This window comes from Streptomyces sp. NBC_01454, from assembly GCF_036227565.1.
In the GTDB taxonomy this organism is placed as follows: domain Bacteria; phylum Actinomycetota; class Actinomycetes; order Streptomycetales; family Streptomycetaceae; genus Streptomyces.
This window is the reverse complement of sequence record NZ_CP109460.1, coordinates 5,535,330-5,593,000: the sequence shown is the minus strand read 5'-3', so window position 1 is coordinate 5,593,000 and position 57,671 is coordinate 5,535,330. Positions and strand designations below refer to the sequence as shown.

The window sequence follows — 57,671 nt, the reverse complement described above, 5'->3', positions numbered from 1 at the left end:
CTGCTTCAGCCGCGAACGCTCGGTGTCCGGGAGCTTGCGGCTGATACCGGTCATCGAGCCCTCGGGCACGTACACCAGGTAGCGGCCGGGCAGCGAGACCTGGCTGGTGAGCCGGGCGCCCTTGTGACCGATCGGGTCCTTGGTGACCTGCACCAGCACCGACTGACCGGACTTCAGCGCGGACTCGATACGGCGCGGGCCGTTGGCCATGCCCAGCGCCTCGAAGTTGACCTCACCGGCGTACAGCACCGCGTTGCGGCCCTTGCCGATGTCGACGAAGGCGGCCTCCATCGACGGCAGGACGTTCTGCACCTTGCCGAGGTAGACGTTGCCGACGTACGAGGTCGCCTGCTCCTTGTTGACGAAGTGCTCCACGAGCACGTTGTCCTCAAGGACGCCGATCTGGGTGCGCTCGCCGCTCTGGCGGACGACCATCACCCGCTCGACGGCCTCGCGGCGGGCGAGGAACTCCGCCTCGGTGATGATCGGCACCCGGCGGCGGCCCTGCTCGCGCCCCTCACGGCGGCGCTGCTTCTTGGCCTCCAGACGCGTCGACCCCTTGATCGACTGCACCTCGTCGGCGCTGGTGCTCTCGTCCTTCTTGCGGGGCTCGCGGACCTTGACGACCGTGCGCTCCGGGTCGTCGGCGCCGGTGGCCTCGGCCTCGGCGGCGTCACCGGTGCGACGACGCCGGCGGCGGCGACGGCGGCTGCTGCTGGAGCCGCCGCCCTGCTCGTCGGCCTCGTACTGCTCCTCGGGCTGCTCGGCGGCCTGCTCCTCGGCCTCCTCGTCCTCCTCGGACAGTGCCTCCGCGCTGTCCCGCTCGTCGGCGGACTGCTCCTCGGCGCCCTCGGCGGTCTCCCCGCGACGGCGACGGCGGCCACCACGGCGGCGACGGCGGGAGGGACGGTCCGCGGACTCGTCCTCGTCGTGCGCGCCCTCGGCCTCCTCGTCCTCCGGCTCGGCGGCTGCCTCTGTCCGGGGCTGGGCCTGGGCCTGCGGCTCCTCGGTCGGGGCGGCGGCCACCTGCTCGGGCTGCTCGGCCTCGGCCGGGGCACCCCTGCGGCGACGGCGGCGCGACCCGGCGGGCTGCTCCTCGACGGCCGGGGCGGGGGCGGCCTCTTCCTGACGGGCCGCGGCATGGGCGGCGGCCGCGCTCTCCGGCGTCTGGAACATCGGCTCGGTGAAGACCGGCGCCTGGAAGACGGCGGTCGGCGGGCGCTGGGCCCGGCGGCGGCCGCGCTGCGGTGCCTCCGCCGCGGGCTGAGCGGCCTCCTCGGCGGGCTGCGGGGCGGCGGCCGGCTCGGCGGCGCGCTCGCCACGGCGGCGGGCCCGCCCCCGGCGGGGGGTCTCGGGGGTCTCGGCCGCGGCGGCCGGTGCCTGCGCGGTCTGCGGCGCCTCGGCCTCCTCGGCCGGCTCCGGGGCGCCCGCGGGGGCGGTGACCTTACGGGTCGCCCGGCGGCGGGTACGGGCCGGTGCGGCGTCCTCGGCGGGCGCGGGGGCCGCCTCCGCGGCGGCCGGGGCGGCGCTCTCGGCGGGCACGGCGGCCTCGTCGGCGGTGTCCTGCTGCGGGGCGCCGGCCGGCGCGGTGGCCTTACGGGTGGCGCGGCGGCGGCTACGGCGCGGCGCCTCCTCCTCGGCCTCCTGGGCGGCGGCCGGAGCGGTGCTCTCGGCGGGCGCGGCCTCAGCGGGTGCGGGCGCGGTCGCGGCCGCCGGCTCCGCTGCGGCCTCGCTCTGCGGGGTGCCGGCGGGGGCGGTGACCTTGCGGGTGGCCCGGCGACGGCGGCGCGGCGCCTCCTCGGCCTGCGGCGCCTCGGCGGGCGTCTCGGCGGCGGGGGCTTCGGCGGCGGCCGGTTCGGCCGGGGCCGCGGCGGGCTCGCCGGAGGCCGGCTTCGGGGCGCCGGACGGGGAGGTGACCTTACGGGTCGCCCGGCGGCGGGTACGGGCGGGCTTGGCCTCGTCGCCGCTGGTGACCGCGGAGGCGGTGCTCTCCTCGGCGAGGGCCGCACCGGGCCCGTCGGAAGCGGTGCTCACCACTGCGGCTTCCGCGGCGCCGGCGCCCTTGGGCGGGCCGGCCGGCCGGGAAGCGGCACGGCGCCGGGGCGGCAGGGTGTCGCTGGGTGAATGGTTGTCGTCGGCGCCACCGTTCCGGGAATGCGTGGAATCGGTGGGCTCAATGGGCTCGAGCATGCGGGCGGTTCTCCCGTCACGCTCCCGGGCGCCGCGCCTGATTCCGGTCGCGGTCCGCGTGATGAGCGCGGTCCCGCTGTCCGGGGCGTGGGCGCCGCACGGGAGCTGTCGTCTCGCTCGCCGGCTCCCTTAGGGCGGGGACCGGCGAAAGTCTCCTGGTCAGTGCGTCTGCCGGACCGGGGTGGCTCCCTGGCTGATCGGCGACGCGACGACGGCGGTCCTACGCAGTACCTTCCCCGGCTGCCGGGGAGACCCCACTCGTCGCCTTCGCGGCACTCAGCCCGGCGGCCGTGGGTGGGGCGGCCGTGGCAGCGTCGCGGTCGGGCGCTAGCGGGTCAGTCACCGCGCCGGTCTCCTCATCGAGCAGCCCCTGCGCCAGCCTGGTCACCGCAGCGGGGACCGGCGGCGCCAGGTCGGCCGTAGCTCGGAGGCCGGACAGGACGTCGTCGGGTCGAACGGCAGGTGTCAGATGCCGAACAACCAGCCGCAGTATCGCACAGGCTTTGCCGTCGGGCCTATCGCCCGGGCAACCGGTGGCCTCCAGACGCGTCACCGCGCCTCGTGCGTCAAAGGTCCGCATGCCGTTCTTCGTACGGCGCTCGACCTGCACCTCTTCGGCGGCGAGGAACGCCTCGACGGCGTGCCCGGCCTCCTCGGCCCCGACTCCCTCGAGCCGGATCTCCCACACCGAGGCCTCCAGCCGGTCGGCCAGGCCTGAGGTGTGCGCCTCGACGGCGTCGATCACATCGAGCCCGTCCGGCAGCGAGGTGTCGAGCAGTTCGCGGAGCATGTCCGGATCGCGGTGCTCGGCGAGCTGGATTTCCAGATACTCGGCCTCGCTGCCCGTGCCGGTGGGGGCGGCGTTGGCGTACGACACCTTGGGGTGCGGGGTGAAGCCCGCCGAATAGGCCATGGGGACCTCGGCGCGGCGCAGCGCCCGCTCGAAAGCGCGCTGGAAGTCGCGGTGGCTGGTGAACCGGAGGCGGCCGCGCTTGGTGTAGCGCAGTCGGATGCGCTGCACCGCCGGTGCGGGCGGCGGGCCTTCGGGCTGTCGCTTGCCCAGTGTTACTTCTCCTTGTGTGAGGGCGCTGCCGGATGCCACCCCGCAGGCACGGGGACGGCCCGGAGGACGCCGTCCGGCGTCGCCCGGTCCGGATCAGCCCCGCGCGGGCGGGGACACGTCGCGCCCGGACTTCTTACCTAGAGTACGTGTCCTGGAACCCGCTGGTTCCCGCCGGGGCACCACGGCTCTCGCCGGCCGCGGCTCGCGGGGCGCCCCGAACAGGGTCCGCCGGACCTCCCGCCGGGTCTGGCGCACCGTCTCGCGCGCGGTCCGCAGCGCCTGCCGGACCGGCCGCCACAGGCCGTCCCGGATCACGTGTCCCACCGGCGTGAGCACGCTGCGGTAGACCCGGCGCACCGGTTCGACGACGGTCCACCGCAGCACCGCGCCCAGGAACCGGCCAAGGGCCCGGGAAAGGATCCCGGCGGCCCGCCAGCAGTGCCCCAGCGCCGCCCCGGTCTCCCGGACGAGCACGGTCACCACGGCGGCCAGCAGCCGTCCGGCCGGGCCGAGGACGTAGCGCCACAGGGCGACCGCCGGCACGATCACGGTCCACCGGACGAGTCCGCCGAGCACCGCCCCGACGCCCCGCACCAGCCAGGCGGTCCCGCGCCCGAGCGGGCTCAGCACATATGTGTGAAGCCACCGGGCGGGCACCACGACCAGCCACCGCACCAGCCACACCACGACCGCTCCGATCCCCCGGCCCGCCGGCGCCAGCACCCACCGCCACAACCAGGCCGCGGGCGCGACGACGAGGGTGCGCCAGAGCCAGGTGAGCGGGGTGACGACGAGGGTGCGCCAGGCCCAGGCCAGCGGACGCACGACCAGGGTGTGCCAGAGCCGGGCCAGGCCGCGGCCGAGGGGACGCAGCACGGCCCGGTGGACGGTCCTGCCCACCGCGGTCAGCACTTCCCAGACCAGTCGCACCGGCACCACGAGCACCAGCACCACGATCCGCACCGGCACCCTGACCAGCCTGGTCACACAGCCTTCGCCCGGTTCGTACCGGGCCGGCGCCCGGTCGCTGCCGTTGGGCTCCATCCGTCTCTCCCCCTCGTGCTCCGGTACGTCAGCCGCTACGTCAGCCGCGCCGCGGCGACATCGGCCCGGCGGCGGTGACGGGTGCGTGGATCCAGTAGCGCAGCTTTTCCTCCCGCCGGTCCTCGAAGACCCCGCCGCAGGCCTCGATGACCTTGCGTGAACCGGCGTTGGTGTCATCGCAGGTGACCAGCACCGGGTCGATGCCCAGCTCGTGATGGGCGACCGGCAGCGCGGCCCGCAGCATCGCGGTGGCATGACCGCGGCGACGGGCACCGGGACGGACGGCGTAGCCGATGTGGCCGCCGTAGTCGAGGAGCGAAGGGGTGAGGCTGTGCCGGAAGGTGACCCGGCCCAGGTACCTGCCGTCCGCCACCCACCACCGGGTGGTCCTGGCCACCACGCCGTCCGCGCGCTCCTCCCTCGCGACGCCGCCGGTCAGCTCCACGTACGCGGCGAACCCCTCGGCGCTGCGCCAGCGGTCGGCCCACGTCCGCAGCTCACCGGCCAGATGGGAGTGCGGTGCGGTCTCCGCGCCGTCGGCGCGGAACTCCTCCATCGCGGCGAGGAAGGAGGCGTGGACCTCCACGGTGGGGGCGATGAGCTGCGGCGTTGGCATCGCCCCATGGTGCGCGAGCACACCGCGGCCCGGCCTCGCGGGGTACGCGGGCCGGGCCGAAGAGCCGTACGGCGGGCGCTACTTGACGACGCTCAGCGGCAGCAGCTTCTTGCCCGTGGGGCCGATCTGGATCTCGGTGTCCATCTGCGGGCACACGCCGCAGTCGAAGCACGGGGTCCAGCGGCAGTCCTCGACCTCGGTCTCGTCGAGGGAGTCCTGCCAGTCCTCCCAGAGCCAGTCCTTGTCGAGACCGGAGTCCAGGTGGTCCCAGGGCAGGACCTCCTCGTACTCCCGCTCACGGGTGGTGTACCAGGCGACGTCCACGCCGAACGCGGGCAGCGTCTCCTCCGCGGCCTTCATCCAGCGGTCGTAGGAGAAGTGCTCGCGCCAGCCGTCGAAGCGGCCGCCGCCCTCGTAGACGGCGCGGATGACCGAGCCGACGCGGCGGTCGCCGCGCGAGAGCAGGCCCTCGACGATGCCGGGCTTGCCGTCGTGGTAGCGGAAGCCGATGGAGCGGCCGTACTTCTTGTCACCGCGGATCTTGTCGCGGAGCTTTTCGAGACGGGCGTCCGTCTCCTCCGCCGACAGCTGCGGCGCCCACTGGAACGGCGTGTGCGGCTTGGGGACGAAGCCGCCGATGGAGACCGTGCAGCGGATGTCGTTCTGCCCGGAGACCTTGCGGCCCTCGGCGATGACCTTGACCGCCATGTCGCCGATCTGGAGCACGTCCTCGTCGGTCTCGGTCGGCAGACCGCACATGAAGTACAGCTTCACCTGCCGCCAGCCGTTGCCGTAGGCGGTGGAGACGGTACGGATCAGGTCCTCTTCGGAGACCATCTTGTTGATGACCTTGCGGATCCGCTCGCTGCCGCCCTCCGGCGCGAAGGTCAGACCCGAGCGACGGCCGTTGCGCGTCAGCTCGTTGGCAAGATCGATGTTGAAGGCGTCGACCCGGGTCGACGGCAGCGACAGACCGATCTTGTCTTCCTCGTACCGGTCGGCGAGGCCCTTCGCGACGTCGCCGATCTCGGTGTGGTCCGCGGAGGACAGCGACAACAGGCCGACCTCCTCGAATCCCGTGGCCTTCAGGCCCTTGTCCACCATGTCGCCGATGCCGGTGATGCTTCGCTCCCGTACGGGGCGCGTGATCATGCCGGCCTGGCAGAAACGGCAGCCGCGGGTGCAGCCACGGAAGATCTCGACCGACATCCGCTCATGGACGGTCTCGGCCAGGGGGACGAGCGGCTGCTTGGGGTAGGGCCACTCGTCCAGGTCCATGACGGTGTGCTTGGACACCCGCCACGGGACGCCGGAGCGGTTCGGCACGACGCGGGAGATGCGCCCGTCGGCCAGATACTCGACGTCGTAGAACTTGGGGACGTAGACGCTGCCGGTCTTGGCGAGGCGGAGCAGCAGCTCGTCGCGCCCGCCGGGGCGGTCCTCCTGCTTCCAGGCGCGGATGATCTCGGTGATCTCCAGCACCGCCTGCTCGCCGTCGCCCACGACCGCGCAGTCCAGGAAGTCCGCGACCGGTTCCGGGTTGAAGGCCGCGTGGCCGCCGGCGAGGACGATCGGGTGGTCCTCCGTGCGGTCCTTGGCCTCCATCGGGATGCCGGCGAGGTCCAGTGCCGTGAGGAGGTTGGTGTAGCCCAGCTCGGTCGAGAAGGAGACGCCGAGGACGTCGAAGGCGCCGACGGGGCGGTGTCCGTCGACCGTGAACTGGGGGACGTCGTGCTCACGCATCAGGGCTTCGAGGTCCGGCCAGACGCTGTACGTCCGCTCGGCCAGCACGCCCTCGCGCTCGTTGAGGACCTCGTAGAGGATCATGACGCCCTGGTTGGGCAGACCGACCTCGTAGGCGTCCGGGTACATGAGCGACCAGCGGACGTCGCACTCGTCCCACGGCTTGACTGTGGAGTTGAGCTCGCCACCGACGTACTGAATGGGCTTCTGCACGTGCGGGAGGAGGGCCTCCAGGCGTGGGAAGACCGACTCGACAGGCATCGTGGTGATCTTTCATCAGCGGGCAGGGGGACCCTCAAGCCTAACGTGCTCGGCAGCCGCGACCGGACGCAGTGGCTGCGGCCCAGGTCACGGCCGCAGCGCGGTGCGGTACCGGCGGCGGGCGGCCTTCTTCCACACGCGCGGCAGCCGGCGCTCCCGGTCGGCGGCCAGGGCCTCCTCGCGCCCGTGGAGCAGACCGAAGGCGAAGCCGCCCTCGCCGGCCTGCTGGGCCTGGGTCGCCAGCTCGCGCAGCGTGGCGCGGGCCACGACGCTGTCCTGGTGGTCGCCGAGCAACTGCTGCACCCGCTTGATGCGGCGGGCGAATTTCTTCGCCGGGCGGCCGAGCGCCGGGCGGGCCGCCTCCGCGGCGTACCGGGTCCGCTTGGCCGCCTTGCGGGCGCCGTGCAGTGCCTCGTCCCGCGCCTGTCCGGCCGGTGCCGTCAGGGCGGTCTCCATGCGGCGGGCCAGCCGCCGGTAGTCCTTCAGCACGGCCTTGGCGGCCGCCTCGGGCGCCGGCCGGGCGGCGGCCGGGCGCAGCGGCGGCGCCTCCAGGAGCGCGTGCAGCCGCTTCAGCAGGGCGAGGTAGCGGGGCCCGTCCAGTACGGCCAGCAGCTGCCCGCGCGCGCCGGCCCGGCGCCGCTCCGTCCAGATCCGCAGCCGGGCGTCCACGGGCCCGAGCCGCAGCTCCCGGGGTACCCCGGCGAGACCGGCCCGCAGCCGCGCGGTGAGCACCTCCCGGTCGCGCTCCACCCCCAACTCCGCGGCCAGCCACTTGAGTTCGGTGCCGACGGGCAGCGTGTCCGCGCGGTCGAGCACCTTGGTGTACGACCGGAAGGCGCTGCGCAGCCGGCGGGTGGCGACCCGCATCCGGTGCACCGCGTCGGGCAGATCGCGCCGTACCGCCGGATCCAGCTCGATGATCGCCCGCACCTGCTCGCGGACATAGCGCAGGACGACATCGCCGGCGGTGTCGCCACCCTTCCCGGCGACGGCGGCCTTGCCCTTCGCCTTGCCCTTCACCTTCCCCTTGCTCTTGCTCTTGCTCTTGCTCTTGCCCGAGCCTTCGGCCCTGTTCCCGGTGGGGCGCTCGTCCGGCCCGGCGCCGGGCCCGGCCGCGCCCTCGTACCACTGACCCGTCTCGGCCAGCGCCCGCGCCAGTTTCGAGGCGGAGGCGGCGGGGCGCACCCCCGCGGCGGCCAGCTTGCGGCCGACCGCGTCCAGCAGCCCGGGGCCGCCGTCGCCGGCGAGTTCGACCTCGATCTCGTGCCACCGGGCCTGGGCCGGCGCCGCTTTCGCCTTCTTGCCTCCCGCGGGCGCGCAGACCCGCCGCGCACGCACCGCGTCCACCGCGATCTCCGCGAGCGGCGCGCCCCCGGTGTCCCGCAGCACCCGCACCGTGCGGTGGGTGCGCAGCCGTACGACGGGGATCAGCGCGCGGTCCAGCAGCCGGGACCGCAGGAGGGCGGTGAGTTCCGCGGGCGGTGTGTCGGACAGCGGGGCCCGTACCTCGTCGCGGACGCCCGGCGCGACCGGCAGCTTCAGATGCCAGCCCGCGTCCTTGCCGCCGGTGCGGCGGCGCAGGGTGATGCCCTCCGCAGCCAGACACAGGCCGGCGGTGTCGTAGTAGACGGCGTCCAGATCCTCGGTACCCGCCTCCGCCACGGTGGCGACCCCGTCGACCCCGGTCAGGTCCGGCAGCTGCGTGGTCCTGTCGGCCTCGTACTTCCGCTCGATCTCCCGCACGGTGTCCGCCATGCCTCGAATGTAGTCATGCCGCCCCGTCCGGGACCACCCATCGGACCGGGAGACCGCCGGCTGGCCGGGATCCGCCGGGTGGGTGGCACGTACCGCACACGGTGACTTACGGTGTGTGACGAGTCGGCCACGCAGAGTGGCACCGGCCGCGCACTTGACCCCTTCGGGGAGGGAGACACCCGTGCACCCCCAAGCCGTACCCGTCACCCGGGCACCCATCCACGTCTCGACCGGCGCCCGCCCGTCCCTCCTGACCGCGGCGAGCGAACCCACCGCCCCGAAGGCCGCCCGCGACTTCGTCCGGGCGGTGCTGCGCCGCACCGGGCTCGACCCGCTCCGCGACACCGCGGTGCTGCTCGCCTCGGAGGCGGTGACCCGCTGCCATCTGCACACCCCGCGGTCCGCGGACATCCTGCTGCGGATGCTGACCGCCCGGCACGGCCTGCGGATCAGCGTCCATGACACGGCGCCGGTCCGGATCCCGCGCCCGGCCCCGCCGGACGGTGAGCAGGGAGCCGATCACGGACTGCTGCTGACCGGCCACCTCGCCGACGCCTGGGGAACGACGCCGTGCGAGGGGCCGCGCGCCACCTCACTGTGGTTCGAGCTGTATCTCGGGCGGTGAGGTGGGTCAGCGGGAGGCCGACAGCGGCCGCTGGACACGGATCGACTGCAGCAGCCCTATCGCGATCCAGACCGCGAACATGGAGGTGCCGCCGTAGGAGACGAACGGCAGTGGGAGGCCGGTGACCGGCATGATGCCGAGCGTCATGCCGATGTTCTCGAAGGACTGGAAGGCGAACCAGGCGATGATGCCGGCGGCGACGATGGTGCCGTAGAGCTCGGTGGACTCGCGGGCGATCCGGCAGGCGCGCCACAGCACGATGCCGAGCAGCACGATGATCAGGCCCGCGCCCAGGAAGCCGAGCTCCTCGCCGGCGACGGTGAAGATGAAGTCCGTCTGCTGTTCGGGGACGAACTGACCGGTGGTCTGGCTGCCGTGGAACAGGCCGGAACCGGTCAGTCCGCCGCCGCCGATCGCGATCCGGGCCTGGTTGGTGTTGTAGCCGACGCCCGCCGGGTCGAGGCTCGGATTGGCGAACGCGGCGAAGCGGGCGATCTGGTACTCGTCGAGCAGACCGAGCTGCCAGATGGCCACACAGCCGACGACGCCCGTGCCGCCCAGCCCCAGGATCCAGCGGTTGGAGGCGCCGGAGGCGAGCAGGACGCCGAGGATGACGGCGCCGAGCACCATGACCGAACCGAGGTCGGGCATCAGCAGGATGACCATGACCGGGACGGCGGCCAGCCCGAGGGCCTGGACGACGGTGCGGTGGTCGGGGTGCGGGCGGTCGCCCGCGTCGACCCGGGACGCCAGGATCATCGCCATGCCGAGGGTGATGGTGATCTTCGCGAACTCGGCGGGCTGGAGCGAGAATCCGCCGGGGATCGCCAGCCAGGAACGCGAGCCGTTGATGGTGGCGCCCAGCGGGGTCAGCACCAGCAGCGCGAGCACGACCGACAGGGCGTAGAGGATCGGGACCGCGCCGCGCAGGGTGCGGTGCCCGAGCCAGATGGTGGCGGCGGCCAGCGCCAGGCCGATGCCGGTGTTGAGGAGATGGTGCAGGAAGAAGAAGTACTCGTCGTCGTGGTTGAGCGCGGTGCGGTTGCGGGTGGCGGAGAACACCAGCACCGAGCCCATGAGCGACAGCGCCAGACAGGACAGCAGCAGTATCCAGTCCAGCTTGCGCACCACCGAGTCACGCGCCGTCAGCTTTCCCCAGGTGCCCAGCTCGGGGGTGTAGCGCCGGATCGAGAACGCCCGGGAGGTGTGGCTGGTCGTCATCGTGGACTCTCCGATGCGGACGGCGAGGGCGACGGCGGGGCGTACGGCTTGATGGGCTGGGCCTCGATGGAGCCATCGGTGTCGATCTTGGGCAGCCTGGCCTCCGGCTTCGGCAGCAGGGCGGCCTTCGGGTCGATGCCGCCCTTCTCGTCGACCCCGTAGAGCGCGTTGTAGATGTTGCGCACCGCGGGACCGGAGGCGCCGGAGCCCGTACCACCCTGGGCGATGGTCATGACGATCGTGTAGTCCTTGGTGTACGTCGCGAACCACGAGGTCGTCTGCTTGCCGTAGACCTCGGCCGTACCGGTCTTGGCATGCATCGGGATCTTGTCCTGGGGCCAGCCGCCGAACCGCCAGGCCGCGGTACCCCGGGTGGCGACGCCGGCGAGGGCGCCGTCCATCTGCGCGAGGGTCTTCTTCGTGACCGGCAGCTTGCCGTGCGGGTGGGGCTGGATCCGCTGGATGTGCTTGCCGTCGGGGCTGACGACGGCCTTGCCGACGGTCGGGTTGTAGAGCGTGCCGCCGTTGCTGATCGCGCCGTAGATGGTGGCCATCTGGATCGGGGTGACGAGGGTGTCGCCCTGGCCGATGGCGTAGTTGATCGAGTCGTAGGCGTGCAGCTTCATGCCCTCCAAGCAGCCCTCACGGGCGAGCTTGGTACCGAAGTCCTTCTTCTTCGGCCAGGCCTTGGCCTGCTGGCACCAGCCGGCTTTGTTGGCCTTCCAGAACGCGTTCTTCCACCTGCGGTCGGGGACCCGGCCGGTGACCTCGTTGGGGAGGTCGATGCCGGTCTCCTTGCCGAGGCCGAACTGGTGGGCGGTCTTGTAGAACCAGTCGTTGGGGTCCTTCTTGGGCTTGTCCCCGCCGTCCTTCTTCCACTCCTCGTGCGAGAGCCGGTAGAAGACGGTGTCGCAGGAGACCTCCAGCGCCCGGCCCAGGCTGATGTCGCCGTGGCCCTCGCCCTCGAAGTTCTTGAAGACCTGGCCGCCGATGCTGTACGAGCTGGTGCAGGGGTAGTGGCCGTTGAAGTCGTAGCCGGCATTGACCGCGGCCGAGGTCGAGATGACCTTGAAGATCGAGCCGGGGGCGGCCTGCCCCTGGATGGCGCGGTTCAGCAGCGGGTAGTCGGAGTCCTTGCCCGTGAGGTGGGCGTAGTCCTTCCCGGAGATCCCGCCGACCCAGGCGTTGGGGTCGTAGCTGGGGTTGGAGGCCATCGCCACCACCCGGCCGGTCTTGGCCTCCATGACGACCACGGCGCCCGAGTCGGCCTTGTAGTTGGTGCCGGTGTTCTTGTCGAACGAGTTGCGGGCGTCCTTCATGGCCTGGTCCAGCTGCTTTTCCGCTATGGCCTGCACACGGGCGTCGATGCTGGTGACGACGCTGGCTCCGGCCCGGCCCTTCTCGCTCTTGGCCTGGCCGATGACCCGGCCGAGGTTGTCGACCTCGTAGCGGGTGACGGCGGCCTTGCCGCGCAGCGCGCTGTCGTACGTACGCTCCAGCCCGGACCGGCCGATCTGGTCGGAGCGCAGCAGCGGCGAGCGGGTGTCCTTGGCCTTGTTGATCTCGGCGTCGGTGACCGGCGAGAGATAGCCCAGCACCTGGGCGGTGTTGGCGGTGCCGGGGGCGGCGTAGCGGCGGACGGCGGTCGGCTCGGCGCTGATGCCGGGGAAGTCCTCGGAGCGCTCACGGATCTGCAGCGCCTGCTGGGTGGTGGCCTCGTCGGTGATCGGGATCGGCTGGTAGGGCGAGCCGTTCCAGCAGGGCTGCGGCGTCTTGGAGTCGCACAGCCGCACCTTGTCGCGGATCTCCTTCGCCGACAGGCCGAGCACCCTGGCGAGCCGCCCGAGCACGGCCTTGCCGTCGTCCTTCATCTTCAGCAGGTCGGTACGGCTCGCGGAGACGACCAGCCGGGTCTGGTTGTCGGCCAGCGGCACTCCGCGGGCGTCGAGGATCGAGCCGCGGGTGGCGGGCTCGACGACCTGCTGGACGTGGTTGCTCCTGGCCTCGTTGGCGTACTCCTGGCCATTGCGGATCTGCAGATACCAGAGCCGGCCGCCGAGGGTGACCAGCAGGGAGAAGACCAGGATCTGGATCGCGATGAGCCGGACGGTGACCCGGGAGGTCCGGGTTTCCGGGAGATTACTCATGGCGCGCAGCGCCTCCATGAGGGGTGGTGGTCGGAAGGAGACGGGAGGGGGTCACAGTCGCTTGACCCCCTTGATGCGGCCCACCTTGTCGCGGGCGGACTTGCCGAGCAGACCGCCGCGCTGGCTGCCGATGCCGGCGCCGGAACGGAAGGACTTCATGGCGCCGCGGCTGGCCTTGAGGCCGGTGCCGGTGGTCAGCCAGCCGTACCCGCCGTCGCCGACGGAGCCGCTCGTACTGCCGGAGCCGTCACCGGCCAGCAGATCGCTGTCCGTTCTCCGCGCCAGCGCCATCACCAGCGGGACGGTGAAGGGGGCCAGCAGCAGGTCGTAGAGGGTGGCGCTGAGCAGCAGTCCGACGATGCCGACGTGCCGGGCGGCGGTGTCGCCGACCAGCGCGCCGACGCCGGCGTACATCAGCGTCGAGCCGATGGCGGCCCCGATGACGACGAGCAGCGGCAGCGTCGCCGAGCGGTGCCGGCCGGAGTCCGGGCGGGTCAGGCCCGCGGCATAGCCGATGACGCAGAGCACCAGCGCGTAGCGGCCGATGGCGTGGTCGGACGGCGGGGCGAGGTCGGCCAGCAGCCCGGCGAAGAAGCCGATGAGCGCGCCGCCGACGTGGCCGTAGACCAGCGCCAGGGCGACCACGACGAGCAGCAGCAGGTCCGGTACCGCGCCGGGAAGTTGCAGCCGGGCCAGGATCGTGACCTGGATGACGAGGGCGACGACCACCAGCGGGGCCGAGAGCAGGATCCGGTTGATGCGCATCGGTCAGCTCCTGGGAGAAGCGCTCGCGGAGGGGGAGGCCGTGACGGTGACCGTCGGCGTCGGTTTGGGCTTGGCGGGCCGCGGCGGCAGCACGGTGTCACGCGGGTCCTCGCGGGGCGGCTGGACCACGACGCCGACGATGTCGAGCTGGGAGAAGGCGACGTAGGGCCGGACCTGGAGGGTGCGGGTCAGATCGCCGTTGAACGGCTCGACCCTGACGACCCTGCCGACCGGCACACCCGGCACGAACGGCTTGTCCTTGCTGGAGCCGAAGGTGACCAGGCGGTCGCCCTTCTTGATGTTGGCCCGGCCGTTGAGGAGCTGCACGCGCAGCGAGCGGACGCCCTGCCCGTTGGCGAAGCCGATCTCGTTGGTCTTCTCCATGCGGGTGCCGACGGTGAAGTCGGGGTCGGCGGCCAGCAGGACCGTGGAGGTGCCGGGGGCGACGGTGGTGACCCGGCCGACCAGACCGTCGCCGTTGAGCACGGTCATGTCGCGGGCGATGCCGTCGCGGCTGCCGGCGTCGATGGTGATGGTCCAGGAGAAGCCCTGGGCCGAGCCGATGGCGATGACCTGGGCGCCCTTGATGGCGTACTGGCCGGTGCCCGCGGTCTTGAGGATCTTGTCGAGCTCGGCGGCGCGGTTGCGGTTGCGGTCGGAGGAGCCGAGTTTGGCCTTCAGCGCCTCGTTCTGGTGCTCCAGCGTGCTGATCCGGTCGTGCCGCCGGCCGGAGTCGCGTACGGCGCCCACGGCGTTGCCGACCGGGTCGACGACGCGGGCGACACCGCTTTCGACCGGCCCGAAGGCGGAGGCGGCGGCATGCCGGGCACCATCGAGCGGGGACTGTTCGCCGCCGCGGATATCGACCGTGATCAGCGCGAACGCGATCGCGACCAGCAGCACCAGCAGCAGCCGGCTCTCTCGTGTGTCCCTCACGTGCGGCGGCCGTGTCCTTCCTCGTAGGACCGGCCGGCTGCGGGCCCCGCCGGTCTCGTTCGGGAGTTGAGCGTTGTGCCTGATGTGACGGTGCCGGATGGTGAAGTGTCAGGCGCCGTGTCTGTTGGGATGTGTGCCTGTATATCAGCGATCCGGCGGACGGATCGGCCGCTGTCGCCGTGCCGTCCGGCCGCCGCGGCCCTCGTGTGACGGGCGCGGCGCCGGACGGACCGGGCGGGTGTTACCTGCGCGGCTGGGAATCGAGGACCTGCTGGAGCGCCTCGAACTCCTCCACGCACTTGCCGGAGCCCAGCGCGACGGAGTCGAGCGGGTCCTCGGCGATGTGGATGGGCATACCGGTCTCGCGGCGCAGCCGCTCGTCGAGGCCGCGGAGCAGGGCGCCGCCTCCGGTGAGCACGATGCCGCGGTCCATGACGTCACCGGACAGCTCCGGCGGGCACTTGTCGAGAGTCGTCTTGACCGCGTCGACGATGGAGTTGACCGGCTCCTCGATGGCCTTGCGGACCTCGGCGGCCGAGATCACGACGGTCTTCGGCAGGCCGGAGACCAGGTCGCGGCCGCGGATCTCGGTGTGCTCGTCCTGTTCGAGGTCGTACGCCGAGCCGATGGTGATCTTGATGCTCTCGGCGGTGCGCTCGCCCAGCAGAAGGCTGTACTCCTTCTTGATGTGCTGGATGATCGCGTTGTCGAGCTCGTCGCCGGCCACCCGGATGGACTGGGCGGTGACGATGCCGCCGAGCGAGATGACCGCGACCTCGGTGGTACCGCCGCCGATGTCCACGACCATGTTGCCGGTGGCCTCGTGGACCGGCAGACCGGACCCGATCGCGGCGGCCATCGGCTCCTCGATGATGTGCACCTGGCGCGCGCCGGCCTGGGTCGAGGCCTCGATGACGGCACGGCGCTCAACTCCGGTGATGCCGGAGGGCACACACACCACGACCCGCGGGCGGGCCAGATAGCGCCGCTTGTGGATCTTGAGGATGAAGTAGCGGAGCATCCGCTCGGTGATCTCGAAATCGGCGATCACGCCGTCTTTCAGGGGCCGTACGGCGACGATGTTGCCGGGCGTGCGCCCGATCATCTTCTTCGCCTCAGCACCTACCGCGAGGATGCCGCCGGTGTTGGTGTTGATGGCCACGACCGACGGTTCGTTGAGAACGATTCCGCGGCCCCTGACGTACACCAGCGTGTTGGCGGTCCCGAGGTCGACAGCCATGTCACGGCCGATGAACGACATGTTGTTCCCCATGAGGATACGTCTGGCCTTCCCAACTGGAGCGAATGCTTACTGGAGGTCGGCAGGAGGTGATGCGCTGCGAGGCGCGGAAGCCTCCATGGTAGTTCGTAGTGCGCCCACTCGAACACGTCGGGAGGCTGTTCCGCCATTGTCAGCCGTACACGTTCCCGGCCCCCTCAATGGTGACGTCGTGTCGCGGTGATGCGTTCCCCCGATCGTGTCGTATACACCAAAGGGCGACCGATGTTTTTCTCGGTCGCCCCTGGTCACGAGGGGTGTACAGCTGATGAGGCGTCAGGAAATCCCGGGGAAGAAAATCTTGATCTCACGCTCGGCGGACTCTTCGGAATCCGAGGCATGGATCAGATTCTCCCGGGTGATCGTTCCGAAGTCCCCACGAATGGACCCACTCGGCGCGGCAATCGGGTCAGTCGGACCGGCCAGCGCCCGCACGCCCTCGATCACCCGCTCGCCCTCGACGACCATCGAGACCACCGGACCGGTGGACATGAACGCGACCAGCGGCTCGTAGAACTCCCGGCCGACGTGCTCGGCGTAGTGCTGCTCGAGGAGCGCCCGGTCGAGGGTCCGCATCTCCAGCGCGCTGATCGTCCAGCCTGCCTTCCGCTCGATACGGCCGAGGATCTCGCCGATCAGACCCCGCTGGACGGCGTCGGGCTTGAGGAGGACGAGGGTGCGCTGGCTCACGGAGGGACTCCCTGGATATGAACAATGGTCAGCGGGTGCACTGAGGCTACAGGGGCGCCCCCACCAGCCGTCACCCGCCCACCCGGCGGTCCCGCGCGGCGGATCACGCCCCTGCGGACGTGCTCCGCCGCCGGGCGCGCGGGTCAGCCCGCGGTCGGCTCCCCCTCCGCCCAACGGGCCTTCGCCGCATCGATCTTGCGACCGTAGTGGACCGATGCCCACCACAGGGCCGCGAAGACCGCGCCGAGGAAGAACATCGTCGGGATCACGAAGCCGCTGGCGACCAGGGCGAGCTGCAGCAGCCAGCCAAGCTGGACGCCACCCGGACGGGTCAGCATCCCGCACAGCAGGATGCTCAGCAGCATCGCGATCCCGCTGACCGTCCAGATCGTGGCCGTCGGGAGGTCGGACATCTGCATCGCCACCAGGCCGGCGAAGCCGATGACGAAGAATTCACCTATCAGAGTGCTCGCACACAGCGTGCGCACGGTCAGCCCCTTCCCATCAGCAGCCGGGCCTCGCCGACCGTGATCACCGAACCGGTCACCAGCACCCCCGCGCCGGAGAACTCGCCCTCCTCCTCGGCGAGGGTGATCGCCACCTCCAGGGCGTCGTCGAGCCGCGGCTCGACCTGCACCCGCTCGGCGCCGAAGACCTCGACCGCCACGGCCGCCAGCTCATCGGGATCCATCGCACGATGGCTGGAATTACGCGTCACCACGATCTCGGCGAAGATCGGCTCGAAGGCCTCCAGGAAGCCCCGGACGTCCTTGTCCGCACTGGCGCCGACGACGCCCACCAGCCGGCTGAACCCGAAGGCCTCGGTGACCGCCTCGGCGGCCGCCCGCGCACCGGCCGGGTTGTGCGCCGCGTCCAGCACGACGGTGGGGCTGCGCCGTACGACCTCCATCCGGCCGGGCGAGGTGACGGCGGCGAACGCGGAGCGGATGGTGTCGAGGTCGAGCGTGCGGGCGTGCTCCGAACCGACGCCGAAGAAGGCCTCCACCGCGGCGAGCGCCACCGCGGCGTTGTGCGCCTGGTGGGCGCCGTACAGCGGAAGGAAGATCTCCGGGTATTCGCCGCCCAGCCCGCGCAGCGTCAGCATCTGCCCGCCGACCGCGACCTCACGGGCGATGACCCCGAACTCCATGCCCTCCCGGGCGACCGTGGCATCCACCTCGACCGCGCGCTTGAGCATCACCGACGCCGCGTCCACCGGCTGCTGAGCCAGCACGACCGTGGCGTCCTTCTTGATGATCCCGGACTTCTCGCCGGCGATCTGCTCGGGCGTCTCCCCCAGCCGGTCGGTGTGGTCCAGCGCGATGGGGGTGACCACGGCGACATCGCCGTCGATGACGTTCGTCGCGTCCCAGGTGCCGCCCATGCCGACCTCGACGACCGCGATGTCCACGGGGGTGTCCGCGAAGGCGGCGTACGCCATCGCCGTCAGCACCTCGAAGAACGACAGGCGGTACTCCTGCTGGGCGTCGACCATCTCCACATACGGGGCGATGTCGCGGTAGGTCTCGATGAACCGCTCGGCGGAGATCGGCGCGGCGTCCAGGCTGATCCGCTCGGTGATCGACTGGACGTGCGGGCTGGTGTAGCGGCCGGTGCGCAGATCGAAGGCGGACAGCAGGGCCTCGATCATCCGGGCGGTGCTGGTCTTGCCGTTGGTGCCGGTGATGTGGATGGACGGATACGCCCGTTGGGGCGAGCCGAGGATGTCCAGCAGCGCCGCGATGCGCTGCACCGAGGGGTCGAGCTTGGTCTCGCCCCAGCGGCCGGCCAGCTCCTCCTCGACCTCGCGCAGCGCACGGTCGACCTCGGGGTCGGCCGGCCGGGCCGGGATCCCGTCCCCCTGCGGCGGCCCGGCCTGGGCCCGCAAGGTCCGGCTGCCGGCCTCGATCACCGCGAGATCGGGGGATGGGGTCTCCCCTGCTTGAGCGGAGTCGAGAGCTTGGGGATGGTCGGTCTCCGCCTCGACCATGTCGTCGAAGGCATCGTTCGGGTCGGGGTCGTCGTTTTCGGGGCGCTCGCTCACGTCGACCAGTCTACGAGGCCCCTCTGACAGCGGTGCGCTGAGCTGGCTGCGCCGAGACCGAGCCGTCACCCCGGGGCCGGCGCGGCCGCCCGGGGCCCGGGCCCCGGGCGGCCGCGCCGGCGCCGCCCCGCGCCTACGGCAGTGCCGCCTTCATCATGGCCCGCGCGATCGGGCCCGCCAGACCGTTGCCGGAGACCTCGTTGCGGGCGGCGTGGCCGTCCTCGACCATCACGGCCACCGCCACCTGGTGCCCCTTGCCGTCCTCGGCGTACGAGACGAACCAGGCGTAGGGCGTACCGCTGTTGTCGACGCCGTGCTGGGCGGTACCGGTCTTGCCGCCGACGGTCAGTCCGTCGATCTTCGCCCCGGACCCGGTGCCCTTGTCCACCACCGTCTGCATGGCCGACCGCAGCTGCTCCGCCGTGCGCCCCGACATCGCCTTGCGGTACGTCTTCGGGCCGTTCTCCTGGACGGTGTTGCCGCCGCCGTCGGTCAGCTTGTCGACCAGCTGCGGGGTCTTCAGCTCGCCACCGTTCTGGATGGCCGCGGAGACCATCGCCATCTGGAGCGGGGTCGCCTGGTCGTTGAACTGGCCGATACCGGACAGCGCGGTCTGCGCGTCGTCCATGTCGCCGGGGTAGACGCTCTTGGCGGCCCGCACCGGAGTGTCGATCTTGCCGTCGTTGAAGCCGAGCTTCTCGGCCTGTGCCTTCACCTTGTCCTTGCCCAGCTCCACGGCCATCTTCCCGAAGACGGTGTTGCAGGAGTACTGGAGCGCGGTGCGGATGTTCGCGTTCTTGCAGGGCGCGGAGGTGTTCTCGTTGGTGAGCTTGGTGCGGGTGTGCGGGAGGGTGTACGGGTCGGGGCTGTCGGTGGGCTCGTCCACCGAGGAGTACAGGCCGTTCTCCAGCGCGGCCGCGGCGACCACCAGCTTGAAGGTGGAGCCCGGCGGCAGCGGCTGCCGCAGCGCCCGGTTGACCTCGGGGCTGTCCGGGTCGTCGGACAGCTTCTGCCACGCCTTCTGGTCGGCGCCCGACGACCCGGCGAACTTCCCGGGGTCGTACGAGGGCGTGCTGACCATGCCGAGGATCCGCCCGGTGGCCGGGTCCATGGCCACGGCCGCGCCCTTCTTGCCGCCCAGCGCCCGGTAGCCGGCCTGCTGCACCTTCGGGTCGATGGTGGTGGCCACATCTCCGCCCTTGGCACGCTCGCGGGTCAGCGCGTCGGCCGGGCTCTGCAGCCTGCTGTCGGAGCCGTCGAGCAGGTCGCCGTAGAGGCTCTCCAGCTGGTTGCTCCCGTAGATCTGCGAGCTGAAGCCGGTCACCGGCGCGTACATCGGGCCGTCCTTGTACGTCCGCTTGTACTTGAGCGTCGAGGAGGTGGCGGCGGAGCCGGTGACCGGCTCACCGCCGACGAGGATGTTGCCCAGCGGCGCGGAGTATTTGCCGATCGCGACCCGCGGATTGTGCGGGTCCTCCTTGTAGTCACTGGCCTTCGCGCCCTGGATCCAGGTGGCCCAGCCCATCAGTGCGAGGATCAGCGCCAGACAGAAGATCGCGGCCCGTCGCAGGGGTTTGTTCACGGTGCGCGGCTCCTCCGTACGGGACGTGCGGTACGGCCGGAACGTCGGTATTCCGGCATTTCCGGTCCACCGTGCCTCGGCTTCATGAGAGGGCCATGAGAACGGCCGCCGTACCGGGCCGGACAACTTTCCGCCGCGTTTCCCCCTCTTCCATGGCGGGCTGCGGGCAGCCCCGGGTGATCACCGCGGTACGGCGGACGGGAAGGCAGGAGCTGAGGGGTGCCGGCAATCAGTCAGCGGATGCATTTGGTCCTGCTCAGCGCCTGGACCGTGCTGTGGTTCGTGCTCGTGGAACCGCACGGCGGATTCTCCTGGCACTATCTGCACACCGGCGGCCAGCTGATCTACCAGGGCACCTCGGACCACGGCACCGGCGGGCTCAATCTCTACGCACACCACCCCGAGCTCCAGATGGGCCCGCTCAGCTTTCTGACGGCCGGGCTGTTCAACCCGTTCCCCGAGGTCACCGGCCAGTTTCTGGCCGCGGCCCTGATGTCGCTGCTCGGCCTGGTCATCGTGGTGCTGGCCGGCCGCAGCGCCGCTTACCACTTCCTGGGCACCGGCACCAACCACCAGCGGCTGCGGCAGCGCGTGCTGATCGCCGGGCTGGCCTTCATCCCCATGTGGATCGAGGTCTCGGTCCGCTTCGGGCATCTCGACGACGTCCTCGCGCTGTTCTTCACCGCCCTCGCGGTCCGCGCCGTCACCCGCGGCGACGCCGCCCTCACCGGCCTCTTCCTGGCCCTCGCGATGGACTCCAAGCCCACCGCCCTCGCCTTCCTCCCGCTGCTGCTCGCCCTGCCGAGGGAGAAGTGGCTGCGGGCCGGCCTGTGGTGCGCGGGCCTGGTCGCCGTCGCCTGGCTGCCCTTCTTCCTGGGCGATTCCCACTCCTTCGCCGCGGCGCAGTTCACCATCCCCAACCAGCCGGCGTCCGCCCTGCGCTGGCTGGGTGTCGGCGACCCGAAGACGCCCGGCTGGGACCGCCCCGCCCAGGCCGCCCTGGGGCTCGCGCTGGGCACCCTCGCCGTCTGGCGCGGCCGCTGGGCGGCGGTGGTGCTGCTGGGCGCCAATGCCCGGATCGTGCTCGATCCGAGCGTCTACACGTACTACACGGCGTCCGTGCTGCTCGGCACCCTGCTCTGGGACGTCATCGGCCAGCGCCGGCTGGTGCCCTGGTGGAGCTGGCTGGGCCTGCTCGTCCTCTACGGCAGCGTCTTCGCCGTTCCCGACGACGCCGCCCGGGGCCTGATCCGGCTGGCCTTCGTGGCCGTCTCGACGGCGTATGTGCTGCTCTGGCCGGTACGCGAACGCGGGGGGCGGGGACGGCGCAGGCCCCCCGCCCGTACGGACGAGGGGCCTGCGCACAGCGCTCCCGAAGAGGGCCGCCCGGATCCCGGACCGTGGCCGGGCCCGGCGGCTACGCCTGAGGCAGGGCCGCCAGCTGCGCGGTGATCCGGACGATGTCCGCCTCCGCGGCCGCCAGCCGGACGCGGATCTTGTCCACGACCTTCTCCGGCGCCTTGGCGAGGAACGCCTCGTTGCCGAGCTTGCCGGTGGCCTGCGCCTTCTCCTTCTGGGCCGCGGCCAGGTCCTTCTCCAGCCGCTTGCGCTCCGCCTCGACGTCGATCGCGCCGGAGAGGTCCAGGGCCACCGTCGCGCCCGCGACCGGCAGCGAGGCGGTCGCGCTGAAGTCCTCTCCCGCCGGCTGCAGCCGCAGCAGGGAGCGCATCGCGGCCTCGTGCGCGGCCAGCGCCGTACCGGACAGGTCCAGCCGCGCCGGGACCTTCTGGCCGGGCTGCAGCCCCTGGTCGGAGCGGAAGCGCCGGACCTCGGTGACGACCTGCTGCACGGTCTCGATCTCCCGCTCGGCCGCCGCGTCCCGGAAGCCGCCCGGGGCGTCGGCCCCGGCGACGAGGACCGCCTTCGGCCAGTCGGCGATCACGACCGACTCACCGCCGGTCAGCGTCGTCCACAGGGTCTCGGTGACGAACGGCACGACCGGGTGCAGCAGTCGCAGCGTGACGTCCAGCACCTCGCCCAGCACCCGCCGCGAGGCCTCGGCGGCCGGTCCGCCCGCCTGGAACGTGGTCTTGGACAGCTCGACGTACCAGTCGAAGACCTCGTCCCACGCGAAGTGGAAGAGGGTGTCCGACAGCTTCGCGAACTGGTAGTCGTCGTAGTACGCGTCGACCTCGGCGACGACCGAGTTCAGCCGGGAGAGGATCCACCGGTCGGTCGCCGACAGCTGCTCGGCGGGCGGGAGTTCGCCCTCCACCGTCGCGCCGTTCATCAGCGCGAAGCGGGTGGCGTTCCAGATCTTGTTGGCGAAGTTGCGCGAGCCCTGGACCCAGTCCTCGCCGATCGGGACGTCGACGCCCGGGTTCGCCCCGCGCGCCAGCGTGAACCGGACGGCGTCCGAGCCGTAGGCGTCCATCCAGTCCAGCGGATTGACCGCGTTCCCGAAGGACTTGGACATCTTCTTGCCGAACTGGTCACGGACCATGCCGTGCAGCGCGATGGTGTGGAACGGCGGGGTGCCGTCCATCGCGTACAGCCCGAACATCATCATCCGGGCGACCCAGAAGAAGAGGATGTCGTAGCCGGTGACCAGGACGGAGTTCGGATAGAACTTCCCGACGCTGGGGGTCTGCTCGGGCCAGCCGAGGGTGGAGAACGGCCACAGCCCGGAGGAGAACCAGGTGTCCAGGACGTCGGTGTCCTGGGTCCAGCCCTCGCCGGTGGGCGCCTCGTCGTCCGGTCCGACGCAGACGACCTCGCCGTTCGGGCCGTACCAGACGGGGATCCGGTGGCCCCACCACAACTGCCGTGAGATGCACCAGTCGTGGAGGTTGTCGACCCAGCCGAAGTAGCGGGACTCCATCTCCTTGGGGTGGATCGCGACCTTGCCGTCACGGACGGCGTCCCCCGCGGCCTTCGCCAGCGGACCGACCTTGACCCACCACTGCATCGACAGCCGCGGCTCGATGGTGGTCTTGCAGCGCGAGCAGTGTCCGACGGAGTGGGTGTACGGGCGCTTCTCGGCGACGATCCGGCCCTCGGCGCGCAGCGCACCGACGATCGCGGAACGGGCCTCGAAGCGGTCCAGGCCCTGGAAGGGACCGTGCGCCGTGATGACGCCGCGCTCGTCGAGGACGGCGAGGTTGGGCAGGTCGTGCCGGCGGCCGATCTCGAAGTCGTTGGGGTCGTGGGCCGGGGTGACCTTGACCGCGCCGGTGCCGAACTCCGGGTCGACGTGCTCGTCGGCGACGACCGGGATCCGGCGGCCGGTCAGCGGCAACTCGATCTCGGTGCCGATGAGATGGGCGTAGCGCCCGTCCGCCGGGTGGACCGCGACGGCGGTGTCGCCGAGCATCGTCTCGGCGCGGGTGGTCGCCACGACGATGGAGTTGTCGCCCTCGCCGTAGCGGATGGAGACCAGCTCGCCGTCGTCGTCCTGGTACTCGACCTCGATGTCCGAGATCGCGGTCAGGCAGCGCGGGCACCAGTTGATGATGCGCTCGGCGCGGTAGATCAACTCGTCGTCGTAGAGCCGCTTGAAGATCGTCTGGACGGCCTTGGAGAGGCCCTCGTCCATGGTGAAGCGCTCGCGCGACCAGGCGATGCCGTCGCCGAGCCGGCGCATCTGGCCGGAGATCTGGCCGCCGGACTCGTTCTTCCACTGCCAGACGCGCTCGACGAAGGCCTCACGGCCCAGGTCGTGCCGGGAGACGCCCTCCTTGGCGAGCTCGCGCTCGACGACGTTCTGGGTGGCGATACCGGCGTGGTCCATGCCCGGCTGCCAGAGCGTCTCGTAGCCCTGCATGCGCTTGCGGCGAGTGAGGGCGTCGATCAGCGTGTGCTCGAAGGCGTGCCCCAGGTGCAGGGAGCCGGTGACGTTCGGCGGCGGAATGACGATCGTGTACGGCGGCTTGTCGCTCTTCTCGTCCGCCTCGAAGTAGCCGCGCTCTACCCAGCGCTCGTACAGCGGCCCCTCTACCTCGGCCGGCGTGTACTGAGTCGGCAGTTCGGGGGCGCTGTGGTTGCTCTGCTGAGTGTTCTCGGTCACGACGCACAGTGTACGGGCGCGGATGTCGCGGCTTCGAATCGGTTTCGCCCCCGGCGCCACGGCTGTCGGCGGCGTCGTACAGGATGTCGGCAGCGCAGGAACATCGCAGCACTTCACACACAGAACTTCACAAGCAGAACTCAACTGTCTTCAGTTGTCACGAGGGGAACCGCTCCATGAGCTACAACCAGCCGCCTCCCGGCCCGTACGGCCAGCAGCCCCCGCACCCGGGTCCGTACGGCCAGCCGCAGCAGCCGCCGGCCCCGCAGCCGGGCTACGGCTACCCGCAGCAGGGCGGCCCGGTACCGGGGCAGCAGGGTTACGGCTACCCGCAGCAGGTTCCCCAGCAGGCCCCTCAGCAGGGTTACGGCTACCCCCAGCAGCCCGCGCAGCCCGGCTACGGCCAGCAGGCCCCGTACGGCGGCCAGGGCCAGCAGACCCCCTACGGCATGATCCCCCAGGGCGCCCCGGAGTCCGGCGGCAACGGCAAGAAGATCGGCCTGATCGCCGGCGCGGTCGTGGTGGTCGCGGCCATCGGCATCGGCGCGTACTTCGTCTTCGGCTCGGGCGGCGACGTGGCCCCCTACACGATCTCCCTCCCGGACAAGCTGCTGAGCGGGGAGTACAGCAAGGCTCTCGGCTCCCCCGCCGGTGCCGTCAAGGACGTCTCGAACGACAAGGACGCCAAGGCGATGGGGATCACGGACAGCAAGGCGGTGTCCGGCAAATACGCCAACGTCGCCAAGCTGCAGCTGAATGTGGGCGGTGTCTACGGCAAGGTCGCCGACCCGGAGTCGGCCGTGGACCAGGCGTTCGCCAGGCTGGAAGAGGACCAGAACAAGAACTCGGCCGGCCAGGGCCTCAAGATCGAGACGGTCTCCGGTCCCACCGCGTACTCGCCGAGCGGCTTCGACGGCGCGGTCATGAAGTGCAAGGAGCAGAAGCTCTCCGCCGCCCAGGGCGGCGTGAACGTGGCGGTGAGCTTCTCGATGTGCATCTGGGGCGACAGCAGCGCGATCGGCACGGTCTCGGTGGTCCCGACCCCCTCGCCCAGCGGGGAGAGCGGGAAGGCGCCCAGCGCCGAGCAGCTGTCGGTCATGACGGCGAAGGTGCGCAACGAGGTCCGCAAGGAGAAGTAACCGCGGTCCGCACGACGAGAGCCGCCCGGCAGCTGGTGCTGCCGGGCGGCTCTCGTGTGGTGTGCCGGAGCGGCTAGGCGCTCTTCTCCTGCGGCTCCCCGGACTCGCCGCGGTTGCGCGGGACCAGGGTGGGGTTCACGTTCGAGTGGACGACGTCCTCGGTGATGACGACGCGGGCCACGTCCTTGCGGGACGGGATCTCGTACATCACCGCCTGGAGGACCTCCTCCATGATGGCGCGCAGACCACGGGCGCCGGTGCCGCGCAGGATGGCCTGGTCGGCGATGGCCTCCAGGGCCGGGCGGTCGAAGTCCAGCTCGACACCGTCGAGTTCGAAGAGGCGCTTGTACTGCTTGACGAGCGCGTTGCGCGGCTCGACCAGGATCTGCAGCAGGGCCTCGCGGTCGAGGTTGTGGACCGAGGTGAGGACGGGGAGACGGCCGATGAACTCCGGGATCATCCCGAACTTCACCAGGTCCTCCGGCATGACGTCCTGGAGCTGGTCCTTGGACTCGATCTCGCGCTTGGAGCGGATCGTGGCGCCGAAGCCGATGCCCTTGGCACCGGACCGGGACTCGATGATCTTCTCCAGGCCGGCGAAGGCACCGCCCACGATGAAGAGGACGTTGGTGGTGTCGATCTGGATGAATTCCTGGTGGGGGTGCTTGCGGCCGCCCTGCGGCGGGACCGAGGCGGTGGTGCCCTCCAGGATCTTCAGCAGGGCCTGCTGGACGCCCTCACCGGAGACATCGCGGGTGATCGACGGGTTTTCGCTCTTCCGGGCGACCTTGTCGATCTCGTCGATGTAGATGATGCCGGTCTCGGCCTTCTTGATGTCGAAGTCCGCGGCCTGGATCAGCTTGAGGAGGATGTTCTCGACGTCCTCGCCGACATAGCCGGCTTCCGTGAGCGCCGTGGCGTCGGCGAACGCGAAGGGGACGTTGAGCATCCGGGCGAGGGTCTGGGCGAGCAGCGTCTTGCCGGAGCCGGTGGGGCCCAGCAGCAGGATGTTGGACTTGGCGAGCTCGATGCCCTCCTCGCCGCGGCCGGGGCCGTTCTCGCCCGCCTGCACCCGCTTGTAGTGGTTGTAGACGGCGACCGACAGCGCCTTCTTGGCGGGGTCCTGGCCGACGACATAGCCGTTCAGGAACTCGTAGATCTCCCGCGGCTTGGGGAGTTCCTCCCACCGCACCTCGGAGGTCTCGGCGAGCTCCTCCTCGATGATTTCGTTGCAGAGGTCGATGCACTCGTCGCAGATGTACACACCAGGTCCCGCGATGAGCTTCTTCACCTGCTTCTGACTCTTTCCGCAGAATGAGCACTTGAGCAGGTCGCCGCCGTCACCGATGCGTGCCACGAGGTGCTTCCCCTTCGCCTGGGATCCGCATTGCTCCACGGACCCGGGTGCTTGCCTATCGACGGTACCTTGCCGGGCCCCCCGTACGGGCCCCCCTTGGACCGACTCGGTTCACTACATCCCGACCCGGTCCAAGGGGGCAACGCTCCGGCTCACATTGCGAAGATCGTCAGCCGATCGCCACGGAGGACTTCCGGGTCGAGACGATCTGGTCGACCAGACCGTACGCCAGGGACTCCTCCGCCGTCAGAATCTTGTCACGCTCGATATCGTCACGGATCTTCTCGATCGGCGTGGAGGAGTGCTTGGCCAGCAGGTCCTCCAGCTGCGAGCGCATCCGCAGGATCTCGTTGGCGGCGATCTCCAGGTCGGAGACCTGTCCGCGGCCGGTCTCGCTGTAGGGCTGGTGGATCAGCACCCGGGCGTTCGGCAGCGCCATCCGCTTGCCGGGCGTGCCGGCGGCGAGCAGCACGGCCGCGGCGGAGGCCGCCTGGCCCATGCAGACCGTCTGGATGTCCGGCTTCACGAACTGCATCGTGTCGTAGATGGCCGTGAGCGCCGTGAACGAACCACCGGGGCTGTTGATGTAGATGGAGATGTCCCGGTCCGGGTCCATCGACTCCAGGCACAGCAGCTGGGCCATGACGTCGTTGGCCGAGGCATCGTCGATCTGCACGCCGAGGAAGATCACGCGCTCCTCGAACAGCTTCGCGTACGGGTCGTACTCCCGCACACCCTGCGAGGTGCGCTCGACGAAGCGCGGGACGATGTAGCGGGACTCGGCCCGTGGGCCGGAAAACTCGGACTCCGCGCCCTGGGAGAGGCCGCTGCCGGGGAAGTAGTTCATCGTGGTGTTCACCGTCCTGGTGGCGATCAAGTGGGCTGGGGGCTGTGGGGCGAGTGGTACGGGGCTCAGGCCCCGGTGCCGCCCCCGCCCGGAACGCCGGCGGCGGAGGTCATCACATCGTCGATCAGGCCGTACCCCTTGGCCTCGTCGGCGGAGAACCAGCGGTCGCGGTCCGAGTCCTGCGTGATCCGCTCGACGGTCTGACCGGTGTGGAAGGCCGTGAGCTCCGCCATCCGCTTCTTGGTGTGCAGCAGCCGCTCGGCGTGGATCTTGATGTCCGACGCGGAACCCGCCAGGCCCGCGGAGGGCTGGTGGATGAGGATCTCGGCATTCGGCAGCGCGAAGCGCTTGCCCGGGGTGCCGGCGCTCAGCAGGAACTGGCCCATGGAAGCGGCGAGGCCCATCGCGATCGTCACCACGTCGTTCTTGATGTACTGCATGGTGTCGTAGATCGCCAAGCCGGCCGAGATCGAGCCGCCCGGGGAGTTGATGTAGAGGAAGATGTCCTTGTCCGGGTCCGCGGCGAGGAGAAGCAGCTGCGCGGTGATCTTGTTGGCGATGTCGTCGTCGACCGGCTGGCCGAGGAAGATGATCCGCTCGCCGAGCAGCCGGTTGTAGACCTGGTCGCCGAGGCCACCGAAGGTCGGCTCAGCGGCGGCGGAAGGCATCGGGATCGTCACGTGTCCACCTGCTCGTTGTCGGACGGCTCAGGCCGTCTCAGCGTCGTCTTCTGGGGCGTGGGGAGTGGCGCCGTGTAGGAGTCCGGCGCGGATTGAGCAACTCCCCTGCCCTCGTATCTACGGACCCTAACGCGCAGGTCGGACAACGCCATCCCGCATCGATAACTGTTCGCTGTGAGCGCAGGCTCACCGGCCGGTTACGACATACGGGCCCGAACACGCGGGCGTGCGTGTTCGGGCCCGTCACAGCCGGTCGGCGCCGCGGCGCCGGAGGCTCAGGCCTCGGGCTTCTCGTCGCCCTCGGTCTCGCCGGCGTCGGCGGCCTCGACCGTCTCAACCGTCTCGGCGGTCTCGGCGGTCTCGTCTTCGTCGTCGAGGTCGATGACCTCGCCGTTGCTGTCCTTGACCGTGGCGGCCTCGACGACGACCGCGAGGGCCTTGCCGCGGGCGACCTCACCGACGAGCATCGGCACCTGGCCGCCCTCGACGACGGCCTGGGCGAACTGGTCGGGGGACATGCCGGAGGACTGCGCGCGGCGCATGAGGTGCTCGGTGAGCTCCTCCTGGCTGACGTTCAGCTTCTCCTTGTTGACCAGCTCGTCGAGCAGGAACTGGGTCTTGATGCCCTTCTCGGCCTGCTCCTTGGTCTCGGCGTCGAACTCCTCCTCGCTCTTGCCCTGGATCTCCAGGTACTTCGCGAGGTCGAGGCCCATCTGGCCGAGCTGGTGGTTGACCAGGTTGTGCTTGCGGGTCTGGATCTCGTCCTCGAGCAGCTTCTCGGGCATCGGCACCTCGACGAGCTTGAGCAGCTCGTCCAGGACCTTCTCCTGAGCCTGGGTGGCCTGGTCGTACTTCTTCATCTGCTCAAGGCGCTTGCGGCTGTCCGCGCGCAGCTCCTCGAGGGTGTCGAACTCACTGGCCAGCTGCGCGAAGTCGTCGTCCAGCGCGGGCAGTTCACGGGACTTGATCTCGGTGACCTCGACCGTGACCTCGGCCTCCTTGCCCTCGGCGGAACCGCCCTTGAGCTCGGAGGTGAAGGTGGCGCTGGCGCCGGCCTCGATGCCGGTGACGGCCTCGTCGATGCCGTCGAGGAGCTCACCGGAGCCGACGGTGTAGGTGACGCCCTGGGCGACGCCGTCCTCCAGGACCTCGCCGTCCACCTTGGCCTCGAGGTTCAGCGTCAGGACGTCGCCGTCCTGGGCGGCGCGCTCGACCGGGCTGGTCGTCGCGAAGCGCTCGCGCAGCTGCTCGACGGACTTGTCGATGTCCTCGTCCGACACCTCGACGGCGTCGACCTCGACCTCGATGCCGGAGTAGTCCGGGATCTCGACGGCGGGACGGATGTCGACCTCGGCGGTGAAGGCCAGCAGCTCGCCGTCCTTCAGCTCGGTGATGTCGACCTCGGGCTGACCGAGGACGTTGAGCTCACCCTCGTTGACCGCTTCGGTGTAGAACTTCGGGAGCGCGTCGTTGACGGCCTCTTCCAGCACGGCGCCGCGACCGAACCGCTGGTCGATGACGCGGGCCGGGATCTTGCCCTGACGGAAGCCCTTCACCGTGACCTGCTGATTGATCTTTTTGTACGCCGCGTCGAGGCTGGGCTTGAGCTCCTCGAAGGGCACCTCGACAGTGAGCCGAACCCGAGTCGGGTTCAGGGTCTCCACGGCGCTCTTCACGGTTCGGTCTCCTTGGGGCTGACTTCTGGGGTTCTGCGTGAGATCTGCCTGCGCCCGGCTGATCCGGGTCCGGCCGACCGCGCCCGGTACACAGACACACGGACACGCAGTTTGCATAGTAACCGCAAGGAGGATGGCACCCACAATGCGATCTTGAACGACCGCCGATACGGCGGCCTCGCGAGGGTGGGTCGCAGCGGTGCCCGACGCGAACCGTCGGGCCGACCTGCTGCTGGTCGGGGTGGCCGGATTCGAACCGACGACCTTCCGCTCCCAAAGCGGACGCGCTACCAAGCTGCGCCACACCCCGTCGGTGCGACACGTAGGGTACATGGCCGCAGGCGGTACGGCCGCACGTTATCGGGGCGCCCGGCAGGGTGGCGTGCGGGTGCCGGCGGCGCGGGCGCACCGTCCGCGGGAAGGGATGTGCGGCGCACCGCCGCGACCCGCTAGGATGCACTGCGTGCCGCGGTCCTGCGACCGGTCGGCGCTCGCGGGCGTAGCTCAATGGTAGAGCCCTAGTCTTCCAAACTAGCTACGCGGGTTCGATTCCCGTCGCCCGCTCAGATCAGGAACCCCAGGCCCTTGGCCTGGGGTTTTCCGTTGTGTCCGAGGCGTTCGGCGAGGGCCGGACGCCCTCTTCGCACCAGGGGCGGGGATCCTTAAGCTGGCCCCATGGAGATCTGGCTCAATCCCGCGTGTTCCAAGTGCTGTTCCGCCGTGGAGATCCTCGACGAGGAGGGCGCCCGGTACACCGTGCGCAAGTACCTGGAGGATCCGCCGGACGCCGAGGAACTGCGCGGTGTGCTGCGGCGGCTGGGCCTGGAGCCCTGGGACATCACCCGGACCCAGGAGGCCGAGGCCGAGGAGCTGGGGCTCGGGGAGTGGGAGCGCACCGACGCCGCACGGGAGCGGTGGATCGCGGCACTGGCGGCCCACCCCCGGCTGATTCAGCGGCCGATCATCACGGCGGACGACGGTTCGGCGCTGGTGGGACGCAGTGCGGAAGCCGTACGCGAAGCTGCGGCGCGGACCGGGGGCGAGGAAACCTCGCACGGCTGATCCCGCATGCGGTGCCCGAAGGGGGCCGGCGGTTCACCTAGAAGGTGATGTGGTTGATGGTGTCCGCCAGGGAGTTGAGGAACCGGTTGATGGACGGCGCCATGCCCGTGGAGGCGAGGAAGAAGCCGAACAGTATGGCGACGAGCGCCGGCCCCGCCTTGATGGATTTCCCTCTGATCAGCACGATCAGGATGATCCCCAACAGCAGCACCACAGACAGCGAAAGAGCCACAACTGATCACACCCTTGGTCGGAACGCCTCACCGGCCCGGGAGCATGCCGCGCACACCCCCCTGTACCCATCGTGCCACCAACTCCATGCCCACCGCAGACCGGTGACGAATCATCGGCCAACGCTTTGCCCGATTCCCGATGCCGGTGGCTCTGCCGAGCGCGGCGGGAGGTACGGGCGGGCGGTGCACGGGTGACGACGGGCTGGTGGCGCGCCCACGAGAGGGCGGCCGGGCGGTGAATTCTTCCCGCCTGACGCCGCATCGGCAAATCGTCGCGAGCTTTCCCCGGTGCCACTCATCCCCTTCCCGCCGGATGCGCGGAAATATGAATTCGTGGCGTCCGTCACTGCTTTACCCGGAGCCGTAAGGGCTTATTAGCATTCGGACATAAGAGTAAGGAGTGGGACATTCCCGTGGAGTCGTTTGCGGGGGATACGGGGGGATTTGAGGGGATGATAGGGGACGAGTCGGGCGAGCGCTGACAAGCTTCTACCCGGCGCTTGCGGGTTTATCCGTGCGTCCTCCGCGGCGGTACCAGGGGAAATAAGAAATGCGCCGGACGCGGTTTTACGCATTCGCCGACCACCGCTATCGTGCCTCCAATGTTTTCCGCTGCCCCGACACCCCGACGCGTACTCCCCCCTGCCCGGGCGGCGGACTCCGACCGGACGGAGGCGACGGCCGGGCCGTCCGGCAGGCCGGAGGGGGCCGAGCCGCCCGCCCCGAAGACCGGTGGCCGCAATCCGTTCTTCGACAACGCGAAGTACCTGGCCATCGTGCTGGTGGCGATGGGTCACTCCTGGGAACCGCTGACCGACGGCAGCCGCGCCGCCGAGGCGCTCTACATGACCGTCTACACGTTCCACATGCCGGCCTTCATCATCATTTCGGGCTACTTCTCGCGCAGCTTCGACATGCGCAAGGACCGGCTGCAGCGGCTGGTGACCGGCGTTGCCGTCCCCTATGTCCTCTTCGAGACCGCCTACGCCTTGTTCAAGCGCTGGGCGGACAACGACCCGGGGGAGCCCATCAGCCTGCTCGACCCGTGGTTCCTGACGTGGTTCCTGGTGGCCCTGTTCATCTGGCGGCTGACCACCCCGCTGTGGCAGATCGTGCGCTGGCCGGTTCCGCTCGCGGTGGCCATCGCCGTCCTCGCGTCCGTCTCCCCCGACATCGGTGACGATCTGGACCTCCAGCGGGTGCTGCAGTTCCTGCCGTTCTTCGTCCTGGGGCTGTCGCTGCGGGCGGAGCACTTCCGGTGGGTGCAGCGGCGGGCGGTGCGGATCGCCTCGGTGCCGATCTTCGCGTGCGCGCTGGTGATGGCCTACTGGGCGGCGCCCCGGATGACCTCGGCGTGGTTCTACCACCGGGACAGCGCCCAGGAGTTGGGCACCACCTGGTGGATCGGTGCCGTGATGACGCCGGCGCTCTTCGGCTGCTCGATCGTGCTCGTCGCCTGCTTCTTCTCCTGGGTGCCGACGCGGCACACATGGTTCACGGTGCTGGGCGCGGGGACGCTGTACGGCTATCTGCTGCACGGCTTCCTGGCCAAGGGGTCGCGGTTCTGGGGCTGGTTCGACGACTACGCCTGGCTGCACACCCCGCTCGGCGAGGTGGCGGTCACGCTGATCGCGGCGGGTGTCGTGACGGCCTTGTGCACCCCGCCGGTCCGCAAGGTGTTCCGCTTCGCGATGGAGCCGACGATGGCCTGGGCGTTCCGCAAGGACCCGGCCGATTCGGCGCGGGCCCGCGTCGGCGCCTGAGCGCGCGTCCCGGCCCGGCGACAGGCATCGGGAGACCCGGGGAGGGGCCGGGACCCCGACCGGAACGGTGCCGTCCGGGTCAGGCGTCCCGGCAGATCAGCAGCAGCGCCCGGTCGTCGTTGACGTCCTTGGCGACGGCCTCGATCAGATGCCAGGCGGCGCCGGCGAAGCCGCCGGCGACATAGCGGTCGGCCTCGCCGGTCAGCCGGTCGATGCCCTCGGCGATATCGCGGTCGGCGGCCTCGACCAGGCCGTCGGTGAACAGCATCAGCACATCGCCCGGCCGCAGCCTCCCCTTGACCGGGTCGAACTGGGCGCCGTCGTAGACGCCCAGCAGCGGCCCCTCCCCCGACTTCTCCTCCCAGCGGCCGCTGCCGGCGCTGAGCTGGAGGGCCGGCAGATGTCCCGCGGAGAGCAGCTCGTAGTCGCCGGATTCCAGGTCGAGGACGAGATGGATGGAGGTCGCGAACCCCTCGTCCCAGTCCTGGCGCAGGAGGTAGCCGTTGGCGGCGGGCAGGAAGCCGTGCGGCGGCAGCGAGCCCAGCAGCCCGCCGAAGGCGCCGGAGAGCAGCAGCGCGCGGGAGGCCGCGTCCATGCCCTTGCCGGAGACATCGGTCAGCACCACTTCCAGGATGCTGCCGCCCTGGGTGCGCGAGGCCACCACGAAGTCGCCGGAGAAGGACTGTCCGCCGGCCGGGCGCAGCGCCATCTCGTGGTGCCAGCCCCGGGGCAGCGTGGGCAGTTGGCTCTGGACGCGGATCCGCTCGCGCAGGTCGAAGAGCATGGTGCCGCCGCGCCGCCAGGGCACCCCGACCCGGCTGCGGAACTGGGCGATCAGCAGCCCGAAGAACCCGACCGCGGCGACCACCAGCACCGTGCCCGGAGTGATCCGGTCCGGTCCTTCGTCGTACGGGCCGAACAGCGCGGACTCGACGACCAGCGCGGTCGCGGAGGCGCCGTACAGCACGAGGAGGTTGGCCGGCCGCAGCAGCAGTCCGCCGGCGATGACCGGCAGGACCAGGGCCGTCGGGGCGATCCACTCGGGGAACCGGAGCGTGCCCGCGGCGATGGCGGGTATGGCCAGGAGCAGGACCGCCAGTGCGAACCGGTCGGAGCCCTCACCACGGAAGTAGTCGACCCCGGCCTTGCGCACGCCGATGCGGGCCCGGTGCAGACCTTTGTGCATCCGGGCCGTCAGGGTGTCCGTGCCCTGGCCATGTGTCATTGCTCTGGGACCCTATCCACCCGTTCGGCGGCGCGTCGATTCGCCGCACGACGGCCCGGCCAATTGCCAGGAAACTCCGTTCGAAATCCGGTCGCGCGGCCGTCGAGCGGGCTGCTAGGGATGGGGCATGGCGACGGAATTGCGGGTGCTGCGGGACGTCGAATGGGACGACTGGTCCGACAAGCTCGATCTGGCGTTCGGCGGGCTGCCGCCGACTCCCGAGCAACGGGCGATCCGGCGGGAGTGCACCGAGATCGAGCGGTCGTTCGGCGTCTGGGAGGGCGGTGACTGCGTCGCCACGGCGGGGGCGTTGTCGTTCCGGCTCACCGTGCCCGGCGGGGCCGGGGTGCCGGCGGCCGGGGTCACCATGGTCAGCGTGCAGCCCACGCACCGCCGCCGCGGGCTGCTGCGGTCGATGATGCGACACCAGCTGGCGGACGTCCGGGAGCGCGGTGAGGCGCTGGCGGTGCTGGTCGCCTCGGAACCGGCGATCTACGGCCGGTTCGGCTACGGAGCGGCGGCCCTGGACATGGGGCTGACCGTGGACACCGCGCGGCTGGCCGCCCCCGAACTGCCCGGGGTGGACGAGGTACGGCTGCGGCTGGTGGACCCGGCGGCCGCGCTCGCCGACTGCGAGCGGGTCTACGCCCGGCTGGTGCCGACCCGCCCCGGGATGCTCGCCCGGCTGCCCGGCTGGGAGCGGATGGCCGTGCTGGACGCGCCCGACCGGCGGGAGGGCGCCGGGGTGTTGCAGTGCGTGGTGGCCGAGGTGGACGGCGAGGTGCGGGGCTGTGCGCGCTACGCGGTCAAGCCGGACTGGGACCGGGGCGGGCCGTCGGGGGTGGTGCAGGTGCGGCATCTCGACGCGCCGGACCCGGTGGTGTACGCGGCGCTGTGGCGCTTTCTGTTCGGGATCGACCTGACGACGTCGGTCTCGGTGCGCAGCCGGCCGGTGGACGACGCACTGCCGCTGCTCGTCGCGGACATGCGGCGGTGCGCGATGGAGCTGCGGGAGTCGCTGTTCGTCCGCCCCGTGGAGGTGGGCGCGGCGCTGGCGGCGCGGGCGTACCGGACGCCGGTGGACGTGGTGCTGGAGGTCCGGGACCCGTTCTGCCCGTGGAACGAGGGGCGCTGGCGGCTGACCGGCGACGCGACCGGCGCGTCCTGCGTGCGGACCCGGGACCCGGCCGAACTCGCGCTGTCCGTACGGGAGCTGGGCTCGGCGTATCTGGGCGGCTTCGCGCTGACGGCGCTGGCGGCGGCGGGCCGGGTGCGGGAGCTGCGGCCCGGTGCGCTGGCGGCGGCGTCGCGGGCGTTCGGGTCGGACGTGGCGCCCTGGCTGCCGCACGGGTTCTGAGCGGGGCCGGGGGCCGGCCCCCGGGTGCGGGGGTGGGGCGGCGGCCCGGGCGGCCGCCGCCGGGGAGCGTCAGCCGCCGCCGGTGGACGGCTGGCAGCCCGGGCACCAGAAGAGGTTGCGGGCGGCGAGGCCGGCGGTACGGATCTCGCTGCCGCAGATGTGGCAGCCCTGCCGGGCGCGGCGGTAGACGTAGACCTCGCCGCCGTGGTCGTCGACCCGCGGCGGGCGGCCCATGGCCTCCGGCAGATGCTCCGGGCGGACGGTGTCGATCCGGTTGTGCCGCACGCCCTCGGCCATCAGGAACACCAAGTCGTCCCAGAGAGCGTCCCATTCGCCGCGGGTGAGGTCACGGCCGGGGCGGTAAGGGTCGAGGTGATGGCGGAAGAGGACCTCGGCCCGGTAGACGTTGCCGACGCCGGCGACGATCTTCTGGTCGAGCAGCAGCGCCGCGATGGTCGTACGGCTGCGGGAGATCCGCTGCCAGGCGCGGGTGCCGTCGTCCCCGGGGCGCAGCGGGTCGGGACCGAGCCGGTCGTGTATCGCCTGCTTCTCGTCCTCGGTGATCAGTGCGCAGGTGGTGGGCCCGCGCAGGTCCGCGTGGTGGCGGGCGGTGGCCAGGCGCAGCCGGACGGTGTCCGTGGGCGGCGGGGCGGGCGCGGTACCGAAGCCGAGCTTGCCGAAGAGGCCGAGGTGGACATGGATCCAGCGAGGGCCGAAGCCGAGGAAGAGGTGTTTGCCGTGCGCCTCGGCGGTGGTCATGACCTGGCCGTCGACGAGGGCGGCACCGTCGGCGAACTTTCCCTGCGGGCTGCTCGCCCGGACGGCTTCGCCCTCGAAACGGGCGCGGTGGTCCAGGGCGAGGCGGTGGATCGTATGCCCCTCGGGCACGGGCGTTCCTCCAGTGGGCGCGCCCGCCCGCCCCGGCGGCCGGGGCGGGCGGGCGGCGGGACGATCGGGGGTCAGCCCTGGGGGTGGTGGGCGGGGATGGCGGGCAGTTCGCCGGTGGTCTCGTAGGCGGAGAGCATCTCGATGCGGCGGGTGTGCCGTTCCTCGCCCGAGTAGGGCGTGGCCAGGAAGATCTCGATGAACCGGGTCGCCTCTTCCTCGGAGTGCATCCGGCCGCCGACGGAGATCACGTTGGCGTTGTTGTGCTCGCGGCCGAGCTTGGCGGTCTCCTCGCTCCAGGCCAGCGCGGCCCGTACGCCCTTGACCTTGTTGGCGGCGATCTGCTCGCCGTTGCCGGAGCCGCCGATCACGATGCCGAGGCTGTCCGGGTCGGCGGCCGTCTTCTCCGCGGCGCGCAGGCAGAACGGGGGGTAGTCGTCCTGGGCGTCGTAGAGGTGGGGACCGCAGTCGACGGGCTCGTGGCCATGGGCCTTGAGCCACTCGACGAGGTGGTTCTTGAGGTCGAAACCTGCATGGTCGGAGCCGAGGTACACGCGCATGCGATGAGTGTGACACGAGGGGCGCCGGGTAGGCGCCGCTGGGTCTTCCCGGGCCCGGGCGTACGAAGTACCTCCCCCGCCTTCCGTACGCAAGCGCATCGCGTCACCACCCAGGGTTTCACACAACAATCAGGCTGCAGGCCTTCCAATCCACGGTGAACGAAGATCTAATGCGGGGGTTCCTTTCCGCGAACCACGAAGGACGGTGCTCATGGGCGCGCACCCTCCCCCACGCTCCGCAGGAGCAGGGGTCACTCCCACCACCACAGCGGTCCCCCCGGCCGGTGATCCCGGCGGGGGATCCGGTGGGGGGCAATCGCCGGACGGGCTGCAGGCAGGACTCAAGAACCGCCATCTGTCGATGATCGCCATCGGCGGGGTGATCGGCGCCGGCCTGTTCGTCGGTTCCGGGGCCGGCATCGCAGCCGCCGGCCCGGGCATCCTGCTCTCCTACGCGCTGACCGGTCTGCTGGTCGTGCTGGTGATGCGGATGCTGGGCGAGATGGCCGCCGCCTCCCCCACGTCCGGCTCCTTCTCCGCCTACGCCGACCGGGCGCTGGGGCGCTGGGCCGGCTTCACCATCGGCTGGCTGTACTGGTTCTTCTGGTCGGTCGTGCTGGCCGTCGAGGCGACCGCGGCCGCCTCGATCCTCACCGGCTGGGTACCGGCCGTCCCGCAGTGGGCCTGGGCGCTGCTGGTGATGATCGTGCTGACCGGTACGAACCTGATCTCGGTGGGCTCGTTCGGTGAGTTCGAGTTCTGGTTCGCCGGCATCAAGGTCGTCGCGATCGTGGTCTTCATCGTGGTCGGCGCGCTGGCGATATTCGGGCTGCCGCCGGGCGGCGACCCGGTCGGCCTGGCGAATCTGACCGGGCACGGCGGCTTCCTGCCGCACGGTCCCGGCGCGATCCTCTCCGGCATGCTGCTGGTGGTCTTCTCCTTCATGGGCAGCGAGATCGTCACGCTGGCGGCGAGCGAGGCACCGAACCCGGTGCAGGCCGTCCGCAAGGCCGTCAACAGCGTCATCTGGCGGATCGGGTTGTTCTACCTCGGCTCGATCGGCGTGATCGTGACCCTGCTGCCGTGGAACTCCAAGGCCGTGGCCGACAGTCCGTACGTGGCCGTGCTGACGTCGCTGGACATCCCGTATGCGGGCACCGTGATGGATGTCGTGGTGCTGACCGCGGTGCTGTCCTGTCTGAACTCCGGGCTCTACACGGCCTCCCGGATGGCGTTCTCGCTCGGTGAGCGCGGCGATGCGCCGAAGTCGTTCGCCACCGTCAACAAGGGCGGGGTGCCGGCGGTCGCCATCTACGCGTCGGTCGCCTTCGGCTTCATCGCGACGATCTTCAGCTACACCGCGAAGAAGACCGTCTTCCAGTTCCTGCTGAACTCGTCCGGCGCGGTGGCGCTCTTCGTGTGGCTGGTCATCTGCTTCTCGCAGCTGCGGATGCGCCGGGCCATCGAGCGCGAGAGCCCGGAGCGGCTGACGGTGCGCATGTGGCTGTACCCGTGGCTGACCTACGCGACGATCGGGATGATCGTGTTCGTCGTGGGCTACATGTTCTACGACCCGGACGGGCGGGTGCAGATGGTGCTGTCGGTGGCCGCGGCCGTGGTCGTGCTGACGGTGGGGCTGCTGCTGCACCGGCGGCGGGCGGCGCAGGCCGCACCGGTCACCGGCGCCGCCGGGCCCCGGGAGTAGCCGGACGCCGTGCGAACGGGCCGGGCCCCGCAGTCACCGGGTGGTGAGTGCGGGGCCCGGCCCGTTCGTGCGGTCGGCGGCGGGGCTCAGCCGCGGCGGCCGGCCAGCTTCCAGGCCGCGGGCAGTGCGCCCATCGCCAGCGCGGCCTTGAGCGCGTCGCCGATCAGGAACGGGACCAGGCCCACCGCGACCGCCTGGCCGAACGGCATCCCGGTGCTCAGCGCCAGGTAGGGCACGCCGAAGGCGTAGATCACGGCCGTGCCGGCGGCCATGGTGGCGGCGGTGCGCAGCACCCCGCGGTCGCCGCCGCGGCGGGCCAGCGCGCCCACCAGGCCGGCCGCGAGCAGCATGCCCATGACGTAACCGAAGGTGGCCCCGCCGGCGCCCGAGGTACCGCCGGCGAACCACGGCATTCCCGCCATTCCCGCCAGGGCGTACAGCGCCAGCGACAGCAGCCCGCGGCGGGTGCCGAGCGAGGCGCCGACCAGGAGGGCGGCGAAGGTCTGGCCGGTGACCGGCACCGGGGAGCCGGGGACGGGGAGGGCGATCTGGGCCGCGATGCCGGTGAGCGCGGCACCGCCGAACACCAGCACGGCGTCCCGGACGCGGGCACGGGAAGCGGTGGTGGCGGCCGGCAGCAGGTCGGCGAGGACCTCCCCCAAGCTCTCGGCTTTGCTCGAGTAGGGGGTACCCCCATCGGGAGAGGTGAGGGCGGCTGTGCTCATCGGGACCTCGCGGGGTGAGAAGGATCGGACGGGACGCGATGACGTTAGTCCAGCGGACCCCCGCCGATCATCGTGTGGCGGCGACAAAGCCGTACCGGCCCGCTTGGAGAGTTCCGATCAACCGCCGCCCTGCCCGGCCCTGTTGCACCGTGCGGCGTCTTCGCAGGTCACGTGATGCTCATCACGGCCGCCGCCGTGCTGCGGGGCCGGTTTTGTGGTAGCCCGCGACGTGCGGCGACACTGGAGCCGCTCCACGGTGAGCTGTGGAGATCCCCCAAACCTGCCGACGGCCCCGCCGTCGGCCCTTGCGAGAGCGCGAGCCATGCACGACGTACCGACCCGCACCGGCGGGACCTCCCCCGGTGTCGCCTCTTCCCGCTCTTCCGGTGCCGTAGCGGGCGAGCAGGAGCCTCTGTCCGCGGGCCTCAAACAGCGCCATCTGACGATGCTGGGCCTGGGCGGCGTGATCGGCGCCGGGCTGTTCGTGGGCTCCGGCGCCGGGATCGCGGTGGCCGGGCCGGGGATCGTGCTGTCGTATCTGATCGCGGGTGCGCTGGCCATGCTGGTCATGCGGATGCTCGGGGAGATGTCGGCGGCGATGCCGGCCTCCGGCGCGTTCTCCGTGCACGCGGAGCGGGCGCTGGGGCGCTGGGCCGGCTTCAGCGTCGGCTGGCTGTACTGGTTCCTGCTGGTCGTGGTGCTCGCGGTGGAGGCCACCGGTGCGGCACAGATCGCCCACGGCTGGGTGCCGGCGGTGCCGCAGTGGGGCTGGGTGCTGCTCTTCATGGTCGTCTTCACCACCGCCAATCTGTCCGCGGTGAAGAACTTCGGGGAGTTCGAGTTCTGGTTCGCCGCGCTGAAGGTCACCGCGATCGTGCTGTTCCTCGGGCTGAGCCTGCTGGCGGTCTTCGGCGTGCTGCCGGACACCGAGCCGGCCGGGCTGACCCACCTCACCGGGCACGGCGGTCTGCTGCCGCACGGCTGGGGCGGGGTGGTCTCCGGGGTCCTGGCGGTGGTCTTCGCCTTCGGCGGCCTGGAGGTCGTCACCATCGCCGCGGCCGAGTCCGACGACCCGGCGCGGGCGGTGGGCCGGGCGGTGCGCAGCGCGGTGTGGCGCATCCTGTTCTTCTACGTCGGCTCGATGGTGGTCATCGTGACCCTGCTGCCGTGGTCGTCGATGCAGCCGGGCAAGAGCCCGTATGTGGCGGTGCTGGACAGCATCGGTGTGCCGGGGGCCGGCCAGATCATGAACATCGTGGTGTTCGTGGCGCTGCTCTCCGCGCTGAACGCCAATCTCTACGGCTCCTCGCGGATGGTGTTCTCGCTGGCCGAACGGGGCGAGGCGCCGCGCGCGCTGCTGAAGGTGTCGGGCGGAGGGGTGCCGCGCCGGGCGGTGCTGGCCTCGGTGGCCTTCGGCTTCCTCTCGGTGCTGCTGAATCTGCAATGGCCGGATTCGGTCTTCCTCTACATGCTCAATGCGGTCGGCGCGGTACTGCTGTTCGTCTGGGGTCTGGTCGCGGTCTCCCAACTGCGCCTGCGTCCGCGCCTCGAGCGCGAGGCGCCCGGGAAGCTGGCCCTGCGGATGTGGGCCTTCCCCTATCTGACCTGGGCGGCGCTGGCGGCCATGGGTGCCGTGCTGGTGCTGATGCTGACCGATGACACGGCCCGGCCGCAGCTGCTGTGGTCGGCCGGGGCGACCGGCGCGGTGCTGCTCGTCGCGGGCCTGCGTGCGCTGCGGGAGCGCCGCGCGGACCGCTGAGCGCCTGCGACGGGGATCACATCCCGTAACAATGGCCGCCCAATTGGGCACACATGGTCACGATCACGTCTGAATATCGAACATTCGCTGCACGAGTGTTGCCCTGAGCGGACACCGGCACCGAAACTGAGCCCGCTTCGCCGAGTACCCCGGAGTTGTGCCGTCGGCAGGCCCATGTGACCTGCTGCCCACCGGGGTCCAGGGGGTCCGGCAGCACCGTCGCACCGCTCGCGGCCCCCCGGAGAACGCAGTATCGCCGTGCTCCGCTCTCACCTACTGGGACAGGTACCACATGAATCGGACACCCTCGTCCGCCGCCGCGCGCGAGCAGGCCGACGCGGTTCAGGGCGCCGGCCCCGACAGCGGTTCCACGCTGTCCAACGGCCTCAAGCAGCGCCACCTCTCGATGATCGCCCTGGGCGGGGTGATCGGCGCGGGCCTGTTCGTCGGCTCGCGCGAGGGCATCGCGGCGGCCGGCCCCTCGATCGTGCTGGCCTATGCCGTCTCCGGCGCCCTGGTCATGCTGGTCATGCGGATGCTCGGGGAGATGGCGGCGGCCAATCCGGCCTCCGGCTCCTTCTCCGTGCACGCCGAGCGCTCCATAGGCTCCTGGGCCGGCTTCACGGTGGGCTGGATGTTCACCGCGCTGCTGTGCGTGGCGGTGGCCGCCGAGGCGCTGGGCGCCGCGGACGTCATGATCCAGTGGTTCCCCGGCACCCAGCCGTGGATGTGGGTGCTGCTGTTCATGGTGATCTTCACCGGCACGAACCTGGCCGCGGTCAGCAACTTCGGTGAGTTCGAGTTCTGGTTCGCCGCCCTGAAGGTCGCGGCGATCGGCATCTTCCTGGTGCTGGGCCTGCTGGCCATCTTCGGTGTGCTCCCCGGCACCCAAGCGCCGGGCACCGCGCATCTCACCGGCGACGGCGGCTTCCTGCCCAAGGGCGTGGACGGCCTGATGGTCGGTCTGCTGGCCTCGGTGTTCGCCTACGGCGGTCTGGAGACGGTGACCATCGCGGCCGCCGAGTCCAAGGACCCGGTGCGCGGGGTCGCCAGTGCGGTGCGCACCGCGATGTGGCGGATCGCCCTCTTCTACGTGGGCTCGATGGCCGTCATCGTCACCGTCATCCCCTGGAACGACTCCTCGATCGCCAAGAGCGGCCCCTATGTCGCGGTGCTGGACTACCTGAAGATCCCGGCGGCCGGCCAGATCATGAACGTGGTCATCCTGGTCGCCCTGCTGTCCGCGATGAACGCCAACCTCTACGGCGCGTCCCGGATGGCGTTCTCGCTGACCGCCCGCGGCCAGGGCCCGGCGTTCCTGGCGAAGGTCAGCGGCGGGGTGCCGCGCCGGGCGGTGCTGATGTGCTCCGGGTTCGGCTTCGTCGCGGTGCTGCTGAGCATCCTGTGGCCCGACACGGTCTTCCAGTGGCTGTTGAACATGGTCGGCGCGGCCGTCCTGGTGGTGTGGGGCTTCATCGCCGCCGCCCAGCTGCGGATGCGGCGGCTGCTGGAGCGTGAGTCGCCGGAGAAGCTCGTGGTGAAGATGTGGGCCTTCCCGGTGCTGACCTGGGTGGCGCTGGCGGGTATCGCGGCGGTGCTGCTGCTGATGCTGCGCGATGAGAACCAGCGGATCCAGCTGCTGTTCACCGGGGGCTTCGGGCTGGTGCTGACGCTCGTGGGCCTGGCCCGGCAGCGGTCGCTGGGCAGGGGCGCGGACCTGACGAAGCCGTAGCGCTTCCCCTCTTCCCCGAGGCGGGGCGGGACCTCCTTCCGAGGTCCCGCCCCGCCTCCGTCTTTGGGACCAGGGGCGGTCCCGTCTCCGTCCGGTGAGCACTCCTGCTGGTAGCGTGCTCTTGCACATGGTTTGCAACTACTGCATGTACGCAGCTTGGAGGCGGGACCCGGCATGGCCACCTACACACTTCCTGAACTTCCGTACGACTACGCGGCGCTGGCGCCGGTCATCAGCCCCGAGATCATCGAGCTGCACCACGACAAGCACCACGCGGCGTATGTGAAGGGCGCGAACGACACCCTGGAGCAGCTCGCCGAGGCCCGCGACAAGGAAGCGTGGGGCAACGTCAACGGCCTGGAGAAGAACCTCGCGTTCCACCTCTCCGGCCACATCCTCCACAGCATCTACTGGCACAACATGACCGGTGACGGCGGCGGCGAGCCGCACGAGAAGGACGGCGTGGGCGAGCTGGCCGACGCCCTCGCCGAGAGCTTCGGCTCGTACGCCGGCTTCAAGGCCCAGCTGACCAAGGCCGCGGCCACCACCCAGGGCTCCGGCTGGGGCGTCCTGGCCTACGAACCGGTCACCGGCCGCCTCATCGTCGAGCAGATCTACGACCACCAGGGCAACGTCGGGCAGGGCTCGGTCCCGATCCTGGTCTTCGACGCCTGGGAGCACGCCTTCTACCTCCAGTACAAGAACCAGAAGGTGGACTTCATCGAGGCCATGTGGCAGGTCGTGAACTGGCAGGACGTCGCCAAGCGGTACGCGTCCGCCAAGCGGCGCGCGCACAGCCTGCTGCTCGCCCCGTGACGCCGTGACACCCGGCACCGGTCGTCCTGCCTCGTGATCGTCTTCTCACCCTTCACCCGGCAGGCGGAATGACGGAGCGCCCCCGTACGTCCGATACGTGCGGGGGCGCTCCCATGGGCACCAAAAGCAAGGACGTCAAAAGACGTCAGTCGAAAATCGGCCCCTGGGTCCGGGTCCGCTTGATCTCGTAGAAGCCGGGGATCGAGGCGACCATCAGCGTCCCGTCCCACAGCCTGGCGGCCTCCTCGCCCTTGGGGGCGGGGGTGACGACCGGGCCGAAGAAGGCGATCCGGTCGCCGTCGTGGCCCGGCACGGCGATGACCGGGGTGCCGACCTCCTGGCCGACCAGGTCGATGCCCTCCTTGTGGGAGGCGCGCAGCTGCGCGTCGTAGGCGTCGGAGTCCGCGGCGTCGGCGAGTTCGGCGGGCAGCCCGGCCTCCCGCAGGGCGTCGACGAGCGTCTCGCGGGTGCGCTCCAGGCCACGGTTGTGGAAGCGGGTGCCGAGCGCGGTGTAGAGCGGGCCGAGCACCTCGCTGCCGTGCTGCTGCTCGGCGGCGATGCACACCCGCACCGGGCCCCAGGCGGTCGCCAGCAGCTCGCGGTAGTTCTCCGGGAGCTCGTCCAGCTTGTCCTCGTTGAGCACCGCCAGGCTCATCACGTGCCAGCGCACCTCGACCGGGCGGACCTTCTCCACCTCCAGCATCCAGCGGGAGGTCATCCACGCCCACGGGCACAGCGGATCGAACCAGAAGTCTGCGGGCGTCTTCGCGGTCTCGGACACGGGGTCTCCTCCAAAGAGCGGTGCGGCACGGGCCAGCGGCGCTGTTCCGTGAAAGGTTCAACCGACAGCGGGCGTGCCATGATTCCCCGTGTTCGATATTCGACACGAGGACGAAGGAGTCACGTCGTGCCAGGTGAGAATCTGTCCCGGGACGAGGCGCGCGAGCGGGGCCGGCTGCTGAGCGTCGAGGCCTACGACGTGGCACTGGACGTCCGCTCGGCGGTCGCCCAGGGTGCGGACGCGGACACCTTCCGCTCCCGTACGACCGTCCGCTTCCGCTGCGCCGAGCCCGGCGCCGCCACCTTCGCGGACCTGCTGGCACCGACGGTCACCTCCGTCACCCTCAACGGCCGGGAGCTGGACCCCGCGGCGGTCTTCGACGGCACCCGTATCGCGCTGGACCGGCTGGCCGCCGAGAACACCCTCGTCGTGGACGCGCGGTGCGCCTACAGCCGCACCGGTGAGGGGCTGCACCGCTTCGTGGACCCCGAGGACGGCGAGGTCTACCTCTACACGCAGTACGAACCCGCCGATTCCCGTCGGGTCTTCGCCAATTTCGAACAGCCCGATCTGAAGGCCCCGTTCACCTTCGAGGTGACCGCCCCCGAGGGCTGGGCGGTGCTCAGCAACGGCGCGCGGGACGGTGCGGCCGAGAGCGGCCGGCACCGCTTCGCGACGACCCGGCCGATCTCCACGTACATCACGGCCGTGGTCGCCGGCCCGTACCACGTCGTCACCGACACCTACCGCCGCACCTTCGAGGACGGCACCGCGCTGGAGATCCCGCTGGGCGCGCTGTGCCGCAAGGGGCTGGCGAAGCACTTCGACGCGGACGACGTCTTCGCCGTCACCAAGCAGGGCCTGGACTTCTTCCACGACCACTTCGACTTCCCCTACCCCTTCGGGAAGTACGACCAGGCGTTCGTCCCGGAGTACAACCTCGGCGCGATGGAGAACCCGGGCTGTGTCACCTTCCGCGAGGAGTTCATCTTCCGCGGGAAGGTGACCGAGGCGGCCTACGAGCGGCGGGCCAACGTCATCCTGCACGAGATGGCGCACATGTGGTTCGGCGATCTGGTCACCATGCAGTGGTGGGACGACCTGTGGCTGAAGGAGTCCTACGCGGACTTCATGGGCTCCTTCGCGCTGGTGGAGGCCACCCGCTTCACCGACGGCTGGATCACCTTCGCCAACCGGCGCAAGTCCTGGGCCTACCGCGCCGATCAGCTGCCCTCCACCCACCCGGTCACCGCCGACATCCGTGACCTGGAGGACGCCAAGCTCAACTTCGACGGCATCACCTACGCCAAGGGCGCCGCGGTGCTCAAGCAGCTGGTGGCGTACGTGGGGCAGGAGGCGTTCCTGGAGGGTGCCCGGCGCTACTTCAAGCGGCACGCCTACGGCAACACCCGGCTCGCCGACCTGCTGACGGTGCTGGAGGAGACCTCCGGGCGGGATCTGGCGCAGTGGTCGCGGGCCTGGCTGGAGACCGCGGGCGTCAACTCCCTGACCCCGCAGGTCGTGTACGACGCCCAGGACCGGATCACCGAGCTGAGCGTCCTGCAGGAGGCGGCGGACTCGCACCCCGAACTGCGGCCGCACCGGGTCGCGGTGGGCCTCTACCGCCGGCAGGAGGCGGACGCGGCGCTGGTGCGCTACGCCCGCGCCGAGGTGGACGTCTCCGGGCCGCGCACGGCGGTGCCGGAGCTGGCGGGTCTGGAGCGGCCGGAGCTGATCCTGGTCAACGACGAGGACCTCACGTACTGCAAGGTCCGCTTCGACGAGGGGTCGCTGGCCACCCTGCGGGCCCGGCTCGGCGATCTGGCCGACCCGATGGCACGGGCGCTGTGCTGGGCGGCGCTGTGGGGACTGACCCGGGACGGGCTGATGCCGGCCCGCGACTACCTCGATCTGGTGCGGCAGTTCGCCGGCCGGGAGACCGACATCGGGGTGCTGCAGTCGCTGCACGACCAGGCGCAGGCGGCGCTGGAGCACTACGCGGCGCCGGAGCACCGGGAGCGCGCCGCCCGGGAGCTGGCCGAGGGCGCGCTGCACGAGCTGCGGCTGGCCGAGCCCGGCAGCGGCCACCAGCTCACCTGGGCCCGGCACTTCGCCGCCGTCGCCGGCGCCCCCGCCGACCTCCAGCTGCTCCAGGGCCTGCTGGACGGCACGGCGAAGATCGACGGCCTGGACGTGGACCAGGAGCTGCGCTGGACGCTGCTGGGGCCGCTGGCCGCGCACGGTCTCGCGGACGAGGCGGCGATCGCCGCGGAGCTGGCCCGCGACGACACCGCGTCCGGCCGGCGCCACCAGGTGCGCTGCCTGGCGGCCCGCCCCTCGGCCGAGGTCAAGGAACGGGCGTGGCAGGAGGTCGTGGAGTCCGACACGCTGTCGAACGCGCTGGTGGAGGCGACCATCGCGGGCTTCGCGCAGCCGGGGCAGCGGGAGTTGCTCGCGCCCTGCGCACCGCGCTACTTCGAGGCGATCGAGCGGGTGTGGCGGGAGCGGTCCATCGAGATCGGGATGGCCGTGGTGCGCGGACTGTTCCCGGACTGGCTGGTGGAGCGCTCCACGCTGGACGCCGCGGACCGCTGGCTGGCCGACCACGAGCGGGCGGCGCCCGCGCTGCGCCGGCTGGTCCTGGAAAAGCGGGACGATCTGGCCCGTGCGCTGCGGGCACAGGCTTGTGACGCGGCGGCCGGGGCCAGGCCGTAACCCCCGTGGCGACCAGCTTCTTTCGGCAGTCGAACGCCCGTACTTTAGTACAGGGTTGTCCGGTTTGTGGTACGAGCGTGTAACAGCGGTTAGGGGGCGGAGCGGGCGCGGGAATCTGGCCCGCATGAACCACGACACCCCGCTCTCCCCCCTCCCCCTCCGCCACCTCTCCGACGTCCACTGCCGGGTGATGACCACCCGTCAGCTGCGCGAGCACGGCGTCGCCGCGGCGGAGACCACCGAACGCTGCCGCGCCGGCGGCGCCTGGCAGCAACTGCTCCCGGGCGTCTATCTGCTGCACCCGGGGCCGCCCACCAGCGAGGAACGGCTCCAGGCGGTGCTGCTGTACGCCAGTCACCGGGGGCCGACCGTGCCCCGGCAGGGCGCCGCGTCCGAGGACGCCCCCGAGGCGATGATCACGGGCCTGGCGGCGCTGGCCCTGCACGGCTTCACCGAGGCGCCCGCGCTGCTCGCCCTGGACCGCATCGAGGTGCTGGTCTCGCGCACCCGGCGGCTGCGCTCGTCCGGTTTCGCGCGGATCCTGCGGGCCGTGGAGCTGCCCGTCGCCCAGGAGATCACCGGGATGCCGGCCGCGCCGGTGCCGCGCGCGCTGGCGGACGCGGTCGGCGGGCTCACCGACGCCCCCACCGTGCGCCGGCTGCTGACCGAGGCGGTGCGCGGCGGCCACTGCGAGGCGACCGCGGTGGTACGGGAGCTGAGCCAGGCCCGGTTGCTGACCCGGCCGCACGTGGCCGACGCGGTGGACACCCTGCTGGCCGAGGGCCGGGCACTGGCCGAGCAGCGGCTCTACGCCATGGTGCGGGCGCAGGGGCTGCCCGATCCGCTGTGGAACGTCGATCTGCGGCTGCCGGGCGGGCCGCACCTGGGCGGCGTGGACGCCTTCTGGCCCGAGCACGGGGTGGCCCTGGAGATCGACACCCGGGCGCCCCGCCCCGAGGAGGACCCGCTGGCCTCCCCGTTCTTCCACAAGCGCGAGCACCTGGAGCGGCTGGGCATCACGGTCGTGCGCTGCCTGCCCCGCACCCTGCGCGAGGCGCCGGACCAGCAGGCCGCGGTGGTCCGTACGGCCCTGATGGCGGCCGGGGACCGGGAGCAGGGTGCGTATGTGGTGGTCCTGCCGCGCTAGCCGGGCGCGCCCGGGGGCCGCCCGTGCCGTACGGGCGCCGTCAGCGCCGCTTGAGCAGCAGCTCGACGTTGCGGTCCCGGGACGTGCCGGCGAGGTCGGAACGGGCCTCGGGCGCGTTGAACGACAGCTCGCGGTAGAGGGCTGCCAGCCCGGTCTGCGAGAGGTCGGTGAAGTCCGTGCGGTGCGGGGCGGCCGACTCGACCAGGGTGGCGAACAGCGACACGGTGCCGTCGTGGTTGTCGACCAGCTCGATGACCCGGGCCAGTTGCGGGAAGTCGATGTGCGAGGCGGTGGAGATCTCCCAGAAGCTGCCGTGCGCGAGGATCTCGTTCTTGTGGCTGTGGCCGTTGATCCAGCCGGCGACCCGGGGGTGCGCGGCCAGCACCTCGACCAGCTCCGGACCGCCGTGCCGCTTCTCGTGCGGGTGGGCCGGGTCGGGCCGGGTGTTGTTCATGCTCTTGCTGGTGTGGTGGCTGAAGACCAGGACATGCAGCTTGTCCCCCTTCTCGTTCTTCTTCAGCACCCCTTCCAGCCAGCGCAGCTGGGCGTCCCCGACCGAGCCGGTGTAGTGGCCGCCGGGGTCGGTGGTGTCCAGGCTGATTCCGAGGACGTCATCGGAGATCTTGAAGGTGTAGTAGAGCCGGTTGCCGTCCAGATGCGCCTGGGTGTAGCCGTGGCCGTGCGGGCCGGGGCCGGTGCGCGCGGGGTCGAGGTGGGCGCGCAGGTATTCCGCCCGGGTGAAGGGGGCGCGCCGCTCGTCGGGGGTGACCCTCCTGGCCTGCTTGCTGTGCGAGGTCAGCAGGCGCTTGAAGTCCGCCCCCCGGGGGTCGAGACCGTCCTTGACCGCCTTCCACACCTTCGCGGCCTCGGCGGCGGGCAGCGTCTCCAGTTTGCGGCCCCCGGTGGCGATCTCGGTCCAGAAGGGGTCGCCGGGGGCGTAGCAGCCGCCGGGCAGCGAGTCGTGGTTACCGACCGTGGAGTACCAGGGCAGCCGCAGACCCGGGCTGTGCACGGTGCGGATCGCCGCCTGGAGGAAGCCGTGCAGATGCGGGAAGCCCGCCTTCTTGTCGGCGTCGCGCAGCGCGCTGTCCGGCTGCCAGTACAGCTTCAGCCCGCTGTCCTGGACGCCCTCGTAGCGGCGCGGGTCGCCGGAGTTCGGGGTGATCCGGCCGCCGCTCATCGCGGTCAGGAACCACTCCAGCTCCAGCTTGGAGTTGTTGTCGGTGTTGTCGCCCGTGGTCATCACGAACGACAGCGGGGCACCGGTGGCGGGCCCGCCGGGCAGCGCGTTGACCCGCTCGATCAGCGACACGACCCCGGCCACCGACAGCGCCTCCTGCGGCCGCCAGGCGCTGGCGGTCTCGGCGCGCAGGTACTCGTAGCGCAGCGGGCTCTGCACATCGACCAGGTGCAGGTCGGTGAACTGCACGAACGACGCCAGGGCGGTCCGCCGGCGCTCGCGCCCGCCGTGTGCGGTGCCCAGGTCGGCGCGTACCACCCGGTTCCAGGCGGGGCCGTCGCCGAGCCGGCGGTAGCCCGCGCCGCCGCGCGGGGCGGCCACGCTGCCGAGGGTGGTGCCCTTGGTGTACGGCACATGGGGGACGGCGGGGGCGTCGACCGGGACCGGCGCGGCCGGGGCCGGACCGGTGGTGACGGTGGCGGCCTGGGCCGGCCGGTCCGGGCCGACGCCGAAGGCGAGCCCCAGCCCGGTCGCGGCGCCGACGGCCCCGGTGGCCGTGAGGAACGAACGGCGGTCGAAGGTGGCGGCGGACCGTATACGGGACATACGCGGGCTCCCCGAGTGCGAACGCGAAGGCGGCCGGGCAGCACAACTGCCCTGTCACCTGGGATGGTTGGCATCGGGAATGACCTGTGCGTGAACGCCACCGCAACGCGGGGAACCCATCACCGCACAGGGATCTGCCGGCCACCGGCCGGTCACGGAGCCCTGTCCGGGGGTGTCGCCGGCGGTCACCGGATGTTCACCCCGCGGGGTACCCGCAGCGCACACCGCGGAACCATCACCACACACCGTGAACAGGGCGGCACGCTCCGTCCGCGTACACCCTCCCGACCCGCCACGGAATGGAACGGATTGGACAAGGCGACGGGTGTCACACACATGATGGAGGCACTACTGAGCAGGTGTTCCGAGCAGACACCCCAGTCAGGCCAGAAAGAAGGAGTCCCATGAGGATCGGAATCGTCGGAGCCACCGGACAGGTCGGCGGCGTGGTGCGAGGCATCCTCGCCGAGCGGAACTTCCCGGTGGAGCAGCTGCGGCTGTTCGCTTCGGCCCGGTCCGCCGGACGTACGCTGCCCTGGCAGGACACCGAGATCACGGTCGAGGACGCTTCCACCGCCGACTACTCGGCGCTGGACATCGTGATCTTCTCGGCCGGCGGCGCCACCTCCAAGGCGCTGGCGGAGAAGGTCGCCGACGCCGGCCCGGTCGTGATCGACAACTCCTCGGCCTGGCGCCGTGACCCCGAGGTCCCGCTGGTCGTCTCCGAGGTCAACCCGTCGGCGATCACCGAGCGCCCCAAGGGGATCATCGCCAACCCGAACTGCACCACCATGGCCGCGATGCCGGTGCTGCGCCCGCTGCACGACGAGGCCGGTCTGGTCTCGCTGGTCGTCTCGACCTACCAGGCGGTCTCCGGCAGCGGTCTGGCCGGTGTGGAGGAGCTGGACGGCCAGGTCCGCAAGGCCGTCGAGCAGGACGCCACCAAGCTGACGCACGACGGCTCGGCCGTGGAGTTCCCCGAGCCGGACAAGTACGTCCGCCCGATCGCCTTCAATGTGCTGCCGATGGCCGGCGCGATCGTCGACGACGGGCTGAACGAGACCGACGAGGAGCAAAAGCTCCGCAACGAGAGCCGCAAGATCCTGGAGATCCCGGACCTGAAGGTGTCCGGCACCTGCGTCCGTGTCCCGGTCTTCACCGGCCACTCGTTGCAGATCAACGCCCGTTTCGCGCGTCCGATCAGCCCCGCCCGCGCCCAGGAGCTGCTGGCCGGCGCCCCCGGCGTCACCCTCTCCGACGTGCCCACCCCGCTCCAGGCCGCCGGCCAGGACGCGTCCTTCGTGGGCCGGATCCGCGCCGACGAGACCGCCGAGAACGGCCTGTCGCTGTTCGTCTCCAACGACAACCTCCGCAAGGGCGCGGCGCTGAACGCCGTCCAGATCGCGGAGCTGGTCGCGGCCGAGCTGCGCGGCTGACCGCCGCACACCCGCCACGAGGTGCCCGTACGGAGTCTCCGTACGGGCACCCGTCCGTTCCGGGCGCCGCCGGCTCAGCCCCGGCGGACCTCGAACAGGAAGCAGCCGTACTCCACGGCCCGGACGTGCGCCAGCGCCACCTGCGGGTCCGCGAACGCCTCGTCGAGGGCCGCGTCCAGGGCGGCGCCCGCGTCCCCGGGGATCTCCAGGAGCCGGCCGCCGGCGATGTGCCCGGCGGCGTCGTAGCGGCGCACCGTGCGCAGCGCGCCGGGCCGGCCGGCCGGATGGTCCGCCGCGGCGGGGCTCGGCCCGGCGCACTCCTCGGCGTGGATGAACACCGGGCCGGTCTCTTCGTAGGCCCCGGGCCGCGCGCCGGTCGCGGCCGCCCAGCGGCGCAGCGGCGCGTACGAGACCAGCGCGACCGGCTCGCCGGCCCGGATGCCCCGCAGACAGCAGCGCAGCGGACTGCCGACACAGTCCAGCGGCACCCCGTCCACGCGCGCGGTGAACGGCTCGGCGGGCCGCCCGGCGTCGTCGGTGACGCGGAGTTCCGCAAGGGCGGCGGGAGGGATCGGAAGCGGGGTGTAGGTCGTCATACGGCCAGCATCGGCCCGCACCCGGGGCATGTGCTGGCGGCAATCGGACGCCGCGCTCCCCCGCCCGGGGACCACGCCGGCGCCCGTCGCGCCGCGGCGCTCCCTCCGGGCCCCGCCCGGCACCGGAAATACGCCCCCGCCCGAGCCCCTGCCACATGGAAGGATGGCCGAAAGTTCCGATGCAATGACCAATGCGAAGGAGACGAACGGGTGCCTGGCACGAATCTGACCCGCGACGAGGCGCAGCAGCGGGCGCGCCTGCTGACCGTGGACGCGTATGAGATCGATCTCGACCTCTCCGGCGCGCAGGAGGGGGGAGACGCGGACGACGGCGGCCACGGCACGTTCCGCTCCGTGACCACGGTGCGGTTCGACTCGGCCGAGGCGGGCGCGGACACCTTCATCGACCTGGTCGCGCCGGCCGTGCACGAGGTCCGGCTCAACGGCGAGGCGCTGGACGCGGGCGAGGTGTTCAAGGACTCGCGGATCGCGCTGGCGGGGCTGCGGGCCGGCCGTAACGAATTGCGGGTCGTGGCGGACTGCGCCTACACCAACACCGGTGAGGGGCTGCACCGTTTTGTCGACCCGGTGGACCAGCAGGCCTATCTGTACACACAGTTCGAGGTGCCGGATGCGCGGCGGGTGTACGCGTCCTTCGAGCAGCCGGATCTGAAGGCGACATTCCAGTTCACCGTGAAGGCTCCGGAGGGCTGGACGGTGATCTCCAATTCGCCGACGCCGGAGCCGAGCGGCACCGTCTGGCGCTTCGAGCCGACGCCGCGGATCTCCACCTACATCACGGCGCTGATCGCCGGTCCGTACCACAGCGTGCACAGCAGCTACGAGAAGGACGGGCGGTCGGTGCCGCTGGGCATCTACTGCCGGCCGTCGCTGGCCGAGCACCTGGACGCGGAGGAGATCTTCGAGGTCACCCGGCAGGGCTTCGCATGGTTCCAGGAGAAGTTCGACTACGCGTACCCCTTCGCGAAGTACGACCAGCTCTTCGTGCCGGAGTTCAACGCCGGCGCGATGGAGAACGCGGGCGCGGTGACCATCCGCGACCAGTACGTCTTCCGGTCGAAGGTGACGGACGCGGCGTACGAGGTGCGCGCGGAGACGATCCTGCACGAGCTGGCGCACATGTGGTTCGGCGACCTGGTCACCATGGAGTGGTGGAACGACCTGTGGCTGAACGAGTCGTTCGCCACCTACACCTCGATCGCCTGCCAGGCCTACGCCCCGGGCTCGAAGTGGCCGCACTCGTGGACGACGTTCGCCAACTCCATGAAGACCTGGGCCTACCGGCAGGACCAGCTGCCGTCGACCCACCCGATCATGGCCGAGATCAACGACCTCGACGACGTCCTGGTCAACTTCGACGGCATCACCTATGCCAAGGGCGCCAGCGTCCTCAAGCAGCTGGTCGCCTACGTCGGCATGGACGAGTTCTTCCAGGGCGTGCAGGCCTACTTCAAGGCGCACGCGTTCAAGAACACCCGGCTGTCGGATCTGCTCGGCGCGCTGGAGAAGACCAGCGGGCGGGATCTGAAGACCTGGTCGAAGAAGTGGCTGGAGACCGCGGGGATCAACATCCTGCGGCCGGAGATCGAGGTGGACGCCGAGGGCGTGATCACCTCCTTCGCGGTGAAGCAGGAGGCTCCGGCGCTGCCGCCGGGCGCCAAGGGCGAGCCGGTGCTGCGCCCGCACCGCATCGCGATCGGCTCGTATGAGCTGCGGGACGGCAAGCTGGTGCGCACCGGGCGGATCGAACTGGACGTGGACGGTGCGCTGACCCCGGTACCGCAGCTGACCGGCACCCGGCGGCCCGACGTCTTCCTCCTCAACGACGACGACCTGTCGTACGCCAAGGTCCGGCTGGACGAGGCGTCGCTGAAGACCGTCACCGAGCACCTCGGGGACTTCACCGAGTCGCTGCCGCGCGCCCTGTCGTGGGCCTCGGCCTGGGACATGACGCGGGACGCCGAACTCCCCGCCCGTGACTACCTCTCGCTCGTGCTGTCCGGCATCGGCAAGGAGTCGGACATCGGCGTGGTCCAGTCGCTGCACCGCCAGGTGAAGCTGGCCCTGGACCTGTACGCGGCCCCGGAGTGGCGCGAGCAGGGGCTGACGGCCTGGACGACGGAGACCCTGGAGCAGCTGCGGGCGGCCGCGCCGGGCAGCGACCACCAGCTGGCGTTGGCCCGCGCGTTCGCCGCCTCGGCGCGTACGGAGGAGCAACTGGACCTGCTGCAGGGCCTGTTGGACGGCACCGAGGAGATCTCCGGGCTGGCCGTGGACACCGAGCTGCGCTGGTCGCTGGTGCAGCGGCTGGCCGCCACCGGCCGGGCGGACGAGAAGGCCATCGCGGCCGAGCTGGAGCGGGACAAGACCTCGGCCGGCGAGCGGCACGCCGCGACCGCGCGCGCGGCGCGGCCGACCGCGGAGGCGAAGGCAGGTGCCTGGGCCTCGGTCGTGGAGTCGGACAAGCTCCCCAACGCCGTGCAGGAAGCCGTCATCGGCGGCTTCGTGCAGACCGACCAGCGCGAGCTGCTGGCGTCGTACACCGCGAAGTACTTCGACGCGGTGAAGGACATCTGGAACTCCCGCAGCCACGAGATGGCGCAGCAGATCGCGGTGGGTCTCTACCCGGCGCTGCAGGTGTCGCAGGAGACGCTGGACGCGACGGACGCCTGGCTGGCCTCGGCCGAGCCGAGCGCCGCGCTGCGCCGGCTGATCACCGAGTCGCGGGCCGGGATCGAGCGCGCGCTGAAGGCGCAGGCGGCGGACGCGGCGGCGTAAGCGGCCCCCTCCCCCTGACGGGCCCCCACCGCACCGGCGGTGGGGGCCCGTCGTGTGCCGGGTGCCGGACGGCGGCTCAGCCGCTCAGCTCGTCGAAGCGGCGGACGAGGGCGGCGCGGCCGCTGTCGGTCAGTTCACCGTGCACCCGCATCCGCGCCAGGCCGCCGTCGGGGAAGACGTCCAGCCGGACATGGGTGGCGGTGGCGGCCCTCGGCAGCCGGAAGCGGTGCGGGGTGTCGGGCTGCAGGGCGGTGCGCGGCAGGATCTCGAACCAGGCCGACGCGTCCGCCGGGTCGGCCGACTCCGCGTCGCAGCCGTACAGCGCCGCCCAGCCCGCGGAGTTGCCCTTGAGGTACGCGGTGTCGATCTCCACGGCGCGGATCTCGCCCCGGGCGGCGAGGCGGAAGCGCACCCAGTCGTTCGTGCCCCTGACCCGGCGGCGGCGGTTCTCCCAGCCGTCGTCCATCTTGCGGGACAGGTCGGGCCGGATGAGCTGGGTGGGCGAGGAGTAGAAGCGGTCGGAGGCGTCCTCGACGGTGCCGCCGTGCATCACGGAGGCCAGGTCGAGGGTGCCGAGCACATCGAGCCACTCCGGGTCGGGTACGACCTCGCCGTGGACCCGGAGACGGGCGATGCCGCCGTCGGGGTGCTGCTTGAGGCGGAGGTGGGTGAAGCGGCGCTCGGCGTCGACCGCGAAGCCGTTGGCGGCGTGGCCGCGGACCGGCGTGCGCGGGAGAAGCTCCTCCCACGTCACGTCGTCGGCGAGCAGCTCCCGGGGGCCGGGGCTGCCGGGCAGCGCGGTGGCCTCGACGGATATCTGCTGCGGGTAGTTGCCGCGGAAGTGGGCGGTGTCGACGACGATGCCGCGGATCACGCCGGGGGCGGCGAGGCGGATCAGTGCCCAGTCGTGCTCGTGGTCGGCCGGGAAGGGATGCTCGCCGTCCGCGCCGCGGCGGCGCCGGGTCTCCCAGCCGTCCATGATCTTGCCCTTGTGGCCGAAGCGCTCGGGGGCGAAGACCGCGGGAGTGGGCGTCAGCAGGTTCTCGCGCTCGGCGAAGAACTCGTCGTTCGCGGCGATGACCCCGGCGCCGAGGCGGCGGTCGGCGAGATCGACGAGCGAGGTGAAGGGGAAGTCCCCGCCGCGGTAGTCGGCGTAGGGGTCTCCGCCGCCGTACGGGGCGGCGTCGTTCGCGTGCGGATCGTGGCTGCCGGCAGGGAGGCTGGTCATCGTGGCCTTTCGACGGGGCCGAAGGAGCGGACCACTCCACGGTCGCAGCGGGCCACCCCTCAGGTCCATCGAAAGTTTTTGAGGAATACGTTCAGTCCAGCTGAACGGTTGGCTCCTCCGGCGCCTGGGCGGCGGCCGCCCGCCGCAGCGCCGCCAGCACCCGGGCGAGCCCCGGCGCCCCTTCCGCACCGCGCCGGACGGCGGCGATCACATGCCGCCGCGGCCGGTCGGCGCGCAGGACCCGCAGCGCCACTCCCCCGCCGGCGGCTTCCTCCCGTGCGCCGCCCTCCCCTGCGCCGCCCTCGCTTGCGATGCCCTCCCGTGCGCGGCCGCCGATGCCGCCCGCCATCGCCATCCGGGGCACCAGCGCGACCCCCATCCCCGCCGCGACCATCGCCCAGATCGCGCTCCAGTCGGCGGCGGCGTGTGCCTGCTCGGGCACGAACCCGGCGCTTTCACAGACGGTGGTGGTGATCTGCGACCAGGGGCCGCTGCTGCCGAAGATCCAGGGCTCGTCCGCCAGATCGGCCAGCCGCAGCCCCGGCTCGGCCGCCAGCCGGTGACCGGCCGGCAGCGCCACGTCCAGCGGGTCGGCCAGCAGCGAGACCCGGCTGAACCTGGGGTCGCGCGGGGTGGGGGCGTGCGCCGCCAGGGACAGCGCCAGATCCACGCTGCCGTGCGCCAGCAGCTCGTACGCGGCCTCCGCCTCCGTCTCCCGTACGACGACCGACAGCCCCGGGTGACTGCGGCGCAGCTCCTGGACGGCGGGCACCACCAGCGCGGGGAGGGCGGTGGCGAACGCGCCGACCCGTACCTGGCCCGTCTCGCCCCGGAGGTGGCCGAGCAGATCGGCGTCCGCGCGCTCCAGCTCGGCGAAGACCGCGTCGGCATGCCGCAGCACCAGCTGCGCGGCGTCGGTCAGCCGCACCCGCCGGCCGTGGGCCTCCAGCAGCGTCACCCCGAGCGCCCTGGCCAGCCCGGTCAGCTGCTGCGAGACCGCGGAGGGCGTCATGTGCAGCGCCTGGGCGGTCGCGGTGACCGTGCCCCGCTCGTGGAGGGTGCGCAGGATGTGCAGCTTCTTGAGGTCCCAGTCGGCCATGCGGGCAGCGTACGCATCCGCCGGTACGGGCAGCGGGTGCCACGGACCGCGGCGGGGACGGACCCCGCCCGCGGCCGGCCGGTTCAGCCGCGCTTGGCCTGGCGGCGGGCGAGGATGGCCGCCTGTCGCTCGTCGAACTTCCGCGCCTGGCCGTCCAGGCCGTCCATGTACAGCCCCAGCTCCTCCTGCGCCGCCAGTCCCGCCGGGCCCAGGCCGCCGATCTCCAGCACCTTCAGGTAGCGCAGCACCGGCTGGAGCACATCGTCGTGGTGGATGCGCATGTTGTAGATGCCGCCGATGGCCATCCGGGCCGCCGAGCGCTCGAAGCCGGGCATGCCGTGGCCGGGCATCCGGAAGCCGGTGACGACGTCGCGCACCGCGCACATGGTCTGGTCGGGCGCCAACTCGAAGGCCGCACCGAGGAGGTTGCGGTAGAAGATCATGTGGAGGTTCTCGTCGGTGGCGATCCGGGCGAGCATCCGGTCGCAGACCGGGTCACCGGAGTGGTGCCCGGTGTTGCGGTGCGAGATCCGGGT

General features: G+C 71.2%; 45 protein-coding genes and 2 tRNA genes (2 of these 47 cut by a window edge). 15 read left to right on the top strand and 32 right to left on the bottom strand.

The features are described 5' to 3' along the window. From OIU81_RS24800 to OIU81_RS24775, 6 genes are all read right to left on the bottom strand, one after another. Positions 1-2,190, bottom strand: partial view of an Rne/Rng family ribonuclease gene (locus OIU81_RS24800; protein WP_329151354.1) — the 5' portion only. The gene continues 1,587 nt to the left of window position 1, outside the view; 2,190 of the gene's 3,777 nt are visible here — the first part of the coding sequence; the start codon lies at positions 2,188-2,190; its stop codon lies beyond the left edge, outside the window. Between the two features lie 220 nt (positions 2,191-2,410). Further along, entirely contained in the window at positions 2,411-3,211 is an 801-nt protein-coding gene (locus OIU81_RS24795) for a TIGR03936 family radical SAM-associated protein (RefSeq protein WP_329151353.1), read from the bottom strand. A 135-nt stretch (positions 3,212-3,346) separates the two neighbouring features. Continuing rightward, a complete protein-coding gene (locus OIU81_RS24790) occupies positions 3,347-4,297 on the bottom strand; it encodes a hypothetical protein (RefSeq protein ID WP_329151352.1) in 951 nt (316 codons plus the stop codon). 40 nt (positions 4,298-4,337) lie between these two features. Further along, a complete protein-coding gene (locus OIU81_RS24785; RefSeq protein WP_329151351.1) occupies positions 4,338-4,913 on the bottom strand; it encodes a GNAT family N-acetyltransferase in 576 nt (191 codons plus the stop codon). Positions 4,914-4,991: 78 nt separating this feature from the next. Next, complete coding sequence (locus OIU81_RS24780) at positions 4,992-6,917, bottom strand: TIGR03960 family B12-binding radical SAM protein (RefSeq protein ID WP_329151350.1); 1,926 nt, start codon at positions 6,915-6,917, stop codon at positions 4,992-4,994. An 87-nt stretch (positions 6,918-7,004) separates the two neighbouring features. Next, positions 7,005-8,672 (bottom strand): CYTH and CHAD domain-containing protein, encoded by a 1,668-nt coding sequence (locus OIU81_RS24775; RefSeq protein ID WP_329151349.1) that lies wholly within the window; start codon positions 8,670-8,672, stop codon positions 7,005-7,007. Positions 8,673-8,853: 181 nt separating this feature from the next. Between OIU81_RS24775 and OIU81_RS24770 the strand changes: the two genes are divergently transcribed. Continuing rightward, entirely contained in the window at positions 8,854-9,297 is a 444-nt protein-coding gene (locus OIU81_RS24770; RefSeq protein WP_329151348.1) for an ATP-binding protein, read from the top strand. A 6-nt stretch (positions 9,298-9,303) separates the two neighbouring features. Here the strand turns inward: OIU81_RS24770 and rodA are convergent, their stop codons facing one another. From rodA to OIU81_RS24725, 9 genes are all read right to left on the bottom strand, one after another. Next, positions 9,304-10,518 (bottom strand): rod shape-determining protein RodA, encoded by a 1,215-nt coding sequence (gene rodA / locus OIU81_RS24765; protein ID WP_329151347.1) that lies wholly within the window; start codon positions 10,516-10,518, stop codon positions 9,304-9,306. Continuing rightward, positions 10,515-12,665 carry a penicillin-binding protein 2 gene (mrdA, locus tag OIU81_RS24760; RefSeq protein WP_329151346.1) on the bottom strand — a complete coding sequence of 717 codons (2,151 nt, stop codon included), beginning with the start codon at positions 12,663-12,665 and terminating at the stop codon, positions 10,515-10,517. The genes rodA and mrdA overlap by 4 nt, the downstream gene beginning before the upstream one ends. Positions 12,666-12,716: 51 nt before the next feature. Next, positions 12,717-13,430, bottom strand: coding sequence for a rod shape-determining protein MreD (mreD, locus tag OIU81_RS24755; RefSeq protein WP_329151345.1), 714 nt, complete (start codon positions 13,428-13,430; stop codon positions 12,717-12,719). A gap of 3 nt (positions 13,431-13,433) precedes the next feature. After that, positions 13,434-14,366, bottom strand: coding sequence for a rod shape-determining protein MreC (gene mreC / locus OIU81_RS24750; protein WP_329151344.1), 933 nt, complete (start codon positions 14,364-14,366; stop codon positions 13,434-13,436). Positions 14,367-14,607: 241 nt separating this feature from the next. Continuing rightward, on the bottom strand, positions 14,608-15,627 hold the full coding sequence (locus OIU81_RS24745) for a rod shape-determining protein (RefSeq protein WP_003985182.1): 1,020 nt from the start codon (positions 15,625-15,627) through the stop codon (positions 14,608-14,610). Positions 15,628-15,921: 294 nt separating this feature from the next. After that, the gene (gene ndk, locus OIU81_RS24740; RefSeq protein WP_329151343.1) at positions 15,922-16,335 is read right to left on the bottom strand and encodes a nucleoside-diphosphate kinase; all 414 of its coding nucleotides are present in this window, start codon (positions 16,333-16,335) and stop codon (positions 15,922-15,924) included. Between the two features lie 143 nt (positions 16,336-16,478). Beyond that, positions 16,479-16,823, bottom strand: coding sequence for a DUF4233 domain-containing protein (locus OIU81_RS24735; RefSeq protein ID WP_329151342.1), 345 nt, complete (start codon positions 16,821-16,823; stop codon positions 16,479-16,481). A gap of 2 nt (positions 16,824-16,825) precedes the next feature. Beyond that, positions 16,826-18,379, bottom strand: a complete 1,554-nt coding sequence (folC, locus tag OIU81_RS24730; protein WP_329151341.1) for a bifunctional tetrahydrofolate synthase/dihydrofolate synthase — start codon at positions 18,377-18,379, stop codon at positions 16,826-16,828. Positions 18,380-18,512: 133 nt separating this feature from the next. Further along, positions 18,513-19,961: a peptidoglycan D,D-transpeptidase FtsI family protein gene (locus tag OIU81_RS24725; RefSeq protein ID WP_329151340.1), complete on the bottom strand. Its 1,449-nt coding sequence runs from the start codon at positions 19,959-19,961 to the stop codon at positions 18,513-18,515. A gap of 240 nt (positions 19,962-20,201) precedes the next feature. Here OIU81_RS24725 and OIU81_RS24720 point away from each other — a divergent pair, with 240 nt between their 5' ends. Further along, complete coding sequence (locus OIU81_RS24720) at positions 20,202-21,413, top strand: hypothetical protein (RefSeq protein WP_329155332.1); 1,212 nt, start codon at positions 20,202-20,204, stop codon at positions 21,411-21,413. Here the strand turns inward: OIU81_RS24720 and OIU81_RS24715 are convergent. Next, positions 21,379-24,027 carry a valine--tRNA ligase gene (locus OIU81_RS24715; RefSeq protein WP_329151339.1) on the bottom strand — a complete coding sequence of 883 codons (2,649 nt, stop codon included), beginning with the start codon at positions 24,025-24,027 and terminating at the stop codon, positions 21,379-21,381. The two genes, OIU81_RS24720 and OIU81_RS24715, sit on opposite strands and share 35 nt — an antisense overlap. 176 nt (positions 24,028-24,203) lie before the next feature. Between OIU81_RS24715 and OIU81_RS24710 the strand changes: the two genes are divergently transcribed. Further along, positions 24,204-25,166: a hypothetical protein gene (locus tag OIU81_RS24710; RefSeq protein ID WP_329151338.1), complete on the top strand. Its 963-nt coding sequence runs from the start codon at positions 24,204-24,206 to the stop codon at positions 25,164-25,166. 73 nt (positions 25,167-25,239) lie between these two features. Here OIU81_RS24710 and clpX read toward each other — a convergent pair whose 3' ends face one another. The 5 genes from clpX to OIU81_RS24685 all read right to left on the bottom strand — a co-directional run bounded on the left by clpX (position 25,240) and on the right by OIU81_RS24685 (position 30,036). Then, positions 25,240-26,523, bottom strand: coding sequence for an ATP-dependent Clp protease ATP-binding subunit ClpX (gene clpX / locus OIU81_RS24705; RefSeq protein WP_329151337.1), 1,284 nt, complete (start codon positions 26,521-26,523; stop codon positions 25,240-25,242). 169 nt (positions 26,524-26,692) lie between these two features. Then, positions 26,693-27,370, bottom strand: coding sequence for an ATP-dependent Clp protease proteolytic subunit (locus OIU81_RS24700; protein ID WP_329155330.1), 678 nt, complete (start codon positions 27,368-27,370; stop codon positions 26,693-26,695). 65 nt (positions 27,371-27,435) lie between these two features. Continuing rightward, positions 27,436-28,038: an ATP-dependent Clp protease proteolytic subunit gene (locus tag OIU81_RS24695; RefSeq protein ID WP_329155327.1), complete on the bottom strand. Its 603-nt coding sequence runs from the start codon at positions 28,036-28,038 to the stop codon at positions 27,436-27,438. A gap of 287 nt (positions 28,039-28,325) precedes the next feature. Then, complete coding sequence (gene tig / locus OIU81_RS24690; protein ID WP_329151336.1) at positions 28,326-29,726, bottom strand: trigger factor; 1,401 nt, start codon at positions 29,724-29,726, stop codon at positions 28,326-28,328. A gap of 233 nt (positions 29,727-29,959) precedes the next feature. After that, a tRNA-Pro gene (locus OIU81_RS24685) sits at positions 29,960-30,036 on the bottom strand. A gap of 183 nt (positions 30,037-30,219) precedes the next feature. Between OIU81_RS24685 and OIU81_RS24680 the strand changes: the two genes are divergently transcribed. Continuing rightward, positions 30,220-30,290, top strand: a tRNA-Gly gene (locus OIU81_RS24680). A 111-nt stretch (positions 30,291-30,401) separates the two neighbouring features. Next, complete coding sequence (locus OIU81_RS24675) at positions 30,402-30,788, top strand: arsenate reductase family protein (protein ID WP_329151335.1); 387 nt, start codon at positions 30,402-30,404, stop codon at positions 30,786-30,788. A gap of 37 nt (positions 30,789-30,825) precedes the next feature. Here OIU81_RS24675 and OIU81_RS24670 read toward each other — a convergent pair whose 3' ends face one another. Next, entirely contained in the window at positions 30,826-31,020 is a 195-nt protein-coding gene (locus OIU81_RS24670) for a hypothetical protein (protein ID WP_030415520.1), read from the bottom strand. Positions 31,021-31,623: 603 nt separating this feature from the next. On the opposite strand from OIU81_RS24670, the gene OIU81_RS24665 reads away from it, so the two are divergent. Then, positions 31,624-32,784 (top strand): acyltransferase family protein, encoded by a 1,161-nt coding sequence (locus OIU81_RS24665; protein WP_329151334.1) that lies wholly within the window; start codon positions 31,624-31,626, stop codon positions 32,782-32,784. A gap of 79 nt (positions 32,785-32,863) precedes the next feature. Here the strand turns inward: OIU81_RS24665 and OIU81_RS24660 are convergent, their stop codons facing one another. After that, complete coding sequence (locus tag OIU81_RS24660) at positions 32,864-34,009, bottom strand: PP2C family protein-serine/threonine phosphatase (protein ID WP_329151333.1); 1,146 nt, start codon at positions 34,007-34,009, stop codon at positions 32,864-32,866. 127 nt (positions 34,010-34,136) lie between these two features. Here OIU81_RS24660 and OIU81_RS24655 point away from each other — a divergent pair, with 127 nt between their 5' ends. Beyond that, positions 34,137-35,366 (top strand): GNAT family N-acetyltransferase, encoded by a 1,230-nt coding sequence (locus OIU81_RS24655; RefSeq protein WP_329151332.1) that lies wholly within the window; start codon positions 34,137-34,139, stop codon positions 35,364-35,366. A gap of 69 nt (positions 35,367-35,435) precedes the next feature. On the opposite strand, the gene OIU81_RS24650 is transcribed toward OIU81_RS24655, so the two are convergent. Beyond that, positions 35,436-36,254, bottom strand: a complete 819-nt coding sequence (locus OIU81_RS24650; protein ID WP_329151331.1) for an Fpg/Nei family DNA glycosylase — start codon at positions 36,252-36,254, stop codon at positions 35,436-35,438. A gap of 71 nt (positions 36,255-36,325) precedes the next feature. Then, a complete protein-coding gene (locus OIU81_RS24645) occupies positions 36,326-36,811 on the bottom strand; it encodes a ribose-5-phosphate isomerase (RefSeq protein WP_329151330.1) in 486 nt (161 codons plus the stop codon). A gap of 211 nt (positions 36,812-37,022) precedes the next feature. Here OIU81_RS24645 and OIU81_RS24640 point away from each other — a divergent pair, with 211 nt between their 5' ends. Beyond that, entirely contained in the window at positions 37,023-38,516 is a 1,494-nt protein-coding gene (locus OIU81_RS24640) for an amino acid permease (RefSeq protein WP_329151329.1), read from the top strand. Positions 38,517-38,602: 86 nt separating this feature from the next. On the opposite strand, the gene OIU81_RS24635 is transcribed toward OIU81_RS24640, so the two are convergent. Continuing rightward, positions 38,603-39,241 carry a biotin transporter BioY gene (locus OIU81_RS24635; RefSeq protein ID WP_329151328.1) on the bottom strand — a complete coding sequence of 213 codons (639 nt, stop codon included), beginning with the start codon at positions 39,239-39,241 and terminating at the stop codon, positions 38,603-38,605. A 322-nt stretch (positions 39,242-39,563) separates the two neighbouring features. On the opposite strand from OIU81_RS24635, the gene OIU81_RS24630 reads away from it, so the two are divergent. From OIU81_RS24630 to OIU81_RS24620, 3 genes are all read left to right on the top strand, one after another. Then, complete coding sequence (locus OIU81_RS24630; protein WP_443074038.1) at positions 39,564-41,000, top strand: amino acid permease; 1,437 nt, start codon at positions 39,564-39,566, stop codon at positions 40,998-41,000. A 292-nt stretch (positions 41,001-41,292) separates the two neighbouring features. Then, a complete protein-coding gene (locus OIU81_RS24625; protein ID WP_329151327.1) occupies positions 41,293-42,732 on the top strand; it encodes an amino acid permease in 1,440 nt (479 codons plus the stop codon). Positions 42,733-42,906: 174 nt separating this feature from the next. Further along, on the top strand, positions 42,907-43,548 hold the full coding sequence (locus OIU81_RS24620; protein ID WP_329151326.1) for a superoxide dismutase: 642 nt from the start codon (positions 42,907-42,909) through the stop codon (positions 43,546-43,548). 145 nt (positions 43,549-43,693) lie between these two features. Here the strand turns inward: OIU81_RS24620 and OIU81_RS24615 are convergent, their stop codons facing one another. Continuing rightward, the gene (locus OIU81_RS24615) at positions 43,694-44,329 is read right to left on the bottom strand and encodes a mycothiol-dependent nitroreductase Rv2466c family protein (protein ID WP_329151325.1); all 636 of its coding nucleotides are present in this window, start codon (positions 44,327-44,329) and stop codon (positions 43,694-43,696) included. Positions 44,330-44,455: 126 nt separating this feature from the next. Here OIU81_RS24615 and pepN (OIU81_RS24610) point away from each other — a divergent pair, with 126 nt between their 5' ends. Both pepN (OIU81_RS24610) and OIU81_RS24605 read left to right on the top strand, forming a co-directional pair. Then, positions 44,456-47,044 carry an aminopeptidase N gene (pepN, locus tag OIU81_RS24610; RefSeq protein ID WP_329151324.1) on the top strand — a complete coding sequence of 863 codons (2,589 nt, stop codon included), beginning with the start codon at positions 44,456-44,458 and terminating at the stop codon, positions 47,042-47,044. Between the two features lie 124 nt (positions 47,045-47,168). After that, on the top strand, positions 47,169-48,191 hold the full coding sequence (locus OIU81_RS24605) for a hypothetical protein (RefSeq protein WP_329151323.1): 1,023 nt from the start codon (positions 47,169-47,171) through the stop codon (positions 48,189-48,191). Between the two features lie 40 nt (positions 48,192-48,231). Here OIU81_RS24605 and OIU81_RS24600 read toward each other — a convergent pair whose 3' ends face one another. Next, the gene (locus tag OIU81_RS24600) at positions 48,232-49,977 is read right to left on the bottom strand and encodes a TIGR03767 family metallophosphoesterase (RefSeq protein ID WP_329151322.1); all 1,746 of its coding nucleotides are present in this window, start codon (positions 49,975-49,977) and stop codon (positions 48,232-48,234) included. 404 nt (positions 49,978-50,381) lie between these two features. On the opposite strand from OIU81_RS24600, the gene OIU81_RS24595 reads away from it, so the two are divergent. After that, complete coding sequence (locus OIU81_RS24595) at positions 50,382-51,413, top strand: aspartate-semialdehyde dehydrogenase (RefSeq protein WP_329151321.1); 1,032 nt, start codon at positions 50,382-50,384, stop codon at positions 51,411-51,413. Positions 51,414-51,487: 74 nt separating this feature from the next. Here the strand turns inward: OIU81_RS24595 and OIU81_RS24590 are convergent, their stop codons facing one another. Beyond that, positions 51,488-52,009 (bottom strand): DUF1203 domain-containing protein, encoded by a 522-nt coding sequence (locus OIU81_RS24590; protein ID WP_329151320.1) that lies wholly within the window; start codon positions 52,007-52,009, stop codon positions 51,488-51,490. Positions 52,010-52,219: 210 nt separating this feature from the next. On the opposite strand from OIU81_RS24590, the gene pepN (OIU81_RS24585) reads away from it, so the two are divergent. Then, positions 52,220-54,808, top strand: coding sequence for an aminopeptidase N (gene pepN / locus OIU81_RS24585; RefSeq protein WP_329151319.1), 2,589 nt, complete (start codon positions 52,220-52,222; stop codon positions 54,806-54,808). Between the two features lie 76 nt (positions 54,809-54,884). Here pepN (OIU81_RS24585) and alc read toward each other — a convergent pair whose 3' ends face one another. The 3 genes from alc to OIU81_RS24570 form a co-directional block, all read right to left on the bottom strand. Then, positions 54,885-56,036: an allantoicase gene (alc, locus tag OIU81_RS24580; RefSeq protein ID WP_329151318.1), complete on the bottom strand. Its 1,152-nt coding sequence runs from the start codon at positions 56,034-56,036 to the stop codon at positions 54,885-54,887. A gap of 91 nt (positions 56,037-56,127) precedes the next feature. Continuing rightward, complete coding sequence (locus OIU81_RS24575) at positions 56,128-57,135, bottom strand: LysR family transcriptional regulator (protein WP_329151317.1); 1,008 nt, start codon at positions 57,133-57,135, stop codon at positions 56,128-56,130. An 83-nt stretch (positions 57,136-57,218) separates the two neighbouring features. After that, on the bottom strand, positions 57,219-57,671 hold the 3' portion of the coding sequence (locus tag OIU81_RS24570; RefSeq protein ID WP_329151316.1) for an acyl-ACP desaturase. The gene runs 525 nt beyond the window's last position; 453 of the gene's 978 nt are visible here — the last part of the coding sequence; its start codon lies off the right edge, out of view — the gene reads right to left on this strand; the stop codon is at positions 57,219-57,221.

Coding starts and splice junctions, on each gene's coding strand:
- OIU81_RS24625 (WP_329151327.1), top strand. CDS start 41,293: ATGAATCGGACACCCTCGTCCGCCGCCGCGCGCGAGCAGGCCGACGCG.
- OIU81_RS24790 (WP_329151352.1), bottom strand. CDS start 4,297: ATGGAGCCCAACGGCAGCGACCGGGCGCCGGCCCGGTACGAACCGGGC.
- OIU81_RS24710 (WP_329151338.1), top strand. CDS start 24,204: ATGAGCTACAACCAGCCGCCTCCCGGCCCGTACGGCCAGCAGCCCCCG.
- OIU81_RS24720 (WP_329155332.1), top strand. CDS start 20,202: ATGCATTTGGTCCTGCTCAGCGCCTGGACCGTGCTGTGGTTCGTGCTC.
- OIU81_RS24635 (WP_329151328.1), bottom strand. CDS start 39,241: ATGAGCACAGCCGCCCTCACCTCTCCCGATGGGGGTACCCCCTACTCG.
- OIU81_RS24620 (WP_329151326.1), top strand. CDS start 42,907: ATGGCCACCTACACACTTCCTGAACTTCCGTACGACTACGCGGCGCTG.
- OIU81_RS24775 (WP_329151349.1), bottom strand. CDS start 8,672: ATGGCGGACACCGTGCGGGAGATCGAGCGGAAGTACGAGGCCGACAGG.
- OIU81_RS24675 (WP_329151335.1), top strand. CDS start 30,402: ATGGAGATCTGGCTCAATCCCGCGTGTTCCAAGTGCTGTTCCGCCGTG.
- OIU81_RS24665 (WP_329151334.1), top strand. CDS start 31,624: ATGTTTTCCGCTGCCCCGACACCCCGACGCGTACTCCCCCCTGCCCGG.
- OIU81_RS24660 (WP_329151333.1), bottom strand. CDS start 34,009: ATGACACATGGCCAGGGCACGGACACCCTGACGGCCCGGATGCACAAA.
- OIU81_RS24605 (WP_329151323.1), top strand. CDS start 47,169: ATGAACCACGACACCCCGCTCTCCCCCCTCCCCCTCCGCCACCTCTCC.
- OIU81_RS24745 (WP_003985182.1), bottom strand. CDS start 15,627: ATGTCGTTCATCGGCCGTGACATGGCTGTCGACCTCGGGACCGCCAAC.
- rodA (WP_329151347.1), bottom strand. CDS start 10,518: ATGACGACCAGCCACACCTCCCGGGCGTTCTCGATCCGGCGCTACACC.
- OIU81_RS24640 (WP_329151329.1), top strand. CDS start 37,023: ATGGGCGCGCACCCTCCCCCACGCTCCGCAGGAGCAGGGGTCACTCCC.
- mreD (WP_329151345.1), bottom strand. CDS start 13,430: ATGCGCATCAACCGGATCCTGCTCTCGGCCCCGCTGGTGGTCGTCGCC.
- OIU81_RS24600 (WP_329151322.1), bottom strand. CDS start 49,977: ATGTCCCGTATACGGTCCGCCGCCACCTTCGACCGCCGTTCGTTCCTC.
- OIU81_RS24700 (WP_329155330.1), bottom strand. CDS start 27,370: ATGAACTACTTCCCCGGCAGCGGCCTCTCCCAGGGCGCGGAGTCCGAG.
- OIU81_RS24780 (WP_329151350.1), bottom strand. CDS start 6,917: ATGCCTGTCGAGTCGGTCTTCCCACGCCTGGAGGCCCTCCTCCCGCAC.
- OIU81_RS24590 (WP_329151320.1), bottom strand. CDS start 52,009: ATGACGACCTACACCCCGCTTCCGATCCCTCCCGCCGCCCTTGCGGAA.
- OIU81_RS24655 (WP_329151332.1), top strand. CDS start 34,137: ATGGCGACGGAATTGCGGGTGCTGCGGGACGTCGAATGGGACGACTGG.
- OIU81_RS24645 (WP_329151330.1), bottom strand. CDS start 36,811: ATGCGCGTGTACCTCGGCTCCGACCATGCAGGTTTCGACCTCAAGAAC.
- OIU81_RS24595 (WP_329151321.1), top strand. CDS start 50,382: ATGAGGATCGGAATCGTCGGAGCCACCGGACAGGTCGGCGGCGTGGTG.
- OIU81_RS24785 (WP_329151351.1), bottom strand. CDS start 4,913: ATGCCAACGCCGCAGCTCATCGCCCCCACCGTGGAGGTCCACGCCTCC.
- OIU81_RS24695 (WP_329155327.1), bottom strand. CDS start 28,038: ATGCCTTCCGCCGCCGCTGAGCCGACCTTCGGTGGCCTCGGCGACCAG.
- OIU81_RS24575 (WP_329151317.1), bottom strand. CDS start 57,135: ATGGCCGACTGGGACCTCAAGAAGCTGCACATCCTGCGCACCCTCCAC.
- mrdA (WP_329151346.1), bottom strand. CDS start 12,665: ATGAGTAATCTCCCGGAAACCCGGACCTCCCGGGTCACCGTCCGGCTC.
- OIU81_RS24630 (WP_443074038.1), top strand. CDS start 39,564: ATGCACGACGTACCGACCCGCACCGGCGGGACCTCCCCCGGTGTCGCC.
- alc (WP_329151318.1), bottom strand. CDS start 56,036: ATGACCAGCCTCCCTGCCGGCAGCCACGATCCGCACGCGAACGACGCC.